This is a genomic window from Desulfosporosinus sp. Sb-LF, from assembly GCF_004766055.1.
Taxonomy (GTDB): Bacteria; Bacillota; Desulfitobacteriia; order Desulfitobacteriales; family Desulfitobacteriaceae; genus Desulfosporosinus.
The window spans coordinates 57,672-104,806 of record NZ_SPQR01000012.1 but is presented as its reverse complement, the minus strand read 5'-3'; the positions used below and the strand labels follow the sequence as shown (position 1 = coordinate 104,806).

Sequence of the window (47,135 nt, the reverse complement as noted above, 5' to 3'; positions counted from 1 at the left end):
ACTTGCTCATTGTTTCTTTGAAACTCTTGCGAGTTTCTCTCATTGGCTGTCCTTGTTGTTTAGTTTTCAAAGACCATGGTTTAAACTTTGTTTCCAGCACCCGTTTGGGCCAGAATCACATCTTAGCATTTTCAACTCACGTTGTCAATCACTAATTTGCTTGTTCAGATTGATTAGTTCAAAGGTTTTACCCCTTACTTTCTCAATCGGTGTGCGTCTTTGTGGCGCTCGGTTATGATACCATTTTCGCTGTGTACTGTCAACTAATATTTACTTTTTGCCCATAGAAAAATTATTCCCAGACACCCTTGTTGTGGTCGTTGCCGCTACTGCACTCCTCTCGAAGGAATATAATGTCCCTAGTGTTGCTTGATTCTTTAAAAAGGGTTCTGGATACAAGTTGAGTTTCCCCACTTATTATTCAGAACCCTCATATGTTGTCCCCCGCTTGCTACTTATGTTTCTGTCTCATTCAATACGAACTTGCCCACGCACAGGACTTACCTTTATAGGCTAACTATCCTTCGAGATTATTTGTTTTAGCCTCAAAAGCTGACTTGAAATTTTCACTCTCAATGATCTGGTCAATCATCGTTTGTTTTTCATCCTTTGTGTACTCGTAAAAAATAGGGTTCAGATCCCATTCTTTTTCTGTGGGATAGTAACGCAAATTTGCTCTGACTGTTTTTTCTGTTTCTGCTTTACAATCTTTAAAGACTAAAGTTAATGCATAATTGTTAAAGTTATATTCCGGATCAAATCCTGACCCATTAACTGTGACATCGAAAATCTCCATTTTTCATTACCTCCACCTTAAGCCCGCTTTCGAGTTTATTATGTTGTTTCAGCAACCTCTTTATTCAAATTCAGACTTTATGGGAAGATAAACCAGCTGGATGCGCGCTGTTCTTCGGCTTATCTTTCGCACCTATCGAACCAATTAAGTATTTTCCAAGAGGGATCATACTAAGTATATAACTCGTTAAAGAAGATATTACGGTGACTATTAAGAAAATAATAAATGTAACCAATACATAGTGCCTATTCATGCCTGGGTGCGTCAATTGAAGTACATCAAGTACACTTATTAATATGCCCAGTATGAGGGCATGCACGAGATAAGCCCCGAAGGAATACCTTCCAAACCAAGAGATCACTTTGGTCATCCAATTCTTCTGTTGAGTACCCTTCATTGCAATCAAATAAAGAGCGAGGAGTTCCGATAATACCAAAAAGAACATAGACGGTTTGAGAGTTGTAGACCAATTTAGGTTTATCGGCAAATTATATCCAGTCCCAATGAAAAGTTCGTACCCTACCCAACTATAGGAAACGACCAGTAGGACAAAGTTCCAGTATGAATAACCCCTGATTATTTTACGCCATCTTTCGAGATCAAATGTTATAACCGCTCCGAAGATAAAGTAAAATGAATAAAAAAGGAAGTTTGAATTTCTATAGGATATGAGGAATTGAATAATACCAGGGTATGTTGATGCATGATACGGTAAATATTTGTAGGATGCCCACATTAAAACTATGTACCCTAGACCTGTGAATACCAAAACGGGATTTAGTGTTCGTTTCTTGTCATATAGATCATTTTTGCCGTTCGCCCAAGTAAGCCACTTTAAAAAAAATGGAAACACGAGATAGAACTGAAAAATCAAGATAATAAACCAAAGATGATAGGCTTGGGTCGGAACAAGCAACTGTTTCCCAACTTCTTTAAGCCACTCAACATTGATAACCTTTTGCGGGAATATATAAACATAATAAATAGGCGTCCAAACGAGATAAGGAACCAAGACATCTAGGCTCCTTTTTCTTATAAACTCGAGATAGTTAAGCTTTCCATAGTAATTATATAATAGTGTCGCCCCTGTCAAAAAAACAAAAGCTGGCACCCCGAACTTTATAAGATGATAAATTGCAGCTAAGGTATAGGCATCTAACAAGCTCGTATCTTTCCTGTACGCAAACTGCCCGATTGAATGCTGCAAAACGATTGCCAGAAAAGCAATCCCTCTTAGTATATCCCATTCCGAAACTCTTTCCTTTGACAAGAGATACCTTCCCTTTCCATTAATGATCTAACTTCTATGGCAATTCCACACCCTAAGTTCCAGTATCTTAAACCATCCCAACCGTGAAATCATCCAGCAAAACCGGGACCCTTTGCGTTCCAGCCTTCATTCGTGATTCTACGTTGACGTTCTTCATCTCAATCTTGGTTGCGGTTCCACTGACTTGAATGACATTTAACACGGCTTCATCCTGTACTAATGCAATACCTACGATAAAACCAGTTTCAGCTGGATCTATTTTACCTATAGCAACCCCTTTTCCCGCCCGTCCTTGGGGTTTGTATTCCTCAAACGATGTGCGCTTCAGGAATCCTCGTTCAGTGATTGTCACCAGATCCCCTAAAGAATCTTCTATTAAACTAGTCAGCAACAAAGCATCTACAATCTGATCTTCATTGCCTAAAGCCATTCCTTTGACCCCACGTGATTTGCGACCCATAGGATTAATTTCCGTCAAGGGGTACCGAATCGCTTGTCCTTTAAGTGTGGCGAGAAATAATTCCCCTTGATCATCACACAAGAACACTTTGACTACTGCATCCCCCTCTTTAAGCCCCATAGCTTCTAAAGAGCGAGCGTGCACAAAATCATTCACAGGACTCCGCATGACCTGTCCATCCTTCGTAACAAATACAAAATACAGCTCTTCTAGTGCATCTTTAATGGGGAGAATAGAGATTACTTTTTCTCCCATCGGTAACGGAAATAAATTGATTAAAGTTCCTCCTTTATCTTTATTCCTGGCTTCAGGAACGGTTTTCGCACTAATGCTATAGAATTTCCCAGTACGAGTAAAGAAGTAAAGCGTGTCTTTGTCAGTGCACGTAACCCTCTCCGCCAAGGTATCTCCATCCTTAAAAGTACAAACGAGAGCATTCGCTTTGTTTCGCTTGGTTTGGAGGGGCATCCTTTTAATAAATCCATTTGTTGTAAGCATAACTTCGATGAGACTTTCGGCTTCCTCGAAGGAACTCAGATCAAGTTGATCCCTCATATGCTCAGGCAAAATGAGCGTACGCCGATCATCTCCGTACTTATCTGCAATTTCCTTGATTTCCTTCTTGATAATGTCGTACACCTTGCTTACATCCGCTAAGATACCTTCTAACTCGGCAATGAGTTTTAATATGTCGGCATGTTCCTTCATAATTCCATCAAGTTCAAAGTTCGTTAAGTTTTGGAGCCGCATATCTAAAATGGCCTGCGCTTGAACCTCAGAAAGTTCAAAACGCGTAATAAGTCCCGCCTTAGCCAGAGACGGGGTCTTACTAGCACGAATAAGGGCTATCACTTCATCAAGATTATGGATAGCAATAACTAATCCTTCAAGTATGTGAGCTTTTAAACGAGCCTTCTCTAAATCAAATTCCGTGCGTTTCGTGACGACGATTCTGCGATGTTTGATAAACGCCGCGTTGATCTCTTTAAGTCCCAAAATCTTAGGAGTACCTTCGGCCGTAATCACCAAGTTGATAATCCCAAAGGTATCTTCCAGCTGGGTGTGCTTATACAGAAGACGTAAAACCTTAAGAGGATCGGCTTCTTTACGGCATTCCACGACAAGCCGAATCCCCTCCCGATCAGATTCATCTCTGACCTCGCTTATTCCTTCAATTTTACCCAAGTCTGCAAGTGTTTCAATCTTTGCAGCCAGGGTTGATTTATTCACTTGGTAAGGAACCTCTGTAATGACAATGAGATTTTTACCATTTTTACCTTGTTCGATCATCGCCTTACCACGCATGGTCACTTTTCCACGTCCGGTTTTATACGCATTGACAATACCCTCTGTGCCGATAATCAGTCCTCCCGTAGGAAAATCCGGTCCACTCACCTTTTCTAGGAGTTCATCGACCGTAATATGGGGATTATCTATTTGAGAGATCACACCGGCTACGACTTCCCGCAAATTATGCGGTGGCATATTGGACATCATACCGACAGCAATTCCTGACCCTCCATTAACTAAGAGATTTGGAAAAGGGCTCGGGAGAACGACGGGTTCTTTCAGCCGTTGATCGTAGTTTGCTTTGAAAAGAACTGTATTTTTCTCGATGTCTTGAGTCATGAGTTGGGATAAATGCGTCATCCTCATTTCCGTGTAACGCATGGCCGCCGCATTATCTCCATCGATTGAACCGAAATTTCCCTGGCCATCAACCATTGGATATCTGGTTGCCCAGGGTTGAGCCATACGGACCGCTGAATCATAGATCGACGAGTCACCGTGGGGATGGTATTTTCCCATGCAGTCCCCTACCAGCCGAGCTGACTTGCTATACGGCTTGTCCGTGTGCATTCCGATTTCATCCATAGAATAAAGAATTCTACGATGAACCGGCTTGAGCCCATCCCTAACATCAGGCACTGCCCGCTGCAATATGACATGTTTGGAATAGCCCAAGAACGATTCCGGTAAGACGTCTTCGAGTGGACGCTGGCTGATGTTGTCTTCTGTTACACTCATTGGATCTTAACTCCCCCTAAAACTCTACATATCATCGTCAGTAAAAACAATATTCTCCATCAGAAAATCACGCCTTGGCTCGACTAGCTCACTCATGAGAATTCTAAGCTTACGCTCTGCCTCTAGAGTATCATCGATCGTCACCTGTATCATACGCCGATTAGCAGGATTCAGAGTTGTTTCCCATAGTTGTTCTGGATTCATTTCGCCAAGTCCTTTGTAGCGTGAAATCTTGGCCGTCTTTCCTAGATCTTTGAGTTCTTTTTTTAGTTCGATATCGTCGAAAGCGTAGCGGATAATCTTGCCTCGTTCCTTCTCTACTTTATATAAAGGAGATTGGGCGATATACACCCTTCCATTCAAAATCAGAGGTTTCATATAGCGATAGAAAAACGTCAACAAGAGACAGCGAATGTGGGCCCCGTCAATATCCGCGTCTGTCATTATACAAACACGCGCATAATTACCCTTTTCCAAATCGAACTCTTTCCCGATCCCCGAGCCAACCGCCGTAATAATACTCCTGATCTCCTCATTTTCCAACACTTTATCAATCTTGGCACGGTAAGTATTAATCACCTTACCCCGTAACGGAAGAATGGCCTGGAATCGTCGATCGCGCCCCATTTTAGCTGACCCTCCTGCACTATCCCCTTCGACTAGAAAAAGTTCATTACGGGATTTGTCCTTTCCACTACAAGCTGCAAGTTTGCCACTTAATGCTTTAACCTCGGCATCGCGAGCTTTCTTTTTAAGCTCCTTGGCCTTTTTGGCAGCGAGTCTAATCAGGCAAGTTGTCAACGTCCGATTGATGACATCTTTAGCCACGGCTGGGTTTTGCTCAAAGAATTGACTAATCCCTTCGTTGGTAAGTGACTGGACAATTCCCTCGACTTCCATATTAGAGAGTTTCGTCTTGGTCTGACCTTCAAATTGAGGATCTTTTACCTTGAGTGATAGTACACATATCAAACCATCCTTAAGGTCATCCCCGATCAGATTTTCCTCCTTTTTGAAGAGATTATTTTTCCGACCGTATTGATTAAAGACCTTCGTCAAAGCCGTTCGAAATCCAGATTCATGAGTACCACCTTCATCCGTCGGAATATTATTGACATAAGAATGTAGAGATTCATCATCTCCGTCGTTATACTGCAGAGCACACTCTACAATTACATCATCTTTTTCCTCTTTAAAATAGAGAGGTTTCTTATGTACTGGCGAAAAACTCGATTCTTTTACTAAGTGTTCTACAAAACCGATAATCCCATTTTGAGAACAAAACGTTTCCGATTTGAGTTCCCCCCGTTGATCGGTCAGATGAATTGTTAGGCCGTTGTTTAGAAACGAGAGTTCCATCAAACGACTACGCAGAGTATCATATTTGAAAACGGTGGTTTCTTTGAAAATCAGAGGATCTGGTTTAAAGACAACCGTTGTTCCAGTACCTGTTTGTTTCTTCCCGATAACGTGTAAATCCGACTTAAGCTGACCCCCGTTGGCATACTCCACCCGATAAAGTTTTCCATCCCGTTTTATATCAACCGTTACGTAAACAGACAAAGCGTTGACCACGCTTGCTCCGACACCATGCAATCCTCCGGATGTTTTGTAGGTGTCTCCGCCAAATTTACCTCCCGCATGTAACGTCTCAAACGCTAACCTTACTGCTGCAATTTTCTTGATAGAATGTATGTCAACTGGAATCCCACGTCCATTGTCCTCTATGGTCATCGATCCATCGGTATTAATAGTGACTGCAATCCGATCACAAAACCCCGCCCCAGCCTCATCAATCGCGTTGTCGATGATTTCATAAGCTAGGTGATGAAGTCCTTTGCTCCCAGTGGAACCGATATACATGCCAGGACGTTTACGAACGGCCTCCAATCCCTCTAAGACCTGGATAGATTCTGCATTATATTGCGTTTCTGACAAGACCAGTTCACTTCCTTAATTGATTTGTGTTTTCGATGGCTACCCGCCGATAAGTACAATATCACCTGTTGAACCACTTTGTCTAGGCTACTTACCTAATTATAAGAAAGACCGAGGCTGCAACCTCGGTTTTTTGTTGGTCTACTGAAATTTTTTATTCGTAACTATGAAGCCCCTTATAATAGTCCTGATGCATATCTCTCCATATTACATAACTAAACTAACGGAGGAACGGTTGGATCACCATCAAAATCCTTACAACTTTTAATGGAATCTAGGTCATTTTCCTAGAGGATCGTCGATAAAAAACGCCCACAAGCATCTTTAGAATGAGGTACGTTTCCAGCAAGCTCCTCATAATCTAGAATAGGAAGAGGGGATTATACGTATGGGCAATCATTATTTGTCGTTTTCTAATAGCATGCCTCTATTGCCTGTGTCAGATCCTTGTGCACCTATTTCTTGTGAATATCATTTTTCTAAAGAACCTTTGAATTTTGGTCTTTCAATTTTTGCTCCAGTTAGTTCAGTACCAGGAAGCAATACGTTTTTTTTCTTACAACCACTGTTAACGGGAAAAGTATTTGCGTCCGTAGCTGTTCTCATCGCTACCCAACTTTTCCTGTTTCTTGCTGACCGTTTTTTTGGTCTTGAATCAATGCCGATTCAGAGAGGTCCTGTTATATCACCAGAACAAACTGTGCGGATGTCGTTAAGTGATTTACAGGATTTTTTGGCCTCCATGCCACGCGACAATGTCCAGCCTTCAATCGGCACACCCGCTTCTTCAACCGTTCAAACTGGCACTATTGAAACACCGGAGAGTCCCCTAATATTGGCTTTAGCCGTCTGGGGCGATTTTACGAATAAACCTTTTACTCCGTCTGTCTTTCTTATTTTTCCATTGTTTACGTTTCCAGGCGTGCGGGGAGCCATGCCTTTACTGATATTAGAACTTTTAGCTACTGTTTTTGTAAGGGCAGTCGTGCCGCCGCAAACGACTGGTTCCAAACCATTGGCAGACCCTACTTTAAATAGCAAATTACAATCAATGCAATTTTCACCGGAAGATCTATTGAACTTATTAAACCGGTTTAGCAAACACTTTGGTACTTGACGTCTATTTCCAGGCTCCATTATGCCAAACATGCAAAATAAAGAGAGAACCCCTAAGGACCTAGACTTTCCGATATGTCAATAAAATAATGGGGAAGCTCAGAACAACCTTCTGAGCTTCCCCATTATTTTTACTATTTAACAATCATGACTGGACATTCTGCTTTGCATAAAACACGTTGACTAATGCTTCCCATCAGGGATCCGACAATCGGGCCATACCCGCGGTTTCCCATGACAACAAGGTCGATATGGCCGCTCTTAATCTCTTCAAGTATAGCGATTGCTGGATGCCCAGGTATTTGTTTTTTCTCAATGGGCACATTCCTCGTGTCAATCCCGGCTAGAGCGGCCGTCAAAGCCTCTCCACCATAAATACTGATTTCTTCCTGGGGTACGGTAATTCCGCTTGAAAGTGTATAACCCAACGCCTCCGGCGTAAAAACAACGTGCAAGAGAACAATTTGGGAACCAAACTCTTTTGCTAATTCTATGGCATTCAGCAAAGCACGCTGTGCTGATTCAGAAGCATCGGTAGGAACTAAAATAGTCTTAAACATGCGTTCTCCCTTCTCTTGGTCGTATTATTGACTATAGATTTCTCATACTTCTCTAAAAGTATGACTTTCGGATGGCGCACCTAATACCAATACCTTGGGTAATGCCTATTAGGGGACAAGTTATTGACCAGAAGTCCGATCAAGATTAAAATAACCGCTCCAGTAGCAATCGGATTCAAAATATAGTCTGGTTGTGCCTTACTCAAAACAGCGAACAACGCGGTTGCTCCTCCTGGCGGGTGCGTCGTCTTGGTAAGAATGATAACAACCAAAGCAAGGGCTGTACCTAAGGCTGGTGACCACCAAGTTAAACCGAATATCATATACGTTGCAACACCCACCGTGGCCGAAAGAGTATGTCCAAAAAAAACATTGCGTGGTTGGGATAGCGGAGCATCAGGAACACCGTATATTAACACCGCTGATGCGCCAAACGAAGCCACTATCGGGAGGTCAAACTTGTGAGAAAACAAGACTATAGCAGTTATTCCAAGAAAAGCGCCCATCCATGTAATAATCACGTCCAAGGGCGCAGGTGCTACGAGGGGAGTTGTCCTTTTATAACCTTTCATTTTGGATATGTACCTGATCAGCCAGGCTCGTTCTGACCGGATCAATGGCACCGTATCTTCCGGTTCAGGTGTTCCCGATTTTTCGACTGGTGGCATCTTGACTCACTCCCAGCTCAATTTATTTCACCTGATTATAAACCTATTTTGGCTAGAAAGTTGTGAACAGTATCACACCTTTTGGAGTTAATATTACTTAAATATTTTAGTGCAAAAGTTCTTGAGCTGCACAATTCTTCGCTCTATCCATATTGTGGCATAGACGGAATAAGAAAAAGCTATTCAAAGAGAAGTTAACCATGCATAATGAAATTAACTATAAATAAAGCGACCCGGAGGAAAAGGATATGAGAAAGGTTCTACTGCTACTACTCCCTTTCGTTTTTCTTTTGACAGCCACAGTGACTGCCACTAACAGTGCTTTCTCTTTAAACCTTCCTGTTCGTAGCATACCAGCAATTTCAAAACCGTCTGTGGCTCCTACCAGTTATTCTCCCTTAACACCATCAAATGAGCCCGATCAACTCACATCCAGCCTTCTTTTTGGCGTAGTAAGCGACATTCATGTGCAAAATACCAACCCAGTAGCACAAAATAAGTTTCAGCAGATGTTGGGCGATATGGTAAAACTCCATGTCTCTAACCTGATCATTAACGGTGATTTAGGAGACGGGACGCCACAAGACTACAATACTTTAGGAAACCTGATCAAGCAGCAGAAAAACCATCCTGCCATTTCTTACACCATTGGAAACCATGAGTTTTACAAGGCATATCACAATCCAATCACCAATGCCTGGAGCCGGGACACCTTCCCTAACGGTGAAACCGACATTACCGCAGTTAATCGTTTTCTTGATTTTACAAAACGTAGCCAAGTTTTCTATGACGAATATTTACAGAATTATCATTTTATTTTTCTCGGATCGGAGAATTCGGCTATCTCTGACCCTGCCTATGGTGATAAAGCCTATCTATCAGACAAGCAATTAGCATGGCTTGAGTTGAAGCTAAAGGAAAATTATTCACCAAATAAACCTATCTTCGTATTCCTGCATCAACCACTGGTCCGGCTCGGTTCTACTCTCAGCAAACCCGACTTTGTAATTCAGGCCGATCGCTTGCGTGAAATCCTTAATCGATTTCCAGAAGTTATTTTTTTCTCTGGCCATATTCACCGTCAACTAGAACTGCCCACGACAATTCTGAAACAAGAATTTGTGATGGTTAATAGTTCCTCTGTCTCTCTTCCCCGAGATGCCAACGGACATCCACTCCCTGACAAGAGTGAAGGTCTTGTGGTTGAGGTCTTGAAAAACAAGGTGTTTATAAAAGGGCGTGACTTCCTGACTAAAACCTGGATTCCGGGCGCACAATACGAGTTCTAGATCTTAGTCTTTCTATGATAGTGAAACAAACCATCTAAATTAGTGGAACTTAAACAAATGGGGTGTAACTAAACTTGTTTTCCTAGTTTGTTACACCCCATTTGTTCGATAATTTCATATAAGTTGGAGGATTATTCACCAAACACCTATCGACCCTTCTCCGAGGCCATTCGCTTTAATTTCTCCCGATGATTCTCTGGAGGAACAGACACTACAGCTCGCTGAGACATAGTCAAAGCACCACTAGGACAATCAGTGGAGCATACCCCGCAACCAATACAAACTTCATTCTTCAAAACGGGCACTTCTAGTTCATTTCCTAAATTCGTCATAGTGATCGCATGGATTTGACACTTATCCGCACAAAGACCACAGCCAATGCAACTTTCTAGTTCTATGGAAGGAATAAAATTACTTGGATGAGTAGCAAAGACTTGTTGCTCATTGATACCACGGAGAACTTTACAGCAACAACCACAACAGTTGCAGATGTAGGTGGGTTTATTCATCACGTTATCACAAAGGTGAACTAATCCAAGTTTCTGCGTCTGATCCAGTACGCTCAACAGGTCGTCCACAGTTGCTGGTTTGCCAAGACCTTTGCGCACGATCCATTCGGCGGCTCCACCAAGGGACATGCATACTTCTACCGGTGCGTCGCAGGCTGTGCCAAGATGAGATGCTTCGTGGCGGCAGGCGCACATGGTGATTGCACCTCCGCCAGATTCCCTAATGATTTGCGACGCTCTCTCATAGTCTAATACTTCTGTTTCCACTGCCAGGGGTATAATACTTTCATAAATCAGGGTCCTCATTACCTTCGTATCAATGCCTGCAATTTCTTTCATGACCCCAGCGCTATGAAAGTAAGTTTCAAATAGCTCCGCTAACTCTTTTAAGTTAACATGATCCCCAGTCCGCATAAAGGTATACTCAAAGAATCCAACTAACATTGGGGCCAACATATAATAGAAGGAATTCTTTCGAGGAATATCCAGTACCAAACCCTTTTGAGACATTCCATCTAGAATTATTTTTAATTCCTTGTCCTCAATGCCCGTGAGGGTTGCGATCTTCTCCAAGGGCATAGGAATTGACGAGAATTTACTGCCCACTAAGGCTTCGCTTTCCGTGTAAAGTCGATGCAGAATTGCCATGAGGTCTTCGTTGATCGGCGCACCTTCTGGTGTCTTACTTAGACGTTCCGCTAGTGCCTGGTAAACCTCTTCTTTAGAATTTATAATATGTCCCACACTCTTGATCCCCCTTTTAGTAGAGGCTGGACGCACGAAATTCGATGAGTAATGACGCTCTGGTGGCTTTCTCATTCGAGCTTTGGATATTAAATCTCCAAAGTTAACTTCAATATTGCCAACCTCTGTAATGACTATATTCCTGCGCTAGAGAAAAACGCTTATTGAAAACAGATACCTAGGTAATACTCTATATCTTTTTACTAGACTCGCTTACAAACTTGATAATGCAAAAATAAGTAATCAGACTTTGATTGCCTGAGTATACGCATCATGGATAGCGTCAAGGGCTTTGCGGGGATTTACTGCATCCCCAATGATAATCAAACCCTCCAGCTTGTCGTGTAGGGTTAGGTAAAGCTCATTCACGGAGCGAGAGCCTACTGCAAAGATGACAGTATCTGCAGGAAGAAATTTTTGAGTTCCGGCACTTTCCACCAGAACACCGTCCGACCGAACTTCAAGTACTTTAGTTTCATCCATACAATTAACTTTGTGGCGTTTCAAATCTGCCAGCATGGACCAGCGAGTACTGGGGCCGATGTCTCGTCCGATTCCTTTTGCCATCTCCAAAACTGTAATCTTTTTACTTCCCTGCGTCAGCAAGCGATAAAGTTCTTTCTCTGTTTCTGCATGCTGCAACATGAGAAAACGAAGGGTATTGTTATCCATGGTACCGGATTCAGCCAGATATAAAGCAGTTTCTACTCCAACTGCCCCACCGCCAACAATAATAACGTTTTCTCCTACTTTGCTTCGACCTGCTAAAACATCCCAAGCCTGAATGACCTCTTGTCCTTCTTCAATTTGGATGGGTGGAGTAACTGGACGACTCCCAGTGGCAATAACTACCTTATTGAACTTTTCTTCTTGTACGGCAGACCAGATGTTCTCTGGTGTAGCCTTAACGTTATATCGAATAGTTACCCCCAGTTCCAGGCAGGCATTTTCCAAATAGGTTCCCAGATGTAAGAAATCCTGACGTCCGGGAGGAGCTGCTGCTAAGGCCAGTTGTCCTCCATGTTGCCCACTTGCCTCCCAAATCGTCACCTTATGTCCTCGTTCTGTTGCCACGCGCGCAAACTCCATCCCCGCAGCACCTGCACCAATTACTAGTATCTGCTGAGTTTGTGCCGATTGGGTGATTGAAGCTAATTCCGACTCCCGACCGGCCTCGGCATTGACCAAACAGCATGCCGGTTTCATACGAAATATATAATCTAGACATCCTTGATTACATCCGATACACGGGCGGATTATTTCAGAATGCCCACTCATCGCTTTGTTAAGTAGTTCAGGATCAGCTAAGAGCGGCCGGGCCATGCCAATAAAATCTGCTTTGCCCTCTTGCAAGATCCCTTCCGCTAATTCAGGAGTGTTAATTCTGTTGCATGCAATGACTGGAATAGAAACAGCCTGTTTAATTCCGTGGGCCAGATATGCATAGGCTCCAGGGGGAACATTCATAGTAAGTTGAGGTACTGGAGTCTCATGCCACCCACCAGTTACATTGATCGCGTTGACTCCTATTTTTTCCAAACCTTGACAAAAAGCTTGGGACTCAGTGTTGGTATTACTGCCTGGCACAAAGTCATTTCCCGCAACCCTTACTATGATGGGATAATCCGGACCGACCGCACCGCGTACTGCCTCTACTACTTCAAGACCAAATGTCATGCGGGCCTGAAGGTCCCCGCCATAACGGTCTGTGCGTTGATTGGTAAGTGGGGAAAGGAACTGGGATATTAAATATCCTGCACTGGCTAAAATCTCCACCCCATCAAACCCAACAGTTTGGGCTCTTTTGGCAGCACTTACAAATGAAGCGATTATCTCGGCTATCTTTTCCGTAGTTAGCTCTAATGGGGTTTGACCCGTAAGTCTAGAAGGGATCGGAGATGGAGCCACTGATGGCTGACCGGTCATTGCAGAGTGAGCGTATCTTCCGGCTTGATAAAGCTGGGGCACGATTTTCGCACCTTCTGCGTGTACGGCATCCACCAAGCGACGCAACCCCGGAATGTATCGGTCTTCATCAAGTTGAGTCATACCAAAAGCATTTCCAATCCGGTCGATACCACACCCGCCGACCACGATGAGGCCCACTCCACCACGGGCTCGTGCTCGGTAAAACTCAATCAGTTGGTCATTGACTTCCCCTTTAGGGCTGTACCCTAAATGCATAGGAGTCATTACTAGACGGTTGCGAAGCTGGAGTGTCCCTATTTGAGCGGGAGAAAAAAGCACGGACATTTAAAAACCCCTCCTCCTTATTAAATCACAAGAATATAAACTAAGCATCAACTTACGAGATTCTTTCCACTCGACATCGGACATAACGGTGTAGTGGGGTACCAGCAATAAGATCGCGGTGAGTGCTCTTCGTCAACCGGTTGACGTTAACCCCGTAGACCTCCCCATTAAAGGACAACCCAAAGCCATGAGGAATTATCACATTTCCGGAGCGGGCAGCCAAGGATGTCTCCAGTTCAATATCGACCGTCCCTGACTCGGTGGTAACTCTAACCATTTGTTGATCGCTTAAGCCTAGTCGTTCGACATCATCTGGGTGCATCGCTAGTGTACAAGCGCGACGCCCCTTGTTCCACTCAGGGTTGCGCATCAAGGTATTAGCATTCATGTCCATATGTCTGCCGGCCATGAGAATAAAGGGATAATCTCTATTATTTTTCTGCAGCTGTTTTTCTTCAGACTCTGGGGTTATACTACAAACCCACTCCTCCAATTCTGAAATATACAGATTAATTCGTTTATCCTCTGTGCGCAGGTTAGCAAAGTTATTATCCATATCCACCTTACCCAGCCACAAACCCTCAGGGTGGTCAACGATAGCCTGGAAAATATCATCGCCCAAAGTCAATCCCGGTTTGAAACCAACCCGTGCCGCATTTTCACGGAAGTCCTTAGGTACATTCTGCAATAAGGCCCACATCCAAGCCAGGTTATCAGAACCCATTTCTCGTCCCAGGGTTTTGCCCACCACGAAAGGGAGCGCTGCCGCTGCCTTTGGGTCAGATTTCACATAGTCGATAAGCGTCTGACCATATTCAAGTCGAGATTTGCGCGCTGCCACATATAGTGACTCCGAGATCGTCGGAATAATGCCAAGTTTGTCCGCCAAACGGGTCAAGATCTCGCTTCCCTCGAGTTGTTCCCCCTCCGGCTCCACGATGGGTCGACGCATCTGGCAGTAAATCTCAGGATAATTTAGCGGGAAGTATGTGGTATCCCAACGTTCGTAGGCTGAGAGATCGGGCAAAACGTAATCAGACATCATCGCCGTTTCCGTCATGGCTATATCTATCGTAACCAGAAGATCCAGTTTTGAGAAGGCTTTTTCATAAGCTGTGGTATCGGCAAACGAACGCAGGGGATTACTCGAAGTGATAAGGACCGCGCGCAGCCGCTCTGGACGGTCGTTATTAATTTCTTCTGGCATGACGTTAGGCGGATACATCCCCATAATCGGGGGGAAATCGGTAGCCACCGTGCGCCAATATTTGGGATTCCGTTCATCGGAGTGCGAGCCCATGGTCATCAAACAACCAGGAATAACATTCCCTCCGGGTACGCAGAGACGGCCACAGATGGCGAGCAAAATAATTTCCAAATATGTAGTTAGTGTACTGTGCCGACCCATCAGCACACCGAGATCGGCGTGGAGAGAAGACTTTCGGGTCGCAAAGAGACGGGACACCTCTCTTACCTGATCATAGTCAAGTTCGCATACCCGACAGGCCTCCCGAGCATCGAAACCCATGAACCAATGTTTAACTTGGTTGAACTGGCTAACATAATGATCTATGTACTCTTGGTTCTGCCATCCTTCTTGAAGTATGGTTGAAATCATGGCGCGTGTAAGGAGAGCGTCTGTGCCTGGGCGTAACGGAAGGTGAATATCCGCCCTTTCCGCCGTCTCTGAACGTCTTGGATCAATGACTACCAGCAGTTTATCGGGATCTTTGGCCATTTGATCAAGATATCGCCTGGCTTGGGGCGTCTGGTGGCTCATCCATCCGTTCCAACCGACAGCAACCAGCATATCAGTCCGGTCGTGGTCAGAAATGGTGGCATTGTATTGCCTCCCCACGGTTCGCCCGTAACCCCAATACAAACCTGTAAGCTCGCCCGCGATGGCATTATAGTAATACTGTGAGCCCAAGGCTCGAAGCAAACGAAGTCCAAAAACCGCTTCAGACTGACCGCCCAGTCCGCCGAGTCCCATAAAGGCCAACGAACGGGGTCCGTGTTCATTCATTATTGAGCGAAGTTTCTCCGCTATCTCGGTCAAAGCTTGGTCCCAGGAAATAGGTACGAAATCATTCTCTACCTTTTTTAAAGGGTGAGTAAGACGCTGATCATGATGCTGGTAGTAGGCGATATTTAGTCCCTTCCGACAAGCATATCCCTGGCTTCGAGGATTGTCTTTGTCCGGTCTGACCTTCACGATTCGATTATTCTCCACCAGCGCCTCTAGCCCACAATTTTGAGCGCAGAGTACACAACCGGTCTTTTTCCATTCATTCACCGGTAACCCTCCTTTACACAATAAATGATGACATTCTTCTTAAGAAATGGGATTTCAAATAAATAATTTAATTTGAATATTCAATTATTTATTTGAAAAAAATTTTCAGTTTTGTTTACTTTAGCTTCTGTTATCATCATTGTTAGTGTTTGTCCCCATTAGTCTTGGAAAAGCTTTTCGAGGACCCTTTCAAACGTAGCGAATTCTTCTTCCGAAAACCGCTCTTTGATTTCTTGATCAAGCTTTTCTGCTAGACAAGTTATTTCCGCAATATTTTGTTTAGTCTTTTCTTTTAAAAAGACTAAAAGCGAGCGCCTGTCTTCTGGGTCGTTCCTTCTCTCTACCAAATCCTGTCGCTCCATCCGATCAAGGATCGAGGTTAGGGTGGACCCATCCATCTCTAAACTCTTGGCGAGATCCTTGAACTTTACTCCATCTTTTTCCCACATCACGCTCATTACGTAGAATTGTGACGGAGTAATTCCGTACTTAGAAAGTTTGCTTTCATAATACCGATTGACCTTTCTCATCACTCGACTGAGTTTATAACAGACATACTTAGACGGCCTACTACTGGTACTGTCATTATTTATCACGTAATTATTGCACCTCAAATAAATTTGTTTGTATTAAAATTAATTGTATACCAATGATTATGCCTAAAGTATAACGCAATTAGATTCTAATAGCAACATGTTGTTTGGTTTAATTTTATAAATTTTCAGAATATCTTTAGTACTCTTCACTCGATTACTTCTACCCACTTCAAGAACCTGACCTTTGAATGGGGCAAAAAAACGGGCACGATGTCTAAATCCTACCCGTTCCCAATCTCACTTAAATCTATCTTACTATCCCACGACTAACAAAATCTTGTTTGAGAACCTCTAACCTCTTGGTTCCGTCCAGACGTTTTTGTCTCATCTCCTCTTGGATAGCTTTCGTTTCCTCAATTCCTTTGACAATTGTCTGCCAAGATTTTTCCAGGGTCTCAATACTTACAGAGCTTCCTGCAGCAAGCTTAGCCACCATTTTTGACTGGAGGGCTGTGTTTTCGGCATTTCGTAGTAACAGCTCATTGGTCTTCTCATCTAAGGCACTCATGGCTTTCGCTTGAACCGATTGACGCTTCAGCATAATTGCCTGTACTAAGCATTGTTTGAAGATCGGCATCGTAATCACAAACGCGGAATTAATCTTTCGAACCAAATTGTAATTACCGTATTCGATCGACTTAATAGTCGGCATACTTTGGACAGCGACATTTTCGGCAAGTTGTAAATCATAAATTCTTTGTTCCATAATGTCTTGCACCTGCACTAGGTTGTTGACATTCATCTGGTCTAGTCTGTTCGCAGTCTGGTTAGCTTTGGCTTGTGCCGCAGGAATGACATTGTTCTTAAGTTCTGCTAGAACCACCTGACCTGCATAGATATACTGTCCCAATTGCTCGTAGTATTCTGTGTTTTTGATAAACATATCTTCCAAATGCTTATTGGCAATATTAATTTCTGCTTCATACTTTTTAAGCGTGACAAATACTTTATCGACTTCATCACCCATTGTGTTGTATTTTTGAAAAAGAGCTTCGACGGAATTCTTAGCTTTACTGAAAATCTTTCCTATAAAGCCCGGCTGTTTTTCCTCAAAATCCTTGATATCAAACTTGTCCATGATTTTATTGAGCTGAATTAAAAGTTCTCCCGAATCCTCGACCTTTGTCGACTGCATAGAGTGAAGGATGGCATCTGAAAAACGCGAAACCTCCTCTGCCGTATTCTTTCCAAACGTCATGATAGAACTTACATCTTCGAGATTGATCTGCCGAACAATACTGCGAACCTCAGGGCTTTCTTGGACTTTGACCATGACTTCATTTTTCTTCTTTTCTAAATCAAACTCTGGTATAGGGGCTGGTACTAAACTCTTGTCTTCAGCTAATATGGTAGTAAAACCTTGAATTTCCATTTCCATTCTCCTCTTTTTACTAAGATTTTTTATTATCTTACGGTACGAATTCACTTTTTCTTTTGTCAACAGAAACATTCGTTAGCTGCTGTTGCTCAAGAATTTGGCTTCAACAACTTCCAAAATGTCAAATTTAACTTTCAGTACTCTGAACATAAACTATACCACATCATAAAACGTGTTTATTAATTTATCCGCGAAGCTTAAAAAACCGCGATAAAAGTCCTGGTTTATGAGCTGAGGCCTCTAATATAGTGTTTAATGAAGGAAACGCTAAATCATATTTTACCAAAGAAAGCTGATGTACATCAAAAAGCTGGGGCCTAATATGTTGTTCGATGGTCAGATAATTCGTGGGAGTAAAGATCACGACATCGATACCAATCAGATTAAAATAGGCAAGTAAGATCCCATCTTCTAAACTGAACGTTTCTTTTTTATTGTCGTAGACGATTACTTTAGGAACCTGTTGTGGATAATCAAAGACCTCAATCAGCTTAATCAGAGAATCCTCCATAGTTAAAATCGTCATGAGGATTCTTAGCTTCAACTTCTCGTCTACGTTAATTAAAAACATTCCAGAGTATAGGAGTTCGTTAATCTTAACGATTAGGAAATGTTGTAACTCTGTTTTTAGATAACCAAATCGATAATACCGACTCTTTCTCACTTTAGCTTCATCAAAGAAACCCTGTTCATCGAGCAAATAGTCAGCCTGATAAAGCTCCTGCTTAGTGTAGCTAATTTTAGTAAATGGAACATCCTCAATCAGACGAGTATTCGGCGCGGATGAAAGCGTTTTAAGATCTTGCCAATATGCCTCAAGATTCTCACTCACTCCGTTGATCTTGGCGAATAAATTGGGTATATAAACCTTCTTATTCCGGATTTTAAACTCAGGGCGAAGTTTAGAAGGTTCTCGCCAGAGTAGTTTAAGCTCGTCATACGTAGTTTTCAAAGTAATAGGTTGAGTCGAGTAGCTCTCAAACTGCCAAGGTTTAAAGAGACCCACCTCTTCGCTGTAGATCACTTCCTCAATTTCTTTTGATGCATTGTAGGCTATTGTGGCTTTGCGTATCAATCGTTCTCCCACTGGAAAAGGAGCTAAGGGTAAATTATGGTTGTTTCTAATAAGAGAGGTGAGTGTCTGGTCCTGGTCGAAACGTTGGAACGGTTTATCACCCTCTACATCGGAGTTAACAAAAAGAACATCGCAACCTATCTTATGAAAAAGATCCAATAAATAAATTTCATGAGGCTTGATTGTGCCATAGAAAAGTATTTTAGGCGCTTTGTTACGACTACTTTGAACAAAAAGTTTATGCAAGTATCTATTTAACCAAGCGACCAACTTGAGGGAAAAATTCAAAATGATGGATGTATTAATATTATTACTCTTCTCTGCGAAGAGATTAACACTGTCCACAAACGTTTTTCTGATAGTGTTGTCCAAAAGCACTTCATCCGTTCGAGGAAGTACGTTGGCCCGAAGAATTTGCTCCAAAATTCCCCACTGATCTTTAAAGGGATAACCTATGAGTCTAGGTGGTATCAAAGCATTTTCTGCTGCACTAGGGGCTGGAATGCCATCCAGAAACTTTAGATAGGTGCCCGAACTATGTAACGCTTTGTCGAGGTTATATAGACTGTTGGAGTATTCCGCCTCCCAATCATCCGAGGAACTTGGAACTCCAATATAACGCACAAAATATGCTGAGATAATGGGAAAGGGATCACCTATATACCCACTTCGTTTGTTCAAGGGAATTAAGACGTCCTCAAAAGGATTTTCTGATTTCTTTAGTTTTACCACGATAATAGGATCGTTTAACACGAGAGCATTTTGCTTTATCAGCAGATCTCGATCAGTTTTCTGGTCTGTTTCAGGAATTAAATTTGTACTAATCTGCATTACTTCTTCGAATTGTTTCGTAGGAAAAGCACTAATGGGTCGTTCCTTAGCTTTTAAGATTAATGAGGAAAATTCATTTTGCTTGTCCACATTTTCAAACCGATCATTGAACGAGGTATTTAACACCAAAATATCGCACCCTATGAGTGACATTAATATAAGGAAATAGATCTCGTGTGTTTTAGGACTTCCCCAATAAATCATCTTAGGATTATGCAGGGATTTTTTACTGAGTTGTTTCCGATAATCCACGAACCACAATAACACTTTAGTGACGAAGTTAATAACGATACTCACATTAACAGGTTGATCATTTATCATGTAAAGATTAAGCATAATGCCAAAAGCATCCTTGACGTTTAGATGGTCCTGCGGTTCCGAAGTTAGTGATAAATAACCCTTTGTCTCTAATAAATTCAATACGGCACCATTGCTGAAATCTTTAAGGGGAACTTGCTCAAATAATTTCCTGACTTGCTCAATCAATAATATATCGTTTGTTAAGGGGATTCTTTGATCAAAACGAATGTACTTCCCTAGGGATCGTAGGTTTTCATCTAAGTTAACGATCTCTGCTAGGTAATTTTTCTCATCATCACACCCAATGATTCTGTAGAAATAAACATCAGAACTAACACCTCGTTCGACCAGAGGAGACAGTATGTCTCTAAAAATAGTATCGGTTTGTTTCAAGATTGGTTTATTATTGCTATTATCCCTATCTCTGCTTGTTCCCATGCCATCTCACTCCTCAAGCCAAAGCGACATTCATCCCTTTGCACCTTGCACCATAACCATTGTCACCTATGAAATCTCATCTGGCTATCAATTCTCAATTCTTAGTCTTTCTTTAATTCTTACCTCATCTATTATTTCCGTTCAAGGAACTGTTAAACTACCTTATTATTCCCACGATGCCCAAACATCAGGTTCATACCCCACTGTGGCAAGTCTGCCATTGCGGACTATGGGTGTTTTATAAAGACTAGAGTTATTTAAAAGCATTTCTTCTTTACCAGTCGTTGAAATAATGCGGTCCATATTTAACCTTTTAAAATCCTTAGCCTCGCAATTTATGAGATTCTTCAACCCAATGGCCGATATAACGCTTTGCAACTCCCCTTTACTTAATCCTTTGATCGTTAAATCTACAAATTGGTATTTAATCTTTCTTTCTTTAAAGTAACGTTCAGCCTTTTTTGAATCAAAACACTTTTTAACTCCAAAGATTTGTAAAGTCATCAGATTGTCTTCTCCTTCTGTGAAACGAAACTATGCAACGTCATCCCCAGTATCACGAGTGTCATGCCAATCAAGGACCAGATTGTCGGGTAATTACCCTTTAAAATGAGAACTTCTCCAAAGACAGCGAAAATAATTTCTCCTGACTGGGTCGCTTCGACGGCGGCGAGTTGATGAAGCTCCCCTTTCGTGCGATCCGTCGCCGCAAAAAATAGGACGGTTGCTATTACACCAGAGAAAAGCGCAACGATAATAGACTGTTTAACTTGTAACGAGCTGGGAACCCCAATCGTTGTTAACCCATACATCCCTATAATAAGCCAAAATGGAAGGCTCGCCAAGGTCATGCCAAGGACTCGCTGATAGGTATCGAATTCATTTCTACAAGCTGCCATCATCTTTCGATTCCCTAAGGGATATGCAAAAGCCGCTACCACAACAGGTATCACCCCAAGTAGCATTTCTTTGAAAGTCAATTGCTGAACTTGTTGTGATTGGATAACTGCCACACCTGCAAGAATAAAAAGGGAAATCCATAACCCTTTGAGCGGTATTCTACCCCTAACCCTATGGGGTCCATTTTCAGTTTGAACTACACGGTAAAAAAACGGGGCAAGTAAAGAACCTGCAACGATCGTAATCTGCCACATGCTCGCCACTAACCAAGCGGGGCCATAAGCCGCTGCAAAGCATAATGGAGCATAAAATAGACCGAAACCAACTGTACTCCACCCCAGCCACACCCAGGGTCTTTTTCTTAGATCGATGAGGAGCGGTTTAAAATTCCCTCGAACAATAACAATTAAAAGTAAGGGCGGCACTGTAAAAGCATAACGTAGAACCGCGCTCCAGATCCAACTGCCACCCGAGAGATTCATTGCCCTATTTAGGACAAAGGTCGATGCAAAAAAGAAAGATGCTAAAATACCCAGTGCGATCGCTTTCAAATTATTCTCTGCTCCTTAGGTTAGACTTATTGTTATCTTTTTAACGATATTCTTACCCAATTATTGACTCCGAGGGACTATCGCCATCTAGAAACGCAAATCAACTTGCCATCTTCGTCCATAATTTTAATATCCTAAACCATCGTAGTGCGACCTTTGTGGAGTGGCACACCAACCGCAATTTGATTTTCCCGATCTATTAAGTATCGGGTCCCTGCACTCGCTACCGTTTCAACCAATGCCACCGAAGCCCCCCGTGTAACATTCCTGCGGGTTGCCTTGTCGCCTCATTGACAGGCATAGTAGCCACAACCTTTTCCGGACCCAGCTCCACAAATTCAATGTCCAGAGCTTCCATCAAAGTTCCTCTCATTCTACTAGCCATTTTTACATATTCCTCCCACCTAAGTCGTCGTACCACCTGATAATTACAAATTATTTCTGATCTCTGAAAAAAGGACCGAACTTCGTTGGTTCAGCCCCGTATCATCCATGAATTTCATCAAGTTTAAAAAATAAATTCCCTTGGGTCTAAGTGGACCTCACGGCAGATCTCTTCTACGACTTGCTTTTCAACTGGTGCAAATTCTCCATCTGCAAAGCCAATTGCACTGCACAATCGAACCATCAATCGGGCTGCTTCTGGTTTGCTGGCTAACTTGCCTACTGCTCGCAAAGCTTCCGCTTTGCCTAGCATACGGTCACTTTGAATTCGCTGGACAAAATAATTAAAACGAGCATCTACTTCATTGATATTGATCCCTCGCATTTCTTGACTAGTACGAAAATATTCTATAAGCTTCTCTCTTTCAGAAGGCTCAATAATTCCGTCTGCCAATGCTACCAATGCACTGCCCGCAACCAGGGCTTCGGTGAGATCTTTCCCCATATATTTATGGACGACATTACGGGCGCTTTCGGTTTGTTTCTGTAGCCATTGAGCAGTATTTGTATTGCTAGTAGCGTTCCAGCGCTCCTTACAGCTCAAGCAGGCAAACTCTATGTTTTTACTTCCTATAAATCCAGCCAATATTCCCACTGGGCCCAACAAAACTCCACCCATTAAGGCCTTGCCCAGACCGAATCCTTTCTTGCCAGCTGTTACCTGGGACGAATGACAACGCGGACAAACCATCCCTGCTTGATCAGGAGAATGCCCCCCGAACTGAGCTTGACCGTATGATTGCGAACTAGAATATCCATAGGACGGAGTGCTACTTTGTAACCTTTGGTCACCACCATACGGCACCCCCGTGCTGCTGGGACTGAAATTTCTAAAGTCATCGTCCCTGGTATTTCCATTACCTGAATTACTATAGCTGTTTGTACCCCCAGAAGGTTGGTCTTCTTCAACCTCTAATCCAAAATTATGACAAAGCGCTGCCAGGCCACCCTGGAACCCACTCGCAATCGCGTTGAATTTCCATTCTCCTGCATTTCGATAAATCTCTGCGGCAACAACAGCGGTTTCGATAGAAAATTCTTGCCCGAGTTCATAATTAAGAAGTAACTCATTTGTGGTGGAATTAAGAATTCGCACATAAGAGTTTTTGATATCTCCGAAACTTTGTCGTTTCATTTGAGCATCATTAATCGTAATAGTAAAAGCAATTCTCTCGATATATGCTGGCACAGCGGACAAATTAATTCGAATTCGCTCGTCATCGCCCTCGCCTGAACCCTTCTTATTATCCCCACTATGCTTCACCGAACCCTGACCACCGGAAGGGTTATTATAGAAGACAAAATCACTTTCATCTTTCACTTTACCATTAGATCCTATCAAAAAGGCTGAAGCGTCCAAATCGAAGTTATAACTACTTGCCGATGGGTTAGAAGACCAGCCCAACCCTACTATAATCTCTTTCAAGTTGGGGTTGCTTTTTGTGAGATCAACTTTTTGCCCCTTGCTAAGTCTTACTGCCATTATCCATCCACCTTTCTTATTCCATAATTTAGTCCCTGCAACCTGCAAGGGTACATCTCGCTCGCCAATTGATATCACGGCCTTCATGGTTATCGTTATAGTTCTATTTTGATCAAATTTAAGAATGGGTACGCATGTAAATTCCACTTACTAGCGCAGTTTATCATAATCTAACAAGTACAAGCAAACATATAACCGATTGAAACGCTCGACAAGAATTCCGTATTAATTACAAATTTATGTATGGAAATTTCAAATCTCAAATGCAGAAAAGTCCAGAAGAGATAGGTTTGCTCTCCTGGACTAATTATTATTTAAAATTCAATTATACGGATTTTCTCAACAGATATAATTACTCCGAAATTTTGGGTAAATAGCAATGGCCTTCCGCATCAGCGGCAGAACAATAACGATCGACAAAATCTTGTGAGAGTTTTTTAATCAATAATACCGGTATATTCCTCGACTTGTTAAGCACGCTATGTGCCAAACTGCCATGGATCAGACCTTTCAAACTTGTTAGTCCGCGCGTCCCCATAATAATTAACTCGAATTCGTTTCGTTCCGCATAACCAAGAATTGCTTTTGCTGTATCGGGAATACCCGCAGAAGCTGAAAATATCACTTGTTGATTAACTGCTTGCCCTCTCTCAGTAAAAATTTCTTGAGTTTTGGCAAATATCTCAGAGTACTGCCTTCTTTTGTCCGAATCAGCTTCATCCATCAAATGTTTAACCCAGTCCAAGTTAGGGTTAGCCGACCAAGTCTCCGGTAGGTCAGAATCTTCCTTCACAGAACCATCAATTTTTTCTTGCACATGCAGGACCGTTAAATGCATATTGGGTATTTTGTAAAACAGATTAGCTGCGTAAACGGCTGCTGAAAAAGAATGTTGAGTACCATCAGAATAAAGAAGCACCTTTAACATATTGGAATCAACCATGTCAAATCCCACCTTTTAACCTTTTGGATCAATTATAACATGGTTTTTCCCAAAAAAAAGGGCCCTCTGAGATTCTTGATTCTATTATAGTTTATTTGATCCATATATCAAGATAATCCTTGTTCTCGATAATCTTTTCGGCTAATTTAGTCCCTACGTAATGATAATAGTTCTCGCCGTCTTTCTGACAGAAATAGTTATGAGTTTCTATGAAGTTATCACTCGCACTCACTCTGTGAAGTAAGGGAATTGTATTCGTTTTATTAATATCGAAGTTCTCAATCGATCTTCCAAATTCATCGCCTAAATTAATAGTACTCCAAGCCTTTGGCCCCTTTTCTGGTTTTATCTCAAAGACACGCCTAACAAATTCAAAAGCAAAAGCGCCTAAAGAAAAGAGAATCTTCGGTTTATATTCGTAAACAATTTTTCTGAATGAGTCAATTTCTGCAGCAACTTCAGGCCCCCACCAATTTAGTGTGTTAGGAACCAATCGACTGTCTACAACTGCATTTCGAAAATATATATTTGAGGTATCGATTCTAGTCTGCATTTCTCTATACACTCTGTCTTGTATCTCAGACAACACTGGCGTCCAATTATCGTGACGAATAGGATGTTTTGGACTAAACAATAGCCAAATTGGATAACTTTTTTCTCCCGACTCTCTTTTCATCATCTCACAATCCTCTCATAATTAGAGTGAGTCTTTATTTCAGGTAAAGTAATTTTCACCCTCTAAATTCAACATTTCTCTAGCACGTGATATCATTAAAATACGCGCATTTCGTCTGTCCAGAAGCAATGTTTCACTACTAGATTTGATTGACACTTAGAATGAAAAAAGTTATAATCAACATAATATAAATACTCTAGAAGTTATTCGCATCGTGTCATGTTAAGCAAATTATCCTCGGAGCCACGCTTTATCCAGAAGGTATGATGACAGACCGGCCGGTGAAAATTGAATAATGCTTGAAGTTTATTTCTCCACCCATCCACGATTCAGAAATATTATTTACCTCTTCTACATGCGGCCCCTCTAATCCTAGTTGCCCTAGACGAATTATAACTATAAATTCTTCTTCAGCAGGGTTCCCCCCTAACTCCCTAAACATTAGTGTAGCAATATCCGTTGGTAAGTCATTTAATTCCAATTGACTAAATGGCACATCTGGTCTAATCTCTAAGGTACCAATAAACGATCGTTTAACCACGCCAGATCGAAGAACTGTGCCAACGCTAGTAGTTAGCGTCGCAACAGGACGTTTGGACTTAGCCCTATTATTATACAGTTCAAACTTATAATTCCTTGCACCCTCAAGATGGAACGGCGGTACTGGTACAACATTTAAGAAATTGCCCCTAGTGTACCTTACCCCACAATCAACTGCAACTTCTTCACTCATTGTAAAGTCCTCCTCTCTAAATATCTCTTGACATAGGCTCTTATTCAAGAGCGTATGTACGGTCCTAAAGTACCTGGACCAGTTTTATGTACCCAACCTTCTGCTAGAGATAATCCCCTAGCAGAAGGTTAGACGTTGCTCTTTGAGTTATTTGGTTCCCAATAAAGCATATTGATCAACAATTTACGGCATCCTGCAATTGCTTGGAGGTCTGATTAGGGATACCTAGATTGAACTCCTTCTGTATCCAACTAGTGTGCGCTAGTTGATGCAATAGGTCGATTCATAGGTTGCCTGCTGGAAGATCTCTCATGCTTATCGAACCTAGTAGTACAGAACCATTTGTCAGTTAAGGTTAGTTTACACCTCTACTTTCTTCTTGGGTTTGCTTACCGTAATACCCAATCCATCAAAGAAATAGTAGAGTCCGAAGCCGTACCACACGGTGTATAGGAGGTAGAAACAGAGCAGGAATGCGAGACTAGCTTTATTTTCACTTACCTTCTTTATTTCTACACCGTAATAATTGTATCCTGGTTCAAGAGCCTTTTGGACAATTTTTGATAATGCTGCCTCCTCTTTAAACTGTGACTTGGCCTTAAGTGCCGAGTCTATTTTTTTGAAAGAATTGTTCCAATTATTCGTGGCTTCTCGAGCATCGTAACCATATTTTGCTTCTACCGATTTACCGTCATTGTTATACATAAATTCGCTATCAGAAACGACCGATCCTAGAATTTTGCCAAGATCTCCATTGACGGTCAGTGATGAATCTTTAGTTGTTACAGCAGCACCGGCTACAGAATACAATTTACCCCATTTCACGGCTTCTGCGGCGGATGAAGCCTTAATGGTAAGATTGATATTGATTCCTTTTTGAGATTCAGCAATTTTTGTGGACTCCTTGATGAAGTTTGAAGAGCCTTTGGAGAAGGAATTGAACATGTCATCTGCATAATTCAAACCATTCCTGCCGTTACCGAAGTTAGGCGACATCATACCAACATAACATAGTGCAAAGCTTAGCAGCATCACAAGACCGATAGCAAAGGTTTTTGTGTTTCTAATCATTGAGAAACACCTCCTTTTGTGACCTTCTCAACATACGTTGGGTCAGACTCGGCACGTAGTTTTGGTAAGTTAACCACAAATGTTCCGATAATCCAGAGGGCGAAGAAGGCAACCAGCGCGAAGAATATCCATACCCCAATATTGGTAATCAATGCGCCAGTGGCAGGGGCCAGTGTGATGTAGCCCATTGACCCTAATTTTTCAGGTAGAGCAGAGAGTCTGTTGATAAAGCCAGCTAAAATTGCGATTGCATAGAAAGCTCTGATCTGCCTGCCTGGGACCACCATAGTGGTGATGGCACCAATTTGAATGCCGAGAATCGACCCGAGAAGACAACCCATTGCCAGAGTATAGAATACATAACCGTATAAGGCGTACTGGGATATTGATCCGTAACCAGCTGAGAAAATTATCTGGAATATATCGGTTCCCACAGTGGTTGCAGTGGATATCCCCAACCCGTATACAAACATTGGGAACGTTACGAAACCGCCGCCCACACCCAGGATTGATGCACAGAAACCCGCTATAGCTCCGCTAACTGCTACAAACACACCCGATATTTTTCTTCCTCCGAGATCCTGGTCAAACTCAATCATGGGAGCGAGGTTAATGGATTGTAGTTTTACTCCCAGTGATGTCATGCCGACTGGGCCGCCATGAGCATCTCCACTATCTTTTATAGCACCTTTTCTGGTTTTGAAAAAGTCCCCTAGTGCGAAAAATCCCAAGAACCCTAATAGAACTACATATATCGCACTAATTACAAAATCACTTAAGACGGGATTGAAGTTAAATAACGCTCGATTTATCTGACCACCGCCTGTGACCCCAATGGCTGAGCCTATTACGAAGGCCAAGGCCAAACCGTAATGGACATTGCCCATTTTCTTATGGAGGACTGTACCCATGATTGCCTTAGCAAAGATGTGAAACATGTCGGTACCTACTGCCAAGATCCCCTTAACTCCCAAACTCATCAGTGCCGGGGTGATAACAAAACCCCCACCTGCTCCTATGCAGCCTGTGATAAGACCGGCTATTACACCCACGGCTATTGAACCATAAAACGTTTGAGCTGAAAAAAAGGACGGACCGTAGGCTGATTTACCACCGATTACAGCAGGAAGGACTGATGCCGCATGGGCCATAGCTGGAATTAGAAGAGGTAGTGCCATTACGAACAGTATTAATAATTTTTTTCGATTTTTTAAAATGTTCAATGAAGTTTCGATCTCCCAACGAGCATGTGCCCTAGAGGCTTGCATAAGAGAATCAAATAAATTTCTCATCATTACTTTTCCCTCCTCTTTTTGATCTTAATTTTCTAGGAAAACTTTTAAATATTCGTTAGGCCTCACCCTCTCACGTTCGCTGACTTACTCTCAATGTGTTGCTTTGCACAAGTAAAGATTATCACCGACTGAAGAAGGTGTCTATAGCAAATCAATATCTCGATAATCAATATTCCCTATCGCTATTCTCCGGATTTTTGAAATATTATGTCGTATTCTCGAGGGTTCTGCGGCTTCACATTGTTCAGCTAGTTTTCCTCAATGGCAATACGATTGTCCATTGTCAGAGAGTTTTTTCCCATTACGCTTAACATGTCCTTTCAAATAATTGACTGCAGATGTGTCTTTCTAGCAAGGTTTTTATCTAGCCACAACGTGGGAGACGTCACGGTTAAGGGATCAGGTTTGACAGTTTGGAGACAACTCAAAGCAATTTTTGAACTACAGAAAACCCTATGATTGTAATTGGGATTTTCTATCAGATAGTTGTACAATTTAATAAAATTTATTAAAAATAGCCCCGAAGAGATCCCTGTTTCTCTTCGGGGCTGGATATTTATGACTATTTTTAAACTAAAAATCCAATGTTATTAATTAAAAATTGTCTCTCCCTTCACTTTCATCTTATGAACAAGTTAACGCATCATCTCCAAATCCCTTCGCCTATTTAACCACTCGATAATATACTGCCACACCTCTTCTCGTTCAGGCTCCCTCACTAGCTCGCGATACATTGCATTATTCATCTTCAAGGTCTTATCTATAAGCAATTGCCTCGTAGATCTCCTTAGAACACAACACGGAATAATCTAATCCTCTGTTTCATATGCAAAAAGAGTGAAGGCAATCGGTAATTCTGCGCGTAACATTTTGACCAAGGGATTCTTCGATATAAAAACTCATAAATTAATCCTAATGTTAAAATCATTTCTTTAAAACAGCTGTTATGAACTTCATCAAAATATCCACTATCATAAGACGTACTCCAGGTTCAATCAAACTACTAACAAGACAGCGAATGATGCTTTGCTCCCTCTAACCTTGAATAAAATGATTCCAATAATACCTTAAATATTATTGGAATCATTTTTGCGTACGTTTTTCATCTTGAACTTATTATTAATTATTTAGACTTAATGTTTGAGCAGTAACGATCAATAAAGTCTTGTGGCAGCTTCTTAACTAACAACACTGGTATAGGTGAGTTGTTAAGTACGTTATGTGCTAAACAGCCGAAAATCAATCCCTTTAAAGTTGTAAGTCCTCGTGTACCCATAATTATTAACTTAAAAGGATTTTTTGTAGCATAATTCAGTAGTGCATCCACTGTATCTGCAATACTCGAATTAGAATGTATTACATGGTGACTAATGTCCAGAGCTCTCTCCGAAAAAACTTCAGTGGTTTTACTCAGTATTTCATTGTATTGGATTTGAGTAGAAGTATCAGATTCATCGATTGCGCGTTTGAACCATTCCGAGGTAGGGCTTATCGGCCAAGTATCTATCCAAGCATATTCTGCCACAGAATCCTCATGTATTTGGGCAACGGTTAAATGCATATTTGGCATATTTTCCAGTAGGTTTGCAGCGTATACGGCAGCAGAAAACGCTTGTTGTGATCCATCAGAGTAGAGAAGTACATTAAACTTAAATTCATTCATGTCAAAATACCCCTTTCAATGATATCTTAAATCGATTATAACATAATCTCAAGAGATCATGGTTAATACTATAAGAAAATTCTGAAATTATTCATGGATTTATTGCGTACCTTCTGGTATTTCTCATTCAGAGCTAAATAGACTTTTTTCTGACTAAAAAAATAAAGCCCTAAAGAGAGTTTTTCTCTCGAGGGCTCTACAATTCGCAGAAACAAAATAGCTAACTTTTAAAGATTAGAGTGAACTAGCGTTCTTGTTTACTCCATCAGTGCCACCTTTGAAATTTGTAACAGATTCAAGTAGATTACTTGCCATTGATTTCTCTACGTTATCAACCACACCATAATTCAGAACAGCTCTAGCTCGCTCAAGGTCTCTAGAAGAAGCAGCAAAAATCTCGCTTTCAGATTGCATAAATTTGTTCTCAATACCGAGGTGAGAGTCTAAGTTTGAATTTGTAAACATTGGATTAATATTCGAACTAACTCCACAGACAATAACACTCCCGCCAGATTCTTTAACAGTCTTAATAAAAATTTCCAAAGCATTAAGTGCTGTCATATCAAGTGTAGCAACATGTTTCATTCTAATAATGAATACTTTGGATTTATCGAGCAAACTATTAAGTCTTTCCGAAAGGTCTTCCGCAGATCCGAAATAAAGGCTTCCTTCCAATTGGATAATTAAGATATCTACTTTACCTTTAACGACTTCGACTTCCGTCTCGATAATCTGAGAATCTTTCCCTTGTGAAGGGACGAGAAGTTTGATTGGAACTTTATTGGTATCTTTCAGATATAATACGATGGATAATGCTATTCCTAAATAAATTGCTTGATCTAGGTCAGGCAATACAATTGTTGAAATACAAGTAACACACATTGCAATAGAATCAGATTTGAACTTTCCTACTTTTATAACTTTCTTGATTTCTTTTTGGTCAATCAAATTGTATGCAGTTACCAAAATTACACCAGCAAGGCATGGATTCGGGATATACTTTGCAAATGGTGCAAAGAAGAGAAGAACTAACGCCACTACCACGCCAGACAAAATTCCGGCGATTCTAGTCGCGGCACCATTGTGATAGTTAATTGCAGAACGTGTAAAGGAACCAGACCCTGGAAAACACTGAAAGAAGGACGAAATCAAATTTGCAAGGCCCTGACCGACAAATTCCTGATTGGCATCAATCTTTTGTCGTGAAGTACTGGAAATAGATTTGGCAATAGATATCGCCTCCACAAGTCCTATGATGGAAATTGCTATAGCCCCACTCATAACATCTTTGATGGAACCAAGGCTGAATTGTACCATCTTGAAGGGGGGTAAAGAAGAAGGAATATTGCCAGTGAGCTTAACACCCTTCTGTTCCAAAGAGAAGCCAATGATAAACATAATTGGAATAACAATGCCTATTAGAGCGCCAGGTAAGTTTTTATTAACTCTTTTACAAATCAACATAAGTGCAATTGTCATGAGTCCAAGCCCTAATGCATACATGTTGGTTTGGCTTAAATGTGTCATAACGTAATAGAATTTCGCAGTAGTTGGCATTTGAGCCGAATTTTTAATAGGTATACTCAACAGTGTACTCAGTTGGCCAAGTGCAATTAACACACCTGCACCTGCAGTAAAGCCTACAATTACACTATGAGAAACAAAATTAATAACTTTACCCAGTTTTATAAGTCCGAAAAATATTTGTAAGGCCCCGACGAGAAATGTCATAAGAAAAAGCAACTGGTAAGCATTATCAAGCCCCATATAGTTCCGCATACTGCCTGCAACAAGTAGAGCAATAGCATTAGTCGGCCCAGCAATTAGATGTTTAGAACTTCCGAACACTGAACCGATAATGGTTGAGACTATAGCCGTATAAAGACCATAAACTGGGTTAACACCTGCGATCAAGGCATAAGCCATAGACTGAGGTATTGCGACGACTGCCACTGTCAAAGCGGCGATTAGGTCCTTGCTAAGATATTCCTTTTTATAATCTCTTACTGTTTCCACTAAAGGTATGTATTTCAATACTGCCATAGACAAACGAATCCCACCCTTCAAAAGAATGATTATTCTTCAATGACTTTCCAGTTTTGGGAATTGCAGAGTTACAAAATAGAATTTCTGACGTAGTTTTGTGACAAGAATAGTTGATTTTGACTTAGTGTACACAGCGTGATTGCTCCCCGAAAACTATAAAAAAGGGAGATGAATATAAATTGTAGACAAACTATAATTCCTATCCATCTCCACTCCCAATCGTTAATAGGAGTAGCCTTTATACAGATTTGTCCATTAACGATTAATAATTATTAGCCCTAATATTAAAATCTTCGCGACTGACTTAAAACAAGTCTTACTCAATGCCAAACAGATTCAAGATTGGACGTTTGAAGACTGACCATTGATCATTTGCAGGATCCCACTTCATATTTACGAAGCAAAGCCAGTTCTCTTCATCCAGTTTCGGGAAGTCTGTCCGGAAATAATATCCCGGCCAACGGGTTTCTTCACGGAACGATACTGCGCGTACATGGGCTTCTGCTTGCCAGAGTCTGTGTCTATTTTCCCATACTCTTAGCAGTTCATACAGGTCTTTTGCTGCCAGTTTTTCCTGATCTTCTTTCAGGAACTCGAGCAGTTCTGAGGCCCGTGTTAAGGATGCCGCGTTGAACGCGAAGTTTGATCCAGCTCCGCCTACATACTCGTCCATGATCTTTTGGAGACGCATCATGAACATTTTTGGCAAGATGTAGTTCGGGTTGACGTTCTCATCCGTGGTATAGTTTTTATGCTCTTCAAAGAGTGCCAACGGTTGGTAAATTTTTTCTTTGATGTCTGCAATTGCTTGAGCATCTACTTCTGTTAAGGTGTTATTGTCTACTACGTACTTCACAGCTGCTTTAGCAGCAATACGGCCTTCAGCGTGTGTTCCTGACGAGAACTTGTGAGCACAAGCTCCTGTTGCGTCCCCTGCAGCAAACAGTCCTGGAACGGTTGTCATGTTGGCATAACCCCAGAAATACTCTGTTCCACCTGACAAATCTTCTGGACCAGATACCCAGGCACCGGATGCTCCTGAGTGAGAGCTGATGAAATAAGGCTCAGTTGCGGAAATTTCCGAAGATTTTACTTCAGGCTCAACGTTGGTTGCTGCCCACAGTAATGCTTGCGAAATGGTCATGTCGAGGAAATCTTCCCAAGCTTCATTTTCCAGAGTTTTCATTTTCTTCTTGAAGGCTTTCTCGTCTCCTTCATATTGTTTGGCCAGATTAGCAATAGCTTCTTCTGTCCGCATGAAGAGAGGTCCTTTTCCTTCTTTGATATCCATCATTCCCAGCCAGTTACGAATGTTGGCGGGTTGTGGCTTAGCTTGGCCATATTTGCCCCAGTTATTCAATTCATCGGCACGCGTTACCATGTAGTTTTCTCCCATGGCATTGGTTGCACGAGATTTGAAGAGTAGGAACCATGCTCCTACTGGGCCGTAAGCGTCTTTAAAACGAATCGGTACAAAGCGTACTTCTTGACAGGTCATCTCTGCTCCAGCTTTGAGCGTGAAATAGCAAGAAGATCCTGTGGAGAACGGAGGATACCATGAACGTCCCATTCCTTCACCTGTGGATTTAGGTTTGAAGACTCCTACGGTTCCACCCAAGGCACAGATGACAGCTTTTGCTTTGAAGACATAGAATTTGTTTTCACGAACACTGAATCCGACAGCTCCTACGCATTTGCCATCTTTCATCAACGGTTCGGTGATGAATACACGCTCATAGATGTTTTCGTCGCCTAAAGCATTCTTAGCTGCTTCAGCAACGATGACTTTGTAGGATTCTCCGTTGATCATCAATTGCCAACGGCCTTCGTGGACATACTTGCCTTCTTCATCTTTCCAAATTGGCAGACCCCATTTTTCAAAGAGATGAACTGAGCTGTCAACGTGTCGCGCGATGTTTGCGACTAAGTCATCACGGGCTACCCCCATGAGATCATATTTTACATATTTGATGTAATCTTCAACGGTGTTTTTACCTTCGGCTACCCCTACATATTGATTGATAGCCGATAAGCCCATTCCAACGGCTCCTGAGCGTGGTAGGGATGCTTTGTCGACTAGGGTTACTTTAACTCCGTGTTTTTTGCCCCAGTAAGCCGCTTCTACAGCTGCGCCACAGGCTCCCATGCCTCCTCCAATGATGAGAAGATCTGTTGTTACTTCGATCGTTTCAAAGTTCATTGGCATTGATCTTTACCTCCCCTATTCATTTCCAGTATTCGATCTTGATCTTATTTTTTGAACGTCCAAACTGGCCCAAGCATGGAAGCAGGTTCTGTGAACAGTTCGATGCTATCGAGTCCTGTTTCAGTTGGGAAATTGCCGTCCGGTACTGCAGTTCCTTCTTCTGTTGTCCGAATTGGGAATTTAAATCGTTTGGTCATGCCATTACGGAATTTTACAGTCCACATGATGCTGTCAGATCCACGTAGGGGGGTTACTGATGCACCTAGCGGTACGAAGTCTGCATAGCCTCTGAGGTCCATTGCTTGTTGTGGGCAAGCTTTTACACAGCACAGGCATTCCCAGCAAGCCCAAGGATCAAGGTTGACTGCCTTCATTTTCTCTTTGTCTAGAGCCATCAGGTCATTTGGGCATGCATACATGCACGCTGTTTTGTCTTGCCCTTTACATCCATCACACTTGTCTGTATATACAAAACTTGGCATAGGTTTAACCTCCATCGTTTATAAATTTTAATAGAGTAATACTCTTCATAATTGAAATGCCAAATTGCTAGGCTTTTTCTTCGAGATTAAGTAACCATTACAATCTCAGAAACTCCCTTAAGATATTCGACACAAAAACAATCAAGGCATTCAAAAGAGATTTTTTTCACTAATTCTTTTACAAATTCACCTGTCTCTTGATATTTGTTCGGAAGCTAATATGGTTTTGAAGTATTACTTCCCGATACCACAAACTGGGAATTGCAACGTTAATTCTCTCCTGCATTCCCCCTCCAACTACTAAATTTACTAGTATTCCATTAAAAAACGTCATTTTTTCATCAAAAACTATGCTTAATCCATTCTTACTACTGTATCCATTCCGAAATCTAGTATTATCTTTAGTAAGTTAAGATTAGCACTAGCGTTATACTAAGTCAATATTACCATAATCAATATTTCATATAGTGAATTACTTCTTGCACATCATTTTATGTCATATAAATTCGAATTTTGTAACTTAATAATATTAGATAACCCCCTCCCCATATCATTAAGGTACATTAATCAAAAAATTTTAATCCAACAATGTGTTCTATTTATCTGTAAATTAAACACTATTTGTTGAATAGATAGCCCCCGTTGTAAAAGCAACCAGCTTCTTTGCACTTCTTAAAAATTTCCTAGCACCCCACAACAGCCATAATAATTACGAATTAAGAGGCCGAAACTGTACATTAAAACTAAAAAAGTGCGATCTCATAAAAGGAAATTATATGAGTCATTAGCACTAATCAATTTTTTTAATTAGAAGAACCTTCTAGAAATCTAAAAGGCATTTTATATCTAGCAAGTGTGACTAAAAGCCAATTTGCTAGTATATAAAATGCCTTTTTCTCAATATTAATTTGCTGGCAGTAACCGTCAGAACAGTGGTACACTGGAGAATGCACCGTCGAACAACCCTCACACAATTATGTGTTCAAATCATATATTATCTAGTTAACGCCTTTCTCAGTGTTCCACTTCTAACGCTTATGGCCCAGTAGGTACTTATCTAAATGCAACTTCTATCCCATATATTATTCAACGCTCTTAATTCCATCTTTTATCTTTCCAGAGATCTGTTCCATAAACTCCTGGAATTTTGTATTAGCATTATTAGAAAAAAAGACTTGTTTGTCTCTAATACAGGTCTCTTCCATTTCTTTCATTTTATCAAGTTCTTCTTTACTCAATTCAATTCCTGACATTCTCTTGCGATAGTGGTCCTGTTGTAATTTTTGCAGATCTTCAACTAATTTGCGCGCTTCCGGATTATGAAGCAGATCATACTCTGCCTTCTTGAATTCTTTATATATGGGTGTTAATGCAATCGATTTACCGAGTTCTGTACTCTTTTGCATAATCTCATCAAGTTGATCCATATCTACAATTCCTCCTTAAATCAATTCAATAACATTTATGAAGATCATCTTCATTCTTTACATCTACACCTTAAAGAAGAACCTAGTCTGTAAGCTTTAAATTGCAAGCATTAATACCATGTCAAAATAGAGGGATGAATACAAATTCCAGTTCAAGACGAGAACTTGCACCCATCCCCTCTTTCAATCGAAAATAGGCTCTTATATTATCATCTACCCATTAACCACTGACTTAATGAGTCTTACTCAATGCCAAACAGATTCAAGATTGGACGTTTGAAGACTGACCATTGATCATTTGCAGGATCCCACTTCATATTTACGAAGCAAAGCCAGTTCTCTTCATCCAGTTTCGGGAAGTCTGTCCGGAAATAATATCCCGGCCAACGGGTTTCTTCACGGAACGATACTGCGCGTACATGGGCTTCTGCTTGCCAGAGTCTGTGTCTATTTTCCCATACTCTTAGCAGTTCATACAGGTCTTTTGCTGCCAGTTTTTCCTGATCTTCTTTCAGGAACTCGAGCAGTTCTGAGGCCCGTGTTAAGGATGCCGCGTTGAACGCGAAGTTTGATCCAGCTCCGCCTACATACTCGTCCATGATCTTTTGGAGACGCATCATGAACATTTTTGGCAAGATGTAGTTCGGGTTGACGTTCTCATCCGTGGTATAGTTTTTATGCTCTTCAAAGAGTGCCAACGGTTGGTAAATTTTTTCTTTGATGTCTGCAATTGCTTGAGCATCTACTTCTGTTAAGGTGTTATTGTCTACTACGTACTTCACAGCTGCTTTAGCAGCAATACGGCCTTCAGCGTGTGTTCCTGACGAGAACTTGTGAGCACAAGCTCCTGTTGCGTCCCCTGCAGCAAACAGTCCTGGAACGGTTGTCATGTTGGCATAACCCCAGAAATACTCTGTTCCACCTGACAAATCTTCTGGACCAGATACCCAGGCACCGGATGCTCCTGAGTGAGAGCTGATGAAATAAGGCTCAGTTGCGGAAATTTCCGAAGATTTTACTTCAGGCTCAACGTTGGTTGCTGCCCACAGTAATGCTTGCGAAATGGTCATGTCGAGGAAATCTTCCCAAGCTTCATTTTCCAGAGTTTTCATTTTCTTCTTGAAGGCTTTCTCGTCTCCTTCATATTGTTTGGCCAGATTAGCAATAGCTTCTTCTGTCCGCATGAAGAGAGGTCCTTTTCCTTCTTTGATATCCATCATTCCCAGCCAGTTACGAATGTTGGCGGGTTGTGGCTTAGCTTGGCCATATTTGCCCCAGTTATTCAATTCATCGGCACGCGTTACCATGTAGTTTTCTCCCATGGCATTGGTTGCACGAGATTTGAAGAGTAGGAACCATGCTCCTACTGGGCCGTAAGCGTCTTTAAAACGAATCGGTACAAAGCGTACTTCTTGACAGGTCATCTCTGCTCCAGCTTTGAGCGTGAAATAGCAAGAAGATCCTGTGGAGAACGGAGGATACCATGAACGTCCCATTCCTTCACCTGTGGATTTAGGTTTGAAGACTCCTACGGTTCCACCCAAGGCACAGATGACAGCTTTTGCTTTGAAGACATAGAATTTGTTTTCACGAACACTGAATCCGACAGCTCCTACGCATTTGCCATCTTTCATCAACGGTTCGGTGATGAATACACGCTCATAGATGTTTTCGTCGCCTAAAGCATTCTTAGCTGCTTCAGCAACGATGACTTTGTAGGATTCTCCGTTGATCATCAATTGCCAACGGCCTTCGTGGACATACTTGCCTTCTTCATCTTTCCAAATTGGCAGACCCCATTTTTCAAAGAGATGAACTGAGCTGTCAACGTGTCGCGCGATGTTTGCGACTAAGTCATCACGGGCTACCCCCATGAGATCATATTTTACATATTTGATGTAATCTTCAACGGTGTTTTTACCTTCGGCTACCCCTACATATTGATTGATAGCCGATAAGCCCATTCCAACGGCTCCTGAGCGTGGTAGGGATGCTTTGTCGACTAGGGTTACTTTAACTCCGTGTTTTTTGCCCCAGTAAGCCGCTTCTACAGCTGCGCCACAGGCTCCCATGCCTCCTCCAATGATGAGAAGATCTGTTGTTACTTCGATCGTTTCAAAGTTCATTGGCATTGATCTTTACCTCCCCTATTCATTTCCAGTATTCGATCTTGATCTTATTTTTTGAACGTCCAAACTGGCCCAAGCATGGAAGCAGGTTCTGTGAACAGTTCGATGCTATCGAGTCCTGTTTCAGTTGGGAAATTGCCGTCCGGTACTGCAGTTCCTTCTTCTGTTGTCCGAATTGGGAATTTAAATCGTTTGGTCATGCCATTACGGAATTTTACAGTCCACATGATGCTGTCAGATCCACGTAGGGGGGTTACTGATGCACCTAGCGGTACGAAGTCTGCATAGCCTCTGAGGTCCATTGCTTGTTGTGGGCAAGCTTTTACACAGCACAGGCATTCCCAGCAAGCCCAAGGATCAAGGTTGACTGCCTTCATTTTCTCTTTGTCTAGAGCCATCAGGTCATTTGGGCATGCATACATGCACGCTGTTTTGTCTTGCCCTTTACATCCATCACACTTGTCTGTATATACAAAACTTGGCATAGGTTTAACCTCCATCGTTTATAAATTTTAGCCTTTGAGTAGTATGAGAATAGTTTCTCATACTACTCAAGGCAATGTACTCAACTGATTTAAACTTATTACTTTGCAGCTTTTTCCTTGTAATACTTAACCAAGATTTCAAGAACTTCTTTACGGCTGAATTGGCTTGGGGGAAGCTCGCCTTTGCCTAACATCCCTCTAAGCTTTGTGCCGCTGATGTTCAAATGATCTTCTTTGCCATGTGGGCAAGTTTTTTCAGTGGTCATGCCTTCGCATTTATTGCAATAGAAAGCAGCGGTTACTTTAAGAGGTTGGCAGAGAAGTTCACCAGGCTTAAATTGATCAAACAATTCTTGGGCTTGATAAGCTGTGTAATAGTCGCCAACACCAGCGTGATCGCGTCCTACCAAGATATGGCTGCAACCAAAGTTTTGACGGAAAATGGAGTGGAGAATTGCTTCGCTAGGTCCAGCATAACGCATTTCCATCGGATAAACTCTCATAACAGCTTTGTCAGGATTGAAGTAGTTCTTTAACAGAACTTCATAACATTCCAGACGTGTTTCAGCAGGAATATCCCCTTCTTTGAGTTTTCCTACGATTGGGTGAATGAACAAGCCATCGCAAACTTCATTTCCGAGTTTGCATAAGAATTCGTGGGAACGATGCAAAGGGTTCCGAGTTTGGAAAGCAGCGACGGTTGCCCAACCTTTTTCATCGAAAATGGCTCTGGTTTGCTCTGGAGTAGCATAGTAAGCACCGTATTTAGTAGCGTAACCGAGTTGGCTAAACGTTACTAATGAACCGCCGACATTGATATCCCCTTGAGCCATTACTTTCTTTACACCTTCGTGTTCAAGATCGTCTGTAAAGAATACAGCTTTGCATTCAGCGACTTTGTCATATTCATATTTATCGCTAACCGTTAAAATACCGGTATAGGTATCAGTTTCATCATCAACTAAGGCAACCTCCATACCAATTGTAAGTTCAGCGGCTCGCTCCTTAGTGACGGATAAAGTGATTGGAAGAGGCCATGCCAAGCCATTGGTCAAATGTTTTGTAGCTACTACACTCTCATAATCCGCTTTGCCCATAAATCCAGTCAGTGGGCTAAACGCCCCCATCCCGATCATTAAAAGGTCAGAAGTTTCGCGAGAAGTCATGCGAATGACTGGCAGAGTTTTGGCTTTTGCCAAAGCATCCGCTCGTTGAGACTCAGGGAGCAATACTGGTGTTAACTTTCCACCATGTGGCGGTACTAGTTTAGACATCATTTAGTCCTCCTCAAATTCTATTTTGCGTATGTGGGCTACAACAGAAACAGGTGTTTATCCTTGTTAGAGTCGTCAATTTCTTGCTGGAAAAGACGCAGCATAAACAGAGTTTCCGGCATCACCCCTTTCGCAATATCTGAATTTATCCAACCATATCACTCAGCCAACCCATGTTTTAATTAATCCTTCAAACAAAGTTTTTAAAATCATAGATTGACAAACATCATTAATACAATACCTCGATGTTCCGATATGGCACGGTATCAACAAGCAAGTTCTATTTAACTCATGATTCTACAAGGCAGAGTTCAGTAGTTCGGACATTTCCATGACTTGTAGCACATCGCCCTTTTCTAAACCAGAACAAGCATCATCCAGCATTAGAATACAGTATGGACATGCTGTAACTAAAATGTCAGCATTTTTATCTACTGCATCAGTAATCCGTAATTCGCCAAAACGCTCCCCCATTGGAACTTCTGCCCAAACCCGGCCGCCACCACCAGCGCAGCATAAGCTCTTATTTTTTGTTCGATCAAGTTCTACCAGTTCAACACCCGGTATAGCCTTGATGAGTTCTCTTGGGGAATCATAGACATCATTATGACGACCTAGATAGCATGGATCATGAAAGGTGATTTTTTTTGCTACTTCTCCTGGCAAGGAAAGCTTTCCTTCCTTTAAGAGGCTGCTCAGTAGCTCAGAGTAATGCATTACTTCATATTCTCCGCCCAGTTCTGGATAATCCTTTTTAAAGGCATACAGGCAATGAGGAGAAGTCGTAATAATCTTCTTTACGCCTTTTCCGTTAAACAACTTGATGTTTGATTCAGCGAGTTTTTGGAATAATTCCTCATCACCAAGTTTGCGCATTGTTTCGCCGCAACAGTTCTCTTCTGCGGTCAAAACTCCAAAGCTTACTCCTGCTTTCTGCAGAAGATTTACTATGCTTTTGGCTATTTTTTGACTGCGTGTATCGTAACAAGAGGTACAGCAAACATAAAGGAGGTACTCAGTATCATCAGAGAAAGCAGGTATGTTCAGACCTGCTTGCCATTCGGCACGCTTCTCCTTCGCACCAGACCAAGGATTGCCATTAGCGTGAACGCTACCAGCAATGGGGCGCAAATGTCCTGGTAAAAAGCCTGCTCCAACCGTAGTATTACGCATGGCACGTACGTTATCAATGATTTCTACTTTTCTAGGACAGTTAACCTGACACATACCACATGTAACGCAAGCAAAAAGAACTTCTTCCCCCTCGAAACCTTCTAAACCAAGCTGGCACTGACGTTGCATTTTACGAATATTAAATGACTCGCTAACCTCACCATGAACCAGACGCCAAGGACAAAGATTGGTACAGAGGCCGCATTGCATACACGTGCTAAGAGTCTCCGCCCCTGAAGAAACAATATAATCTCTCATTTCCAGAGATACGTTTAATATTTCATCCATACTAATGCTCCTTTGCTATTCAAGGACTTAGAACCCTTTGTAGGGGTTAGGGCCCAGTTCAATCAGCCTTTCGGAAAAGCCGTCCAATATAGCCGGTATTCGATCATAATCAGTAATAGAAACCTGCTCTATTCGAACACGGTCAGACTCAAGTGACAACCTGTTCAAGGTTTCAGCCACCTTCGATAGCCTGTAGTCAGCCAATTCACTACCCTTTACGAAGTGGCACTGATAATCATCACCATGCTGGCACCCAAGTAGAAGAATTCCGTCAATTCCTTGTGATAATGTATCAGCAATCCATACCAAGTTCATAGAACCTAGACACCTTAGTGGGATAACACGGACCCATGCATTATAACTGAGTCGATTGATACCTGCCATATCTAAAGCAGGATAAGCGTCATTTTCACAAGCGAAGATTAGAATTCTTGGTTTTTCCTCATCTTCCTCAGGTACTTCTATGGCCTTAATCATATTACCGACCATAGGTACAGAGTAGTTCTTAAAGGAAATTATCCGTTCAGGACAAGCTCCCATACAGATCCCGCACCTGCGACAGCGTGTAGGATTTGGTAGAGGATTGAATTTTTCATCTTCGTTAATAGCCCCAAATGGACATTCAACGGTACAGCGTTTGCATTGAGTACACCTTTGCATTGCAAAGTCTGGGAAGGACATGTCCCCAACCCGTGGGTGAACTGCTGATCCTGTAGTGCTCAATTCAACACATTGAATCGCCTTCATGGCTGCTCCAATGGCATCTTCAATAGTGGACATTTCATCCATCGGTGCCCTTACGCTACCTGCAGCATATATACCCGTTCGACGGGTTTCATAAGGGAAACAAATAAAGTGCGAATCTGGAAAACCATATTTTAGAGTTGGCATCTCTGGGCCTTGACGGTAAGCCAGGTTTAATAGATTTGATCTAAGAATAAACTCTCCCTGCGGTTCGGGTTCCTTACCTTCTTCGGGTTCCGCTTGTGGGACTATATTTTCTCCAAAGGCTGTTGTCGGCACCATACCAGTTGCCAGAACAACCAAGTCAACACCCTCTGTGCTGATTGATGCTCCTGTTAATACGTCTGCAGCTTCAATGATTAAGTTCTTTTCGTCATCTTCATTAATACCATTAATATCACCTCTGACGAAGACAGCTCCATCTTTCTGCACTTGTTTGTATAAACGCTCATACTGGCCAGGTGTTCGAATGTCTTTGTTGAAAATAAATACTGCAGCTTCAGAGTTTTGTTCTTTCAAGTATGTCGCCTGTTTCAAAGACTCGATACAACATGACGCTGAACAATAAGGCAGGTGATTTGGATCCCGAGATCCAGCACACTGGATAAAAGCAATACTCTGGACTTCTTTGCCATCAGAAGGCCGGACGATTTTTCCTTTGGAGGCCAACTCTTCTAATTGTTGTCCTGTAATCACATTCTCGAATTTCCCATAGCCAAGGTGGCCCAGCTTTGATGCATCATAAGGAACTGCACCAGTAGCAAGAATAACCGAACCTACTCTTTCAGTTAAAGTGTTGCCGTTCTGGTTGATAGTAACATCAAACATGCCTGGTGCGCCTGCAATCTCTTGTATCTCTGCACCAGTGTAAACTGTAACATCTGAGTGAGCTTCAATCGCCTTCACCCTGTCAGCGATATCGACTTCTTGAGGTTCAGAATACGGCGATTTTTGAGGAGCTTGTTTAAATAATCCATTCATCCAGCCACCTAGAACTGAATTCTTCTCCACTAACACAGCTTTGTATCCTGCTTTTGCTGCCTCGAGAGCGGCCGTCATACCAGCCAAACCTCCGCCAACAACCAGTATGGTACTTACCATATTTTCCCCTTGGAAAGGCACAGGTAGTTCGATATGTTTAGTTCTGGCAAGACTCATCCGCAGGCTATCCTCTGCCATCATCTGTGTATCCTCATCATTCGCTGGATGACACCAGGTGATCTGCTCCCGTAAATTCGTTCTCTCCATCAATACCGAGGGGCCAAACTCAAATACATCATAATTAACACGCGGTGAGCATGCGGCTATAATTACAGCATTAACGCCTTCATTCTCAATATCGCTTTTAATCAACGCAGTGCCTTCCGATCCGCATAGAAAGGAGTGCGACTTGCAGACTGGAACCTTGCCCTCCTTGGTGGCGACTTTAGACAGAGCCCCTATATCCAGAGATTCTCCTATTCCACAGCCGGAGCAAATATAAACTCCTGTTTTTTTATCCATCGAAGCTACCTCCTCACCGTAGATTGAATGGCCTTGAGCGCTGCAGCAGTAGCATCTTTAACCGACGAGGCAACATCCAATGGCTTCTTAACACATCCAGTGCCATATATCCCAGGTTGCTGTGAATCGGAAGCAATAAAGCCATCCTCATCATAAGTTATTGCAACAGGTACTTTTGACTCAGCGGTAGCTGGTACCATCCCAGTCGCCAACACAACCATGTCAACCTTTTCCTTCATTATTTCCCCAGTCGATTGGTTCTCTACTTGAACGATTAGTTCTTTTGTCAGCGAATCCTCGGTAATCTCGCCAACTTTTCCTTTTATCATTGTAATATCATTTTGTATCTTTGTATAAAAGTCCTCATGTTTGCCCATCGCCCTGACATCTATATAAAACATATAGACCTTAGCATTTGGGTTCTGTGACTTGATATAAGTGGCTTGCTTCAATGATGCCATACAGCAAACTCCGGAACAATAGGGTAAATTATTTTCATCTCGAGATCCAGCACACTGGACAAAAGCAATGCTTTCGACTTCTTTACCGTCTGACGGACGAACTATCTTCCCGCCAGTAGGCCCGTTGGAGGAAGCTAATCTTTCCAGAATCACATTCGTAATAACATTCTGATGTTTGCCATATCCATAGTAGTCGACTCGCGTTGCATCATAAGGATTCCAACCCGTCGCCCAAATGATGGAGCCAACATTCAAGTTGAAACTTTTAGCAGGCATGTCTAATTCGATGGCACCATACTCGCAAGCAGCGACGCATTTTCCGCACTCCGCACCCAGACAAGCCTTATCGTCAATCAGGTACTTCATTGGAAAAGCAAACTCATGAGCCTTATATATTGCCCCAGTCTTGTCCAATCCGTAATTAAAGTCGTTTGGCCTCTGTGCTGGGCACACTTCGGCGCACTTCCCACAAGCCGTGCAATTTTGGTTTACGAAACGAGGATTAGATTTTACTGTAACCGTAAAATCCCCTTCTTCACCCTCAATCTTTTCAATTTCGGATAAAGTAAAGAACTTAATTCGGGGGTTTTGTTTAATTCTTTTAAAATTAATTTCCAACCCGCAGTTCGGCGGACACAACTTAGGAAAATACTGGTTTAACTGAGTTACTCTGCCACCTAGATAAGATTTCTCTTCAACTAGGTAGACCTCGCTTCCAGCCTCGGAAGCTTCGACTGCGGCAGTAAGTCCGCTTACTCCCCCTCCAACCACTAAAATACTCTTTAGCGCCATCCTTCTACCTCCCTTTTATGTCAATAACCCTCGGCATCAACCGAGCCAGGCAGAGCAAAGATTGCCTTGTCCCACCCTTATAGCATTCCTCTCTAATTGTGTCTGAGGAATTTGCTTTCATGAGATAAATCTCCCTTGATCTTTTAAAGAAACCAGAAGATTTTACTATAAATTTGAATTTTTCAGAACATAAATGATAAGTTAGTTCGAATGAACTAAGTTTTTCATGCTGGTACTTAAATTGAAAAAAGTAACACTATAAATGGCATATGATTACTTTCACATGGTCAAGTAAAGTTTTCCATTTTAAAACTACAAACTATTGAAACATTCGACTTTAAACGTAACTATTTGCACAAACGGTTCTAAACCACTTGGTTCCCACAAATTAAGACTAGCACTGAGGTCGTAATAAGTCAACATGCACATAATTAATTTATCGTATAGTGAATTAATTTTATGGCCATGGATTTATGTCTAAATTGAGAATAAATTCACTCAACTTTATTTATCCTTCACATTTCCGAATAGCGATGAATAACAATAATTGTCCCCGACCTCTGTGTTACCTATATATTCCTTATAAGCGCTATTGCTTAATAGGTTTCGCACTTTCCGAAAATGTTTTTTGGATCAATGACTTTTTTGAAATTTCTTTTGTAATAGATACCTTAGCCATAATAATTACGAATTAAGGGGGGCAGAATCTGTGCCATATACAAAGCATGACAGGCAACATTTCCAGATGGCGACAATTGCCTGTTTATGTCGTTACTACTCAGTTTATAGGTACAATTTATACAAAACTTGCGTCCCACTATTTTTTTCTCCCTGTTCTGCAAGCTTATCATATAATGTCTTCGCTAATTCTAGACCTGGGGTCAAAAGACCCATCTTTTTAGCCGAATCCAAGGCAATGGTCATGTCCTTAATAAAATGTTTAACGTAAAAACCTGGGGCAAAATTATTTTCTAAAAAGCGTGGAGCCAAATTACTTAATGACCAACTTCCTGCCGCTCCTGATTCAATGCTTTTCAAGACATTTTTCGGATTCAGTCCCGCTTTCGTGGCATAGGCCATTGCCTCGCAAACTCCGAGCATATTCGAGGCGATGGCAATCTGGTTACACATTTTAGTATGTTGTCCAGCCCCAGCTCTTCCTTGCAAGACTACATTCGTACCTACTAACTCAAAGATAGGCCCCATGGATTTAAATACGTTTTCGTCCCCGCCCACCATGATAACCAAACGAGCTTCTTTTGCTCCTACATCCCCACCTGAAACAGGCGCATCTAACGCATACAGCCCTTTAGCGAGAGCTTCTTCATAGATTTTCTCAGCTAAGATCGGCGATGATGTTGTCATGTCTACTAAATAACTCCCGCTCTTAGCATTATTGATAACGCCATTTGCCCCAAAGTAAACTTCTTCAACATCTTTTGGATAGCCTACCATGGAAATGATCACATTACTTTTAGCTGCTAACTCTGAAATCGTATCAAACCAAACTGCTCCCATTTGGATTAACTCTTCCGCACGTGCCTTTGTACGATTGAAAACGTGCACTTGAAAACCGGCCTTCAATAAATGCCCCGCCATGCTTTTTCCCATTACACCCGTACCTACAAAGCCAATAATTGTATTTTCTTTAGAAAATGCCATAATAAATTTATACTCCCTTCATTGAACCATCAGAAAAAACTATAGAATAACTTCGTATTTTGTCATTTTAAACAGTACTTTCACATTATATAGAGATAAGCAGGAATGGAACCCTGCCTATCTCTATATAACCTAATATTTACTTAATAGCTTGCCAGA

Annotated in this window: 36 protein-coding genes and 1 pseudogene (1 of these 37 only partly in view); 2 read left to right on the top strand and 35 right to left on the bottom strand. The window is 41.8% G+C overall.

The window, feature by feature from the left end; genetic code table 11:
* Nucleotides 1-517 precede the first annotated feature (517 nt).
* The 4 genes from E4K68_RS16530 to E4K68_RS16515 all read right to left on the bottom strand — a co-directional run bounded on the left by E4K68_RS16530 (nucleotide 518) and on the right by E4K68_RS16515 (nucleotide 6,492).
* Nucleotides 518-796 (bottom strand): hypothetical protein, encoded by a 279-nt coding sequence (locus E4K68_RS16530; RefSeq protein WP_135380025.1) that lies wholly within the window; start codon nucleotides 794-796, stop codon nucleotides 518-520.
* A gap of 70 nt (nucleotides 797-866) precedes the next feature.
* On the bottom strand, nucleotides 867-2,066 hold the full coding sequence (locus tag E4K68_RS16525; protein WP_158291443.1) for an acyltransferase: 1,200 nt from the start codon (nucleotides 2,064-2,066) through the stop codon (nucleotides 867-869).
* A 67-nt stretch (nucleotides 2,067-2,133) separates the two neighbouring features.
* On the bottom strand, nucleotides 2,134-4,554 hold the full coding sequence (gene gyrA / locus E4K68_RS16520; RefSeq protein ID WP_135380023.1) for a DNA gyrase subunit A: 2,421 nt from the start codon (nucleotides 4,552-4,554) through the stop codon (nucleotides 2,134-2,136).
* 24 nt (nucleotides 4,555-4,578) lie between these two features.
* A complete protein-coding gene (locus E4K68_RS16515) occupies nucleotides 4,579-6,492 on the bottom strand; it encodes a DNA gyrase subunit B (protein WP_199241804.1) in 1,914 nt (637 codons plus the stop codon).
* Nucleotides 6,493-6,880: 388 nt separating this feature from the next.
* Between E4K68_RS16515 and E4K68_RS16510 the strand changes: the two genes are divergently transcribed.
* Nucleotides 6,881-7,609, top strand: coding sequence for a hypothetical protein (locus E4K68_RS16510; protein ID WP_135380021.1), 729 nt, complete (start codon nucleotides 6,881-6,883; stop codon nucleotides 7,607-7,609).
* 133 nt (nucleotides 7,610-7,742) lie between these two features.
* Here E4K68_RS16510 and E4K68_RS16505 read toward each other — a convergent pair whose 3' ends face one another.
* Nucleotides 7,743-8,168: a universal stress protein gene (locus E4K68_RS16505; RefSeq protein WP_135380020.1), complete on the bottom strand. Its 426-nt coding sequence runs from the start codon at nucleotides 8,166-8,168 to the stop codon at nucleotides 7,743-7,745.
* Nucleotides 8,169-8,248: 80 nt separating this feature from the next.
* The gene (locus tag E4K68_RS16500) at nucleotides 8,249-8,836 is read right to left on the bottom strand and encodes an HPP family protein (protein ID WP_135380019.1); all 588 of its coding nucleotides are present in this window, start codon (nucleotides 8,834-8,836) and stop codon (nucleotides 8,249-8,251) included.
* A 248-nt stretch (nucleotides 8,837-9,084) separates the two neighbouring features.
* Here E4K68_RS16500 and E4K68_RS16495 point away from each other — a divergent pair, with 248 nt between their 5' ends.
* Nucleotides 9,085-10,125 (top strand): metallophosphoesterase, encoded by a 1,041-nt coding sequence (locus tag E4K68_RS16495; protein WP_135380018.1) that lies wholly within the window; start codon nucleotides 9,085-9,087, stop codon nucleotides 10,123-10,125.
* A 146-nt stretch (nucleotides 10,126-10,271) separates the two neighbouring features.
* On the opposite strand, the gene E4K68_RS16490 is transcribed toward E4K68_RS16495, so the two are convergent.
* From E4K68_RS16490 to E4K68_RS16355, 29 genes and pseudogenes are all read right to left on the bottom strand, one after another.
* Nucleotides 10,272-11,378, bottom strand: coding sequence for a 4Fe-4S dicluster domain-containing protein (locus E4K68_RS16490; RefSeq protein WP_135380017.1), 1,107 nt, complete (start codon nucleotides 11,376-11,378; stop codon nucleotides 10,272-10,274).
* A gap of 243 nt (nucleotides 11,379-11,621) precedes the next feature.
* A complete protein-coding gene (locus E4K68_RS16485; protein ID WP_135380016.1) occupies nucleotides 11,622-13,631 on the bottom strand; it encodes an FAD-dependent oxidoreductase in 2,010 nt (669 codons plus the stop codon).
* A gap of 52 nt (nucleotides 13,632-13,683) precedes the next feature.
* Complete coding sequence (locus E4K68_RS16480; RefSeq protein ID WP_135380015.1) at nucleotides 13,684-15,927, bottom strand: molybdopterin-dependent oxidoreductase; 2,244 nt, start codon at nucleotides 15,925-15,927, stop codon at nucleotides 13,684-13,686.
* Between the two features lie 158 nt (nucleotides 15,928-16,085).
* The gene (locus E4K68_RS16475) at nucleotides 16,086-16,457 is read right to left on the bottom strand and encodes a MarR family transcriptional regulator (RefSeq protein WP_135380028.1); all 372 of its coding nucleotides are present in this window, start codon (nucleotides 16,455-16,457) and stop codon (nucleotides 16,086-16,088) included.
* Between the two features lie 313 nt (nucleotides 16,458-16,770).
* Nucleotides 16,771-17,895 (bottom strand): toxic anion resistance protein, encoded by a 1,125-nt coding sequence (locus tag E4K68_RS16470; protein WP_135380014.1) that lies wholly within the window; start codon nucleotides 17,893-17,895, stop codon nucleotides 16,771-16,773.
* A gap of 190 nt (nucleotides 17,896-18,085) precedes the next feature.
* Nucleotides 18,086-20,545, bottom strand: a complete 2,460-nt coding sequence (locus tag E4K68_RS16465) for a YceG family protein (RefSeq protein ID WP_135380013.1) — start codon at nucleotides 20,543-20,545, stop codon at nucleotides 18,086-18,088.
* 165 nt (nucleotides 20,546-20,710) lie between these two features.
* Nucleotides 20,711-21,049: an arsenate reductase family protein gene (locus E4K68_RS16460; protein ID WP_135380012.1), complete on the bottom strand. Its 339-nt coding sequence runs from the start codon at nucleotides 21,047-21,049 to the stop codon at nucleotides 20,711-20,713.
* Nucleotides 21,049-21,996, bottom strand: coding sequence for a multidrug resistance efflux transporter family protein (locus E4K68_RS16455; RefSeq protein ID WP_135380011.1), 948 nt, complete (start codon nucleotides 21,994-21,996; stop codon nucleotides 21,049-21,051). Before E4K68_RS16455 ends, E4K68_RS16460 begins: the two co-directional genes overlap by 1 nt.
* Before the next feature lie 223 nt (nucleotides 21,997-22,219).
* Nucleotides 22,220-22,381 (bottom strand): hypothetical protein, encoded by a 162-nt coding sequence (locus E4K68_RS16450; protein WP_199241803.1) that lies wholly within the window; start codon nucleotides 22,379-22,381, stop codon nucleotides 22,220-22,222.
* A 123-nt stretch (nucleotides 22,382-22,504) separates the two neighbouring features.
* The gene (locus tag E4K68_RS21675; protein WP_348982868.1) at nucleotides 22,505-22,885 is read right to left on the bottom strand and encodes a TerB family tellurite resistance protein; all 381 of its coding nucleotides are present in this window, start codon (nucleotides 22,883-22,885) and stop codon (nucleotides 22,505-22,507) included.
* 459 nt (nucleotides 22,886-23,344) lie between these two features.
* Nucleotides 23,345-23,926: pseudogene (locus E4K68_RS21670) on the bottom strand (TerD family protein); the annotation flags it as partial.
* 349 nt (nucleotides 23,927-24,275) lie between these two features.
* Complete coding sequence (locus E4K68_RS16440; protein WP_135380009.1) at nucleotides 24,276-24,866, bottom strand: universal stress protein; 591 nt, start codon at nucleotides 24,864-24,866, stop codon at nucleotides 24,276-24,278.
* A gap of 91 nt (nucleotides 24,867-24,957) precedes the next feature.
* Nucleotides 24,958-25,545, bottom strand: a complete 588-nt coding sequence (locus tag E4K68_RS16435; RefSeq protein WP_135380008.1) for a hypothetical protein — start codon at nucleotides 25,543-25,545, stop codon at nucleotides 24,958-24,960.
* Nucleotides 25,546-25,792: 247 nt separating this feature from the next.
* A complete protein-coding gene (locus tag E4K68_RS16430; RefSeq protein ID WP_135380007.1) occupies nucleotides 25,793-26,275 on the bottom strand; it encodes a hypothetical protein in 483 nt (160 codons plus the stop codon).
* A 360-nt stretch (nucleotides 26,276-26,635) separates the two neighbouring features.
* Nucleotides 26,636-27,346, bottom strand: coding sequence for a hypothetical protein (locus tag E4K68_RS16425; protein ID WP_135380006.1), 711 nt, complete (start codon nucleotides 27,344-27,346; stop codon nucleotides 26,636-26,638).
* Nucleotides 27,343-28,638 (bottom strand): sulfite exporter TauE/SafE family protein, encoded by a 1,296-nt coding sequence (locus E4K68_RS16420; RefSeq protein ID WP_135380027.1) that lies wholly within the window; start codon nucleotides 28,636-28,638, stop codon nucleotides 27,343-27,345. The genes E4K68_RS16425 and E4K68_RS16420 overlap by 4 nt, the downstream gene beginning before the upstream one ends.
* Before the next feature lie 1,126 nt (nucleotides 28,639-29,764).
* Nucleotides 29,765-30,304 (bottom strand): universal stress protein, encoded by a 540-nt coding sequence (locus tag E4K68_RS16415; protein ID WP_135380005.1) that lies wholly within the window; start codon nucleotides 30,302-30,304, stop codon nucleotides 29,765-29,767.
* Nucleotides 30,305-30,538: 234 nt separating this feature from the next.
* Nucleotides 30,539-32,353, bottom strand: coding sequence for a SulP family inorganic anion transporter (locus tag E4K68_RS16410; protein ID WP_135380004.1), 1,815 nt, complete (start codon nucleotides 32,351-32,353; stop codon nucleotides 30,539-30,541).
* Between the two features lie 313 nt (nucleotides 32,354-32,666).
* Nucleotides 32,667-34,556, bottom strand: a complete 1,890-nt coding sequence (aprA, locus tag E4K68_RS16405) for an adenylyl-sulfate reductase subunit alpha (protein WP_135380002.1) — start codon at nucleotides 34,554-34,556, stop codon at nucleotides 32,667-32,669.
* A 44-nt stretch (nucleotides 34,557-34,600) separates the two neighbouring features.
* A complete protein-coding gene (aprB, locus tag E4K68_RS16400; RefSeq protein WP_135380001.1) occupies nucleotides 34,601-35,038 on the bottom strand; it encodes an adenylyl-sulfate reductase subunit beta in 438 nt (145 codons plus the stop codon).
* 1,082 nt (nucleotides 35,039-36,120) lie between these two features.
* Nucleotides 36,121-36,465 carry a YlbF family regulator gene (locus E4K68_RS16395; RefSeq protein WP_135380003.1) on the bottom strand — a complete coding sequence of 115 codons (345 nt, stop codon included), beginning with the start codon at nucleotides 36,463-36,465 and terminating at the stop codon, nucleotides 36,121-36,123.
* A gap of 242 nt (nucleotides 36,466-36,707) precedes the next feature.
* Nucleotides 36,708-38,597, bottom strand: coding sequence for an adenylyl-sulfate reductase subunit alpha (aprA, locus tag E4K68_RS16390; protein ID WP_135380002.1), 1,890 nt, complete (start codon nucleotides 38,595-38,597; stop codon nucleotides 36,708-36,710).
* Nucleotides 38,598-38,641: 44 nt separating this feature from the next.
* Nucleotides 38,642-39,079, bottom strand: a complete 438-nt coding sequence (aprB, locus tag E4K68_RS16385; RefSeq protein WP_135380001.1) for an adenylyl-sulfate reductase subunit beta — start codon at nucleotides 39,077-39,079, stop codon at nucleotides 38,642-38,644.
* Nucleotides 39,080-39,177: 98 nt separating this feature from the next.
* Nucleotides 39,178-40,353, bottom strand: a complete 1,176-nt coding sequence (gene sat, locus E4K68_RS16380; protein ID WP_135380026.1) for a sulfate adenylyltransferase — start codon at nucleotides 40,351-40,353, stop codon at nucleotides 39,178-39,180.
* A 297-nt stretch (nucleotides 40,354-40,650) separates the two neighbouring features.
* A complete protein-coding gene (locus E4K68_RS16375) occupies nucleotides 40,651-41,814 on the bottom strand; it encodes a (Fe-S)-binding protein (protein ID WP_135380000.1) in 1,164 nt (387 codons plus the stop codon).
* 27 nt (nucleotides 41,815-41,841) lie between these two features.
* Nucleotides 41,842-44,061, bottom strand: coding sequence for a hydrogenase iron-sulfur subunit (locus E4K68_RS16370; RefSeq protein WP_135379999.1), 2,220 nt, complete (start codon nucleotides 44,059-44,061; stop codon nucleotides 41,842-41,844).
* Between the two features lie 5 nt (nucleotides 44,062-44,066).
* Entirely contained in the window at nucleotides 44,067-45,314 is a 1,248-nt protein-coding gene (locus E4K68_RS16365) for a CoB--CoM heterodisulfide reductase iron-sulfur subunit A family protein (RefSeq protein ID WP_135379998.1), read from the bottom strand.
* 783 nt (nucleotides 45,315-46,097) lie between these two features.
* Nucleotides 46,098-46,976, bottom strand: a complete 879-nt coding sequence (locus tag E4K68_RS16360; protein WP_135379997.1) for an NAD(P)-dependent oxidoreductase — start codon at nucleotides 46,974-46,976, stop codon at nucleotides 46,098-46,100.
* Between the two features lie 139 nt (nucleotides 46,977-47,115).
* A protein-coding gene (locus tag E4K68_RS16355; RefSeq protein WP_135379996.1) for a desulfoferrodoxin crosses the window boundary here: on the bottom strand, nucleotides 47,116-47,135 show its final stretch. Its footprint extends 364 nt past the window's final position; the window shows 20 of its 384 coding nt (coding positions 365-384); its start codon lies off the right edge, out of view; it ends in the stop codon at nucleotides 47,116-47,118.

Coding starts and splice junctions, on each gene's coding strand:
- gyrA (WP_135380023.1), bottom strand. CDS start 4,554: ATGAGTGTAACAGAAGACAACATCAGCCAGCGTCCACTCGAAGACGTC.
- E4K68_RS16495 (WP_135380018.1), top strand. CDS start 9,085: ATGAGAAAGGTTCTACTGCTACTACTCCCTTTCGTTTTTCTTTTGACA.
- E4K68_RS16470 (WP_135380014.1), bottom strand. CDS start 17,895: ATGGAAATTCAAGGTTTTACTACCATATTAGCTGAAGACAAGAGTTTA.
- sat (WP_135380026.1), bottom strand. CDS start 40,353: ATGTCTAAACTAGTACCGCCACATGGTGGAAAGTTAACACCAGTATTG.
- E4K68_RS16395 (WP_135380003.1), bottom strand. CDS start 36,465: ATGGATCAACTTGATGAGATTATGCAAAAGAGTACAGAACTCGGTAAA.
- aprB (WP_135380001.1), bottom strand. CDS start 35,038: ATGCCAAGTTTTGTATATACAGACAAGTGTGATGGATGTAAAGGGCAA.
- E4K68_RS16360 (WP_135379997.1), bottom strand. CDS start 46,976: ATGGCATTTTCTAAAGAAAATACAATTATTGGCTTTGTAGGTACGGGT.
- E4K68_RS16485 (WP_135380016.1), bottom strand. CDS start 13,631: ATGTCCGTGCTTTTTTCTCCCGCTCAAATAGGGACACTCCAGCTTCGC.
- E4K68_RS16440 (WP_135380009.1), bottom strand. CDS start 24,866: ATGGTTGATTCCAATATGTTAAAGGTGCTTCTTTATTCTGATGGTACT.
- E4K68_RS16415 (WP_135380005.1), bottom strand. CDS start 30,304: ATGAATGAATTTAAGTTTAATGTACTTCTCTACTCTGATGGATCACAA.
- E4K68_RS16450 (WP_199241803.1), bottom strand. CDS start 22,381: ATGGCTAGTAGAATGAGAGGAACTTTGATGGAAGCTCTGGACATTGAA.
- aprA (WP_135380002.1), bottom strand. CDS start 34,556: ATGCCAATGAACTTTGAAACGATCGAAGTAACAACAGATCTTCTCATC.
- E4K68_RS16460 (WP_135380012.1), bottom strand. CDS start 21,049: ATGACTTTACAAATCTTTGGAGTTAAAAAGTGTTTTGATTCAAAAAAG.
- aprB (WP_135380001.1), bottom strand. CDS start 39,079: ATGCCAAGTTTTGTATATACAGACAAGTGTGATGGATGTAAAGGGCAA.
- E4K68_RS16365 (WP_135379998.1), bottom strand. CDS start 45,314: ATGGCGCTAAAGAGTATTTTAGTGGTTGGAGGGGGAGTAAGCGGACTT.
- E4K68_RS16510 (WP_135380021.1), top strand. CDS start 6,881: ATGGGCAATCATTATTTGTCGTTTTCTAATAGCATGCCTCTATTGCCT.
- E4K68_RS16475 (WP_135380028.1), bottom strand. CDS start 16,457: ATGAGAAAGGTCAATCGGTATTATGAAAGCAAACTTTCTAAGTACGGA.
- E4K68_RS16430 (WP_135380007.1), bottom strand. CDS start 26,275: ATGAGTGAAGAAGTTGCAGTTGATTGTGGGGTAAGGTACACTAGGGGC.
- E4K68_RS16465 (WP_135380013.1), bottom strand. CDS start 20,545: ATGGGAACAAGCAGAGATAGGGATAATAGCAATAATAAACCAATCTTG.
- E4K68_RS16375 (WP_135380000.1), bottom strand. CDS start 41,814: ATGGATGAAATATTAAACGTATCTCTGGAAATGAGAGATTATATTGTT.
- aprA (WP_135380002.1), bottom strand. CDS start 38,597: ATGCCAATGAACTTTGAAACGATCGAAGTAACAACAGATCTTCTCATC.
- E4K68_RS16500 (WP_135380019.1), bottom strand. CDS start 8,836: ATGCCACCAGTCGAAAAATCGGGAACACCTGAACCGGAAGATACGGTG.
- E4K68_RS16435 (WP_135380008.1), bottom strand. CDS start 25,545: ATGATGAAAAGAGAGTCGGGAGAAAAAAGTTATCCAATTTGGCTATTG.
- E4K68_RS16370 (WP_135379999.1), bottom strand. CDS start 44,061: ATGGATAAAAAAACAGGAGTTTATATTTGCTCCGGCTGTGGAATAGGA.
- E4K68_RS16530 (WP_135380025.1), bottom strand. CDS start 796: ATGGAGATTTTCGATGTCACAGTTAATGGGTCAGGATTTGATCCGGAA.
- E4K68_RS16505 (WP_135380020.1), bottom strand. CDS start 8,168: ATGTTTAAGACTATTTTAGTTCCTACCGATGCTTCTGAATCAGCACAG.
- E4K68_RS16420 (WP_135380027.1), bottom strand. CDS start 28,638: ATGAGAAATTTATTTGATTCTCTTATGCAAGCCTCTAGGGCACATGCT.
- E4K68_RS21675 (WP_348982868.1), bottom strand. CDS start 22,885: ATGGGGAAAGATCTCACCGAAGCCCTGGTTGCGGGCAGTGCATTGGTA.
- E4K68_RS16425 (WP_135380006.1), bottom strand. CDS start 27,346: ATGATTAGAAACACAAAAACCTTTGCTATCGGTCTTGTGATGCTGCTA.